This window comes from Anaerolineae bacterium (assembly GCA_025062375.1).
Classification (GTDB): Bacteria; Chloroflexota; Anaerolineae; order SpSt-600; family SpSt-600; genus SpSt-600.
Genome location: JANXAG010000012.1, coordinates 1 through 50,217, shown reverse-complemented (window position 1 = coordinate 50,217; position 50,217 = coordinate 1). Strand labels below are relative to the sequence as shown.

General features: G+C 52.9%; 47 protein-coding genes and 1 tRNA gene. 11 read left to right on the top strand and 37 right to left on the bottom strand.

What is annotated here, in order from left to right:
- The 8 genes from NZ653_05100 to NZ653_05065 all read right to left on the bottom strand — a co-directional run.
- Positions 1-576 (bottom strand): DUF2029 domain-containing protein (locus NZ653_05100; protein MCS7286494.1); only part of this gene is annotated, 576 nt, incomplete at its 3' end.
- Positions 576-1,967, bottom strand: a complete 1,392-nt coding sequence (gene hydA, locus NZ653_05095) for a dihydropyrimidinase (GenBank protein MCS7286493.1) — start codon at positions 1,965-1,967, stop codon at positions 576-578. The genes NZ653_05100 and hydA, both read right to left, overlap by 1 nt.
- 15 nt (positions 1,968-1,982) lie before the next feature.
- On the bottom strand, positions 1,983-3,905 hold the full coding sequence (locus NZ653_05090) for an ASKHA domain-containing protein (GenBank protein MCS7286492.1): 1,923 nt from the start codon (positions 3,903-3,905) through the stop codon (positions 1,983-1,985).
- A 9-nt stretch (positions 3,906-3,914) separates the two neighbouring features.
- A complete protein-coding gene (locus NZ653_05085) occupies positions 3,915-4,487 on the bottom strand; it encodes a phosphatase PAP2 family protein (protein ID MCS7286491.1) in 573 nt (190 codons plus the stop codon).
- A 27-nt stretch (positions 4,488-4,514) separates the two neighbouring features.
- Entirely contained in the window at positions 4,515-5,405 is an 891-nt protein-coding gene (locus NZ653_05080) for a hypothetical protein (protein MCS7286490.1), read from the bottom strand.
- 3 nt (positions 5,406-5,408) lie between these two features.
- Entirely contained in the window at positions 5,409-6,767 is a 1,359-nt protein-coding gene (gene acsC / locus NZ653_05075; GenBank protein ID MCS7286489.1) for an acetyl-CoA decarbonylase/synthase complex subunit gamma, read from the bottom strand.
- 21 nt (positions 6,768-6,788) lie between these two features.
- Complete coding sequence (locus NZ653_05070) at positions 6,789-7,010, bottom strand: hypothetical protein (GenBank protein ID MCS7286488.1); 222 nt, start codon at positions 7,008-7,010, stop codon at positions 6,789-6,791.
- On the bottom strand, positions 7,007-7,981 hold the full coding sequence (locus tag NZ653_05065) for an acetyl-CoA decarbonylase/synthase complex subunit delta (protein ID MCS7286487.1): 975 nt from the start codon (positions 7,979-7,981) through the stop codon (positions 7,007-7,009). The genes NZ653_05070 and NZ653_05065 overlap by 4 nt, the downstream gene beginning before the upstream one ends.
- Before the next feature lie 171 nt (positions 7,982-8,152).
- Here NZ653_05065 and NZ653_05060 point away from each other — a divergent pair, with 171 nt between their 5' ends.
- Both NZ653_05060 and NZ653_05055 read left to right on the top strand, forming a co-directional pair.
- Positions 8,153-8,788 (top strand): iron-sulfur cluster assembly scaffold protein, encoded by a 636-nt coding sequence (locus tag NZ653_05060; protein MCS7286486.1) that lies wholly within the window; start codon positions 8,153-8,155, stop codon positions 8,786-8,788.
- A gap of 23 nt (positions 8,789-8,811) precedes the next feature.
- A complete protein-coding gene (locus NZ653_05055) occupies positions 8,812-9,573 on the top strand; it encodes a thymidylate synthase (protein ID MCS7286485.1) in 762 nt (253 codons plus the stop codon).
- Here the strand turns inward: NZ653_05055 and rdgB are convergent, their stop codons facing one another.
- The 10 genes from rdgB to NZ653_05005 all read right to left on the bottom strand — a co-directional run bounded on the left by rdgB (position 9,574) and on the right by NZ653_05005 (position 17,599).
- Positions 9,574-10,167, bottom strand: coding sequence for an RdgB/HAM1 family non-canonical purine NTP pyrophosphatase (gene rdgB / locus NZ653_05050; protein MCS7286484.1), 594 nt, complete (start codon positions 10,165-10,167; stop codon positions 9,574-9,576).
- 37 nt (positions 10,168-10,204) lie between these two features.
- Entirely contained in the window at positions 10,205-11,548 is a 1,344-nt protein-coding gene (locus NZ653_05045) for an efflux RND transporter periplasmic adaptor subunit (protein ID MCS7286483.1), read from the bottom strand.
- A complete protein-coding gene (locus NZ653_05040) occupies positions 11,545-12,972 on the bottom strand; it encodes a hypothetical protein (GenBank protein ID MCS7286482.1) in 1,428 nt (475 codons plus the stop codon). The genes NZ653_05045 and NZ653_05040 overlap by 4 nt, the downstream gene beginning before the upstream one ends.
- Positions 12,938-13,630, bottom strand: a complete 693-nt coding sequence (locus tag NZ653_05035) for a TIGR03936 family radical SAM-associated protein (GenBank protein ID MCS7286481.1) — start codon at positions 13,628-13,630, stop codon at positions 12,938-12,940. Before NZ653_05035 ends, NZ653_05040 begins: the two co-directional genes overlap by 35 nt.
- Entirely contained in the window at positions 13,614-14,297 is a 684-nt protein-coding gene (gene deoC / locus NZ653_05030; GenBank protein ID MCS7286480.1) for a deoxyribose-phosphate aldolase, read from the bottom strand. The genes NZ653_05035 and deoC overlap by 17 nt, the downstream gene beginning before the upstream one ends.
- Positions 14,298-14,308: 11 nt before the next feature.
- A complete protein-coding gene (gene lepB, locus NZ653_05025) occupies positions 14,309-14,875 on the bottom strand; it encodes a signal peptidase I (GenBank protein ID MCS7286479.1) in 567 nt (188 codons plus the stop codon).
- 2 nt (positions 14,876-14,877) lie between these two features.
- Positions 14,878-15,525 carry a deoxynucleoside kinase gene (locus NZ653_05020; GenBank protein MCS7286478.1) on the bottom strand — a complete coding sequence of 216 codons (648 nt, stop codon included), beginning with the start codon at positions 15,523-15,525 and terminating at the stop codon, positions 14,878-14,880.
- Complete coding sequence (locus NZ653_05015; protein MCS7286477.1) at positions 15,522-16,175, bottom strand: deoxynucleoside kinase; 654 nt, start codon at positions 16,173-16,175, stop codon at positions 15,522-15,524. The genes NZ653_05020 and NZ653_05015 overlap by 4 nt, the downstream gene beginning before the upstream one ends.
- A gap of 25 nt (positions 16,176-16,200) precedes the next feature.
- Positions 16,201-16,274 (bottom strand) — tRNA-Arg (locus tag NZ653_05010).
- 188 nt (positions 16,275-16,462) lie between these two features.
- Complete coding sequence (locus NZ653_05005) at positions 16,463-17,599, bottom strand: hypothetical protein (protein ID MCS7286476.1); 1,137 nt, start codon at positions 17,597-17,599, stop codon at positions 16,463-16,465.
- Positions 17,600-17,765: 166 nt separating this feature from the next.
- Here NZ653_05005 and NZ653_05000 point away from each other — a divergent pair, with 166 nt between their 5' ends.
- Entirely contained in the window at positions 17,766-18,056 is a 291-nt protein-coding gene (locus NZ653_05000) for a hypothetical protein (protein ID MCS7286475.1), read from the top strand.
- A gap of 49 nt (positions 18,057-18,105) precedes the next feature.
- On the opposite strand, the gene NZ653_04995 is transcribed toward NZ653_05000, so the two are convergent.
- The 9 genes from NZ653_04995 to cooS form a co-directional block, all read right to left on the bottom strand.
- Positions 18,106-18,510: a 4Fe-4S dicluster domain-containing protein gene (locus tag NZ653_04995; protein MCS7286474.1), complete on the bottom strand. Its 405-nt coding sequence runs from the start codon at positions 18,508-18,510 to the stop codon at positions 18,106-18,108.
- Complete coding sequence (locus NZ653_04990; GenBank protein ID MCS7286473.1) at positions 18,507-18,965, bottom strand: 4Fe-4S binding protein; 459 nt, start codon at positions 18,963-18,965, stop codon at positions 18,507-18,509. Before NZ653_04990 ends, NZ653_04995 begins: the two co-directional genes overlap by 4 nt.
- 3 nt (positions 18,966-18,968) lie before the next feature.
- Positions 18,969-21,005, bottom strand: a complete 2,037-nt coding sequence (gene fdhF, locus NZ653_04985; protein MCS7286472.1) for a formate dehydrogenase subunit alpha — start codon at positions 21,003-21,005, stop codon at positions 18,969-18,971.
- 34 nt (positions 21,006-21,039) lie between these two features.
- A complete protein-coding gene (locus NZ653_04980) occupies positions 21,040-21,471 on the bottom strand; it encodes a DUF4870 domain-containing protein (GenBank protein MCS7286471.1) in 432 nt (143 codons plus the stop codon).
- A gap of 71 nt (positions 21,472-21,542) precedes the next feature.
- Complete coding sequence (locus NZ653_04975) at positions 21,543-22,373, bottom strand: cyclase family protein (protein MCS7286470.1); 831 nt, start codon at positions 22,371-22,373, stop codon at positions 21,543-21,545.
- Between the two features lie 89 nt (positions 22,374-22,462).
- On the bottom strand, positions 22,463-22,960 hold the full coding sequence (locus NZ653_04970) for a hypothetical protein (GenBank protein ID MCS7286469.1): 498 nt from the start codon (positions 22,958-22,960) through the stop codon (positions 22,463-22,465).
- Between the two features lie 29 nt (positions 22,961-22,989).
- Entirely contained in the window at positions 22,990-24,303 is a 1,314-nt protein-coding gene (locus NZ653_04965) for an NBR1-Ig-like domain-containing protein (protein MCS7286468.1), read from the bottom strand.
- A 167-nt stretch (positions 24,304-24,470) separates the two neighbouring features.
- Entirely contained in the window at positions 24,471-24,971 is a 501-nt protein-coding gene (locus NZ653_04960; protein ID MCS7286467.1) for a 4Fe-4S dicluster domain-containing protein, read from the bottom strand.
- Positions 24,972-24,982: 11 nt separating this feature from the next.
- On the bottom strand, positions 24,983-26,887 hold the full coding sequence (gene cooS / locus NZ653_04955; GenBank protein ID MCS7286466.1) for an anaerobic carbon-monoxide dehydrogenase catalytic subunit: 1,905 nt from the start codon (positions 26,885-26,887) through the stop codon (positions 24,983-24,985).
- 212 nt (positions 26,888-27,099) lie between these two features.
- Between cooS and rpsO the strand changes: the two genes are divergently transcribed.
- The 8 genes from rpsO (at position 27,100) to NZ653_04915 (ending at position 37,538) form a co-directional block, all read left to right on the top strand.
- Entirely contained in the window at positions 27,100-27,369 is a 270-nt protein-coding gene (gene rpsO / locus NZ653_04950; protein ID MCS7286465.1) for a 30S ribosomal protein S15, read from the top strand.
- Positions 27,370-27,506: 137 nt separating this feature from the next.
- The gene (locus NZ653_04945; protein MCS7286464.1) at positions 27,507-29,696 is read left to right on the top strand and encodes a polyribonucleotide nucleotidyltransferase; all 2,190 of its coding nucleotides are present in this window, start codon (positions 27,507-27,509) and stop codon (positions 29,694-29,696) included.
- 97 nt (positions 29,697-29,793) lie between these two features.
- Complete coding sequence (ppdK, locus tag NZ653_04940) at positions 29,794-32,508, top strand: pyruvate, phosphate dikinase (protein MCS7286463.1); 2,715 nt, start codon at positions 29,794-29,796, stop codon at positions 32,506-32,508.
- 168 nt (positions 32,509-32,676) lie between these two features.
- Positions 32,677-32,880 carry a DUF6485 family protein gene (locus tag NZ653_04935; GenBank protein MCS7286462.1) on the top strand — a complete coding sequence of 68 codons (204 nt, stop codon included), beginning with the start codon at positions 32,677-32,679 and terminating at the stop codon, positions 32,878-32,880.
- Positions 32,881-32,891: 11 nt separating this feature from the next.
- Positions 32,892-34,109, top strand: coding sequence for a DUF362 domain-containing protein (locus tag NZ653_04930; GenBank protein ID MCS7286461.1), 1,218 nt, complete (start codon positions 32,892-32,894; stop codon positions 34,107-34,109).
- 28 nt (positions 34,110-34,137) lie between these two features.
- Positions 34,138-34,740 carry a hypothetical protein gene (locus tag NZ653_04925; protein MCS7286460.1) on the top strand — a complete coding sequence of 201 codons (603 nt, stop codon included), beginning with the start codon at positions 34,138-34,140 and terminating at the stop codon, positions 34,738-34,740.
- A 21-nt stretch (positions 34,741-34,761) separates the two neighbouring features.
- A complete protein-coding gene (locus tag NZ653_04920) occupies positions 34,762-36,207 on the top strand; it encodes a TldD/PmbA family protein (GenBank protein ID MCS7286459.1) in 1,446 nt (481 codons plus the stop codon).
- A 260-nt stretch (positions 36,208-36,467) separates the two neighbouring features.
- Positions 36,468-37,538, top strand: coding sequence for a SagB/ThcOx family dehydrogenase (locus NZ653_04915; GenBank protein ID MCS7286458.1), 1,071 nt, complete (start codon positions 36,468-36,470; stop codon positions 37,536-37,538).
- Positions 37,539-37,823: 285 nt separating this feature from the next.
- On the opposite strand, the gene NZ653_04910 is transcribed toward NZ653_04915, so the two are convergent.
- From NZ653_04910 to pyrF, 10 genes are all read right to left on the bottom strand, one after another.
- The gene (locus NZ653_04910) at positions 37,824-39,965 is read right to left on the bottom strand and encodes a UvrD-helicase domain-containing protein (GenBank protein MCS7286457.1); all 2,142 of its coding nucleotides are present in this window, start codon (positions 39,963-39,965) and stop codon (positions 37,824-37,826) included.
- A gap of 15 nt (positions 39,966-39,980) precedes the next feature.
- Entirely contained in the window at positions 39,981-40,805 is an 825-nt protein-coding gene (locus NZ653_04905) for an isopentenyl phosphate kinase (GenBank protein MCS7286456.1), read from the bottom strand.
- Positions 40,744-41,214 (bottom strand): DUF126 domain-containing protein, encoded by a 471-nt coding sequence (locus NZ653_04900; GenBank protein MCS7286455.1) that lies wholly within the window; start codon positions 41,212-41,214, stop codon positions 40,744-40,746. The genes NZ653_04905 and NZ653_04900 overlap by 62 nt, the downstream gene beginning before the upstream one ends.
- On the bottom strand, positions 41,174-41,599 hold the full coding sequence (gene tsaA, locus NZ653_04895) for a tRNA (N6-threonylcarbamoyladenosine(37)-N6)-methyltransferase TrmO (GenBank protein ID MCS7286454.1): 426 nt from the start codon (positions 41,597-41,599) through the stop codon (positions 41,174-41,176). Before tsaA ends, NZ653_04900 begins: the two co-directional genes overlap by 41 nt.
- A gap of 263 nt (positions 41,600-41,862) precedes the next feature.
- On the bottom strand, positions 41,863-43,488 hold the full coding sequence (locus tag NZ653_04890; protein ID MCS7286453.1) for a DUF362 domain-containing protein: 1,626 nt from the start codon (positions 43,486-43,488) through the stop codon (positions 41,863-41,865).
- Positions 43,485-44,345: a permease gene (locus NZ653_04885; protein ID MCS7286452.1), complete on the bottom strand. Its 861-nt coding sequence runs from the start codon at positions 44,343-44,345 to the stop codon at positions 43,485-43,487. The genes NZ653_04890 and NZ653_04885 overlap by 4 nt, the downstream gene beginning before the upstream one ends.
- Before the next feature lie 2 nt (positions 44,346-44,347).
- Positions 44,348-46,447, bottom strand: a complete 2,100-nt coding sequence (locus NZ653_04880; protein ID MCS7286451.1) for an NAD(P)/FAD-dependent oxidoreductase — start codon at positions 46,445-46,447, stop codon at positions 44,348-44,350.
- Positions 46,448-46,481: 34 nt separating this feature from the next.
- Complete coding sequence (locus NZ653_04875; GenBank protein ID MCS7286450.1) at positions 46,482-47,213, bottom strand: dihydroorotate dehydrogenase electron transfer subunit; 732 nt, start codon at positions 47,211-47,213, stop codon at positions 46,482-46,484.
- Positions 47,197-48,123 carry a dihydroorotate dehydrogenase gene (locus NZ653_04870; GenBank protein ID MCS7286449.1) on the bottom strand — a complete coding sequence of 309 codons (927 nt, stop codon included), beginning with the start codon at positions 48,121-48,123 and terminating at the stop codon, positions 47,197-47,199. The genes NZ653_04875 and NZ653_04870 overlap by 17 nt, the downstream gene beginning before the upstream one ends.
- A complete protein-coding gene (pyrF, locus tag NZ653_04865) occupies positions 48,123-49,520 on the bottom strand; it encodes an orotidine-5'-phosphate decarboxylase (GenBank protein ID MCS7286448.1) in 1,398 nt (465 codons plus the stop codon). Before pyrF ends, NZ653_04870 begins: the two co-directional genes overlap by 1 nt.
- Positions 49,521-50,217 lie beyond the last annotated feature (697 nt).

Here is a 50,217-nt window from a genome sequence, read left to right as displayed (position 1 = left end):
TAAAAGCAACCCGGCAAGCCAAGCTCCAGCTTTCCAGGGCCTATCTTCCCATAAAGCCCGCATGAACTCCCCAACGCAGATGACAAGCCAGACGTTAACCTGCCCCCAGAAGAAATTGTAGAAAACCGGGAGAGAAAGAAGAAGCATGACTAACAGCCCTTTTTCTGAAGCCGAGGCTTTCCGGGCAAAAAATGCAAGGTAAAGGACCAGAGCTAAAAAGTTAAGAAGGGACCACAGAAGAAAACTCAGCACCGGAGGCAGGAGAGCAAAAGCCTGAAAAGGCAAAACGAAAGCCGGCAAGTAAAAGAAAATGAGAGGAAAATCAAGGTCTTTCAACACAGGAACAAAGGCGACCTGCACTTTTGTGAGAAGGTCAAGGTCGTATATCCTGTCGTAACCCATGAAATTCGCAACATAACCCGCGCTCCAGAAGATTATGTAATCTGCGCCTACCGGGGCAAGAGGAACCGAAGCATACAGGAAATAGGCTATAATGGCAAGGTAAAAGCTGGCGATGGCCGCTAAAATGAGGTTAAGACGCTCTCTTGCTCCAAGATTGCGGAAAGGAATACGCATCAGTTAATTCCTTTCCCTCTGCTTCTGCTTTGAAATTTTCGGCGGGGGAGGAAAAGACCCCGCCCTTTCCTTCCGAGGAATTTCCCATCCTCCACTATAACCTCCCCCCGGGAAAGGACAAGCCTGGGGTAGCCTTCTACTCTCCACCCTTCGTATGGGCAATGGTCTACATTCTGGTGTAGATTCTGCCAGGAAAGGATCACTTCTTTTCTCGGATCAAAAATCACGATATCGGCATCGGCGCCCGGAACAATTGCTCCTTTCTGAGGGTAAAGGCCAAAAAGTTTAGCCGGGGTCGTGGAGCAGACATCCACAAACTGGTTCAGGGAGAGTTTCCCCCTCCTGACTCCAAAAGTGAACAGGAGAGGGATTCGGGTTTCTATCCCGGGGGCGCCATTGGGTATCAGGGTGAAATTATCCAGCCCTCGCTTTTTCTGCTCACGAGTCCACGGACAATGGTCCGTTGCCACCACCTGAATCTCGCCCATCCCCAGAGCTTCCCAGAGGATCTCAAGATGGCTTTTGTTTCTCAAAGGTGGGGAGAGGACAAACATCGCTCCTTCCAGGTCCGGCTTCAGGTATTCTTCATCCGAAAGGAGGAGATGGTGAGGCGTAACCTCCACATAAACCTCCTGGCCTCGCCTCCTGACGGCCCGGACAGCTTCCAGGGTCTCAACACAGCTCAGGTGGACAAAGTAGACAGGTGTTCCCATTACAGCTGAAAGGGCCATTACCCTCTGGGCTGCTTCCGCCTCAGCTATACAGGGGCGGCTTACCGGATGATAGCGAGGAGAGGTTTTACCTTCCTGAAGGAGCTGGGCTTTCATTTGCTCGATAATGTGGTGGTTTTCGGCATGGACAATGGGCAGAATGCCTGCGTCCCTGCACACTTTCAGAAGCCTGAGGATTTGCCTGTCCTCCACCATAAGCCCGGGGTAAGTGGTGTAGATTTTAAGGGAGGTATAGCCCTGCTCAGCCAGTTCGGCTATATTCCGGAGAAACTCTTCGTCGTCCCGATTGCCGGTCAGGTGCAGGCTGTAGTCTATCACTACTTGTTCATCGGCCTGGCGACGGCGCTCTTCCACCGCGTGAAGGAGGGACTGGGAGCCACGGGCCTCGGCAAAATCGATTATGGTGGTGTTTCCTCCGCAAGCTGCAGCAACAGTGCCGGTATAGAAATCATCAGCCGAAACGATATCGCCCACGGGCATCTGAAGGTGAACGTGGACATCAATGAAGCCCGGGAAAACGTAGCATCCCTGCGCTTCAATCTTTAACGGAGCCTCAAGCCCCTTGCCTATGACGGCGATCTTCCCGCCCTCTATTCCTATATCGGCTTCAAAAGTTTCTGAGGCTGTAACTATAACGCCGTTTTTCACTACTGCATCCATAGAGCCTCTTCCTTTCTAAGGGATCCCCGAGCTTTTCAGCAGTTTCTTTACGGAAGGGAAAGCCTCAAGGTCAGTGTGGGGGAAAAAGAGGGCCGAGGTGAACTCGTCAGTGAAGGTGTTATCAGCGGAAAGCTCAAGGTATGTCATTTTTTCAGCGATTTCCACCACCTTTTCCCGCATATCGGGGCAGACAAGGCATATGTAGGCCCCTAAAGCCGAGGTGTTCCCAAGGAATTTAAAGCGATCCCAGGGCATATCCGGGAACATGCCTATCTGGATGGCTTTTTCCACATTGAGGTATTTTCCGAAAGCTCCGCCGATCAACACCTGCTCTACATCAGCTATCTGGACCCCCACTGCTCTGGCCAAGGTACGCAGTCCAGCGTAAATGGCGGCCTTGGCTCTGAGGAGATTAGAGATGTCTACTTCGGTGATTACTATATCTTTCTCGCCGTGTCGGGTTTCCTCCTTCCATGCTACCACGTATTCAGGCCCGTGAGGGCCCACCCGGACTCTTCTGGTTGGGAGGGAAAGGTTTATGCGTCCGCTTTTATCCATGACTCCGGTGATGAACATTTCAGCTAAGAGGGAGATTATTCCGGAGCCACACAATCCTTCAGGGGGCAGGTCACCGATTGTCCGCCATGTAGCTTCGTAGTTCCTGGTGTTTATCCATACTTCTTCAATGGCTCCGGCCGTTGCCCTCATGCCCGACTCAACCCCTGCCCCCTCGAAAGCAGGCCCTGCCGAGCAGGCGCAGGATATGAGCCAGTCAAAGTTGCCCAGGACCATTTCTCCATTGGTGCCTATATCCAAAAAGAGGGTGAGTTTATCGGTGGAGAAGATCCCGGAGCTCAGAACCCCGGCGGTGATGTCGGCTCCCACGTAGCTTCCAACGCCAGGGAGGCAATCTACAGTAGCTTCAGGGTTTATATCCACCCCGATTTCGGCTGCTTTAACCGGAAATGGATGCCTCAGGGTGGGGATGTAAGGTTCAAGGCGTATGGGCTCAGGCCACAGCCCCAGGAAAAGGTGGATCATAGTGGTATTGCCTGCAGCCGTCATCATGTAGATTTCATCGGGATTTATGCCCTGCCTCTGGCAAACCTGGGCTATGAGTTCATTTATGGTCTGCACCACAAGGCGCTGCAGATGCTCAAGGCCCCCGGGTTTCCGGGCGTAGATTATGCGAGAGATGACATCTTCTCCGCAGGCTATCTGTTTATTGTATTCGGCCGCTGTATCCACCACCTGCGCTGTGTTCAGGTCTACCAGGTAAACCACCACCGAGGTGGTGCCGATGTCCACTGCTATGCCATAGAGCCTTCCGGTGGTGTTTCCTGGCTTTACGTCTATGAGGCGTGGCGGACTTTTGCGCGCCCAGTTGTGCATTTCCACTATAGCTGTTACCTTCCAATCGGCTTCCCTCAGAGTTCGGGCGAGCTTCTTGAGGGCAGGAAGGTCCACTATGAGGTCATGGAGGTGATACCGAAGGGCGAGTTCCCTTCTAAGCCTTTCAAAATCGGTGGTGTTGTCGGCCAGGCTTGGAGGGGTTATCTCCAGGTAGAAGGCTTTTATGTAAGGGTTAGAGACAGTATCACAAGGGAAAGGAAGGGCTATGCGCTCGGCGACTTTTTCTGTGGGCAATCGGTGCTTGATGAGTTCTTCCTGAGGTGGGACAAAGACTACAGTTTCGTTCTCTATAAGGGTCTGGCAGGCCAGGGCGTAGCCCTGCTTTAACTCCGCTGGAGAAAGACGTGCGACGGAACGACGCCTTACTTCCCCTTTCTCTACCACAACTTTACAGCGTCCACATCTACCCTGCCCTCCACAGGGGAGAAGGATTTTCACCCCTGCGGTCTCCAGAGCTTCAGAAATGATGGTGCCTCTTTCCACCTCCAAGGTTATATCCTGGGGTTTAACGTGAACTTTAACCATCTCTACTCCTCAGGCCAGGCAAAATCTTTTCAGGAAACGACGGATGAAAGCTACAAATCTGTCAAATCTATAAGAGAATTTCCAGTAAAACCAGGCAGTAGCAGCCCCCAGCAAGGCCCCAGCCAGGACATCGGAAGGGTAATGGACACCGCAGAAGATGCGAGAGAAACCAAGAAGAACGGCAAGGATGAGAAAAGGTATGCCCCATACGGGGTCATTGAGGGCAACAGCCACCGCTATAGAGAAACCGGTAGTGGCGGGATTGCTGGGAAAGGAAGAATCCCAGGGTTTGTAAAAAAGGAGATTGACCTGGTGGGTGTCAAAGGGGCGCGGACGGAAATAGAGGAGGTTTATGCCTTTGAGAATCAAGTTGGCGGTAATGAGAGATAGGACGGTAAGGATTACAATACGGTGGTAGCGGGCCCGTTCGCCTTCGTTTTTCCCCCAGAACCACATGATCGCCAGGATAAGAGCCATGGAAGTGGGGACAAAGTATTCGTTTACCACAAGGCGCATAAAGCCATCAAGCCATGGCCACCGGCCAGCCAGATCGTTTATAGCTTTAAAGAGGAGGTAGTCCATCTCTGCTAACCCCTGTCCGTTCTGAACTCAGTGAAGGTAAGAGTCCACCAGGTTTGCAAGCCTTTCGCTGAGGACCATACCCCATGGTTTCACTTCATCATCCGGGCCAATTGTGAGAACACCAGAGGGCATTTCGGCCTGGAGAAGTGCCTTTATTAGATTTTCCCTTCCACGAAGGCGCTTCCAGGCGGTAAATATACCCCCTTCCTCAAGCCACCCAAGCCCTGGCATGGCTTCTTCAACGCTGGTAAAGGGAGCAAGGGCTATTGCTTTAACCTCCGTATTTTCCGAAGCTATACGCAGGACGATGTTTCCTCCGGCTCTATGGCCCAGAAGGCTTTTGGTGCCAAGTTTTTCCAGGGCCAAAACTGGAAAATCCAGCGCTGACTTTTCATCGGGCACTTTCTGCCAGTGCAATACTGCAACTTTGTGGCCTGAGCTGGCAAGTCGGCGAGCCAGCAAATCCATGGAAAAAGGTTCCCACGGATCAGGAACCAGGCAACAATCTACCTCTTCTCCTGGCTTGCCCCCGAAGAAAGCTACTTTTCCTCCAGGCAAGCTTTCTTCAGCGTCAGGGAGAACTGGAGGGAAGCGGTTGCCTCCTCTCAATTCGGCAATGATCATGGAAAAAGCCAGGGCTGCAATCCCACCTGCTCCAAAAAGGATCATTAACTCTGAACCCGCCAGCCCCGGGAGGAAAACCTCGGGGGTTATGGCGAAGAAAAGAGCGAAAGAGCCACAGATAAGGGCAAAGCCCAGGAAAATTTGCCACGAACGAAAGGAAAAAGGGAGAAGGGATAGGCCTTCAATTCCCCTTCTCCCTGCCGCTATCTGGATAGCCCCGGTTATAGATAAAAAGCAAAGGGCAAAGTATTTAAGGGCAAGGGCCGGGCTTACGAAATTCAGGATCGGAGGCATACCTCAATTGGCACTCCAGAAAGCTTTGAGAAAGTTGGGGATGTCAACAGCTTCCCTTGGCCCCACCATTACTTCCCAACCTGGAAGCTCATCTTCAAGCTCGCCTGAGATAACGGCCACATGCCCTGGAATTATGATCTTGCGATGCTTGATTTTTTCTTCAACAGTGTATTGCTTAACGGATTTGGCGATCTTTTCGGCATCGAATTTCCCAGCAGCCCAGGCAGTGAGGACACTCATCCCTTCGGTATCACACACCAGAAGCCAAGAAGGTATTCCGCTGGCAGCCGTCTCACCCGAGACGCTGAAGTAAGTAAGGGAGAAATTGGTAGTAACCAGGAGGGGAGACTCAGGGCCAGGTTTACCGATTTCATAAACGCCAGGGCTTACCTGAATTGGCTTCTGAGGATCAGTGTAGATGTTAAGGCGCAGGGTGAAGAGGGGGTAAAGAACAGCGGGGTCAAAGTGTTCAAGGACTATTACACCGCCGTATTTGGCGATATGCTGGGCAGCCAGGAGGGCTTCCTCTTCCAGAGACTGAACATTTCTTCCGGGCATTGTGATCATCGGATAACCGAGAGGGCGGAAATTATGCTTCAGAGCCAGGCGTCTTATCTGAGTCATGACAGTAAGGGTTCCGGCTGGGTCTTCCTTTCCGGGGTCAAGGAACAGGTCTTCAACACCGGTTTCCCGAATCTGTTCTGCCAGGGAGGCAAGAGCAGAAAGGTCCCCATCGGCCCGGACGGCCAGAGGGACGCCCTTTTCTTTGGCCAGTTGAGCCATTTCCTGCCAGTTCTTAGGGGTAGCAGCATAAATCAAAGGATTCCTGTTTCCTTCCTTTTCCAGAGCGGCTTTCATCGCCGTAGGGTTTTCCGAGATGAGCACAAAGGGATGTTCAGGGACAACAGAGCGAACAGCTTCCACGCAGGCGGCAAATTTTTCTGGTTCCCCTGAAGCATTTTCAATGGCCAGGCCATCCGGGGAGAAAACCCTTCCAACCCTTTCCACAGAATAGCTCACCACTTTCTGAGCAAACTCTCTGGCTTCATCCAGAGGTAAGGTATCTTTAACTTTGATAAAAATACCCGGGGGATTGTAAAAGGTTTTCTCATGACGGAAGAGGACAATTTCATTGCCGACTTCCACCTTCTTATCGCCCACACCTATGGTCACCAGGCGTATGGGAGGTGCCGAAGCTTCAGCCAGAGCTTGCTTGGCCTCTTCGGAAACGTAAGGGCACTGGGAAAGGTCTGCTTGCTTGGCTGCTAATTTCATGGCGAAAGCAAGGCAGGTGGGAAAACCACACTCTTTGCAGTTGGTTTTAGGCAAAAGTTTATATATCTGCAATCCCGTCAGCGCCATCTTTCCGCTCCTCTTTTGGGTTTACAGGAATTTGCCCTCTTTGAGGGCCAGGAAGAGAAGCGCCAGCCCTACCAAGGCATAGACTATAGTGCCTATAAGCCTTTTCCTCCGAAGCAATTCCTTTTGATAAGGTTTAGTCAGAGGCACTGGGGGCTTACCCCAGACCAGATCTGGCTTGAAAATTCCCAGAATAGCTGTTCCGAGGAAAAATATGGCCCCTAAAAGAGTTATGTAAAACTTCATGGCTTGTTCATAAGTTTCTGAATTTCCCGCTTAACCAGGCCAATGGTCTTGGGATGCCTCAGGGTTACAATGTTGGCGCCGGCGTGAAGGAGGGTTATAGCTGTGATAGCCTCCCACATAACAGCTCTTTTTTCCCAATCTCCCCAGGACTCCGGGACACCCTCCCCCACCTTTGATTCTTTCTGCCGCCAGGATTCTTCTCCAGCAAAGCAAATCATCGGGACCTGAACCATGGAGTCTCCCTGAAGAGCCGCAAGCCTGAGCCTTTCCATCACAGAGTAGGTATATTCAAGGCCGTAGCCCAGGGAACCAGTTGTAGGATCCATAAGGACGCGGTCTAGAGGCATGTTCATATCGCTTATGAGGATATTGAGCTGTTTAGCCAGGTTTACATCAATAGGGGTGCTGGCAATTACCACATGGTTGTTAGCGAGGGCGGCGGCCACTATTGTGCGATAATTTTTATCCTCACAGAGGCCCAGAGCGAGACGCTCTCCTGCGGTGGCATCCGCCACAGCGGTTAAAAGCTCGTTGTCCCTCTCAGGCTGGCCTGGCCCCCTTACGATAAGAGGTAGGCCTGTAGCTTCCAGAACTCTCTTAACTATAACGGTGGCCTCTTTAGCAGGGTAATGCTGTCCACTTGAATCAAGGCCCGTAAGCTTTATCATAACAAGGTCAGCATCGACTTCCTCAGCTCTGGCTGCCCATTGAGCAGGGTCTTTTAAGGTATTTTCACCCCAGGCCTGGATTAGGAGCGGAGACCACTCAGCGGGAAAAACATCGGTAATTTCCAGGGCCACAGCTGGAGGATTTGGAATCTCTCCCTCAAAATGGAGAAAAGGAAGGGTTGTTTCTCCACCTACCGTGACGGTTTTCTTGCGGGTTCCCCCCTGGTCTTTAGTAGCTCCTAAGGTGACTTGCCGGATCCTTCCTGTAAAAGTTTCCCTGGGGATTTCTACGGTTACAGGCATCGTAGTCCTCCTGCATCCGTTTTTCAAGCGTAGTTAAGTATATCACAAAAGAGGTTTTTAAGGCAAATATCCGCAGTTTTTGCGCCAGGGGATCTTTACCCAGCGCACGAGACTTTTGTCACTGTCAGGCAAAGGCCCGAGCTTTAAAATAGGGCCGGAAAGGAGGGAAGCATGAAGTTTCCATACAGTGAGAAGGTTTTAGAGCATTTCCGAAATCCCAAAAACGTGGGCCGGATAGAGGATGCCGATGGAAAGGCCGTTGAAGGAAGCCCGGCCTGCGGCGATATGGTAGCCGTTTATATAAAGGTGGACCCCGAAACTAAAGTTATAACTGACATAAAGTTTGAATCCTACGGGTGCGCTTCCAACATCGCTACGGGCTCCATTATAACCGAGCTGGCTAAGGGCAAGACCATAGATGAGGCCAAAAAGATAACCTGGAAGCAGGCAGCGGAAGCTCTGGGAGGGCTGCCACCTGTAAAAGTCCACTGTTCTGTCTTGGCGGTAGAAGGCCTGCGGGCTGCCATCCAGAACTATGAGGAACGCCATGGCTTGGTCAAGGAAAGAGAACCTACCACTGTGGAAGTGGTCCGGAAGCGCCTTAAGAAAGTTATGAATCCTCTCACAGGATTGGATGTGGTGCGGACCGATCTCATCAAAGAGATTGAAGTTAAAGAAGGCACGGTGCGGGTGGTTGTGGATTTGCCCTCTGACCACCTTTTCGCCAATAACATAAGGGAAGAAATTGTGGAAAAGATTGAGCCGCTCTGGGATGTAAAGGAAGTGATAGTGGAATTTACCGAATAGACTCAAACCGGAGGGGAGGCTGGATGCAGCTCCTGGCGATTATCTCCGGCGAATATGGCCGGAGGCATGTGGATAACATCCGGGCTCATGGCCCGGAAGATTGGCACATTGAGGTGTGGAAAGCACCCTCCCCCCTGCCGCCGGTGATAGATGATCCTGAAGAGTTTTTACCCCACACGCTTCCCCATGCTGATCTCATCCTCTCCTTTGCTGAGCACCCCGGGGTGGCAGAGCTACTGCCAGAGATTGTCCGGATGACCGGAGCGAGGGCAGTTCTGGTAGCGGTTGATAGTGAAAAGTGGCTCCCTCCAGGACTCGCCCATCAACTTCGGGAATGGCTCAGGGAAATGGGCGTGGTTTGCGTTACCCCAAAGCCTCTCTGCTCCCTGGCCCCCAACCATTATCTTGTGGGCCGTCGCCAGAAGGTGGAGTACGATGATCCCCTGCTGGCTGAATTTACCCGTTACTTTGGCAAGCCTGAGCTCAAAATTGAGGTTGACCCCAAAACCAGGACCATAATATCCGTTGAAGTTGTAAGGGATGCTGTCTGCGGGTGTGCCAGGTACGTGGCTCAAAACCTTGTGGGCGTTTCCGCTGACGATGCGGAGGAGAAAGCCGGGTTGCTTCACCACCATTACCCCTGCCTGGCCAGTATGGATAAAGACCCTGCTTATGGCGATACCCTCATGCACGTTTCCGGGAACATCCTTAAGGAGCAGGTAGGGGAGCAAGTCAAGCCTTTCCGGCAAATCCAGTACATAATTCCCGGAGTAAAAGCGGAATAATCAGGGGGAAAGGGAGTTGAGGAAATCCCGTAACTGGCGAGCGGCTTGAGCCCTGTGACTTATGCGATTTTTTTCCTCAAGGGGAAGCTGCGCCATGGTCTTGCCCAGTTCAGGGATGAAGAAGATGGGGTCATAGCCAAAGCCGTGCTCTCCTTCGGGTTTCAGGGCAATGTATCCTTCCTTTATACCCTCAAACGTATAGAGCCTTCCATCAGGGAATGCAAGGGCAATGACGCAGCGAAAGCGAGCAGTCCTTTTCTCCCATGGTACATTTGCTATTTCCCTGAGCAACAGCTCATACTTTTCCCGGTCGGATTTTAGCCCTCCGTAGCGGGCTGATAAGGGTCCAGGGGCGCCTCCCAGAGCGTCTACTTCAAGGCCAGAATCGTCGGCCATGGCCATGAAGCCAGTAACTTTAGCCCACGTAAGTGCCTTGAGGGAAGCATTTTCATGGTAAGAGCTGGCTGATTCTTCTACTTCAAGGGTGATGCCTTCCTTCTCCGGCCAGGTAAGCTCAAAGGGTACCCCTTTTAGAAGTTCAAGGTATTCAAGCAATTTACCCCTGTTGTTGGTGGCGATCAGCAATTTGCACATTTCTACAAGCCCCTTTTCCCAATCTCACGGCAGACACTTATTCGTAGCTAAGGCGGGCTTCGGCTGGCATTCCGGCCTTCAGTTTTCCTTCAGGGTTTGGAAGGCGGACTTTTACCCGGAAAACCAGGTTGACTCTTTCTTCTTTGGTTTGGACGCTCTTCGGGGTAAACTCTGCCCGCGGCGAGATGTACACAACTTCCCCTTCAAAGGTCTCCCCCGGGAAAGGATCCACTGTCACTTTCACCTTTTGACCCAGCCGAACTTTGCCCAGCTCCGGTTCAGGGACGAAAATGGTCAGGGTCAGTTCTTCCAGGTTGGCGATCTTCAGGATTGCAGCGTTCGGAGGGACTATTTCCCCCTCTTCAAAAGCCTGGGTAGTGACCCAGCCGCCAACGGGTGCGTAGAGGAAGAGTTTCTCCCGTTTGCTTTTAAGGGCCTCAAGGGCAGCTTTTGCCCTATCTACCTCTGCTTCTGCTGCCTCAATGTCTTCAGCTCTGGCTCCACTTTTGAGGGCTTTGAGCTTAGCCTCAGCCAGTTCTACCAGGGATTCCGAAAGTTTGAGGTGGGCTTCGGCTTTGTGAACCTGCTCCTTTAATGTCAGGGGATCCTCTTTTATTTTCCTCAAAAGCTCGAGAGTTTTCCGGGTTTGTTCAAGGGATGATTTAAGGGCGTTGTATTCTTCCCAGGCGAGGCTCAGTTGCTGGGAGGAGATATTCCACTGGTAAAGGAGTTCGTCAATTTGATAGCGGGGTGTTTCTATGGTTCTGGTTATAACCCCACCCCCAGGCAGGGGGATTTCCACCACAATGCCTCTTTCCAAAGCAGGGACTGTTTCTTTGAACATTGATTCCTGGGCTTCGGCGGCCTGGATGCGGTAATGAGCAGCTTTGAGGGATTCTTCCATAACCATTATCTGGCCTTCCAGAGCGTGGATCTGAGCGTTCAGATCCTGGGGGTTGGCTAACATCGCCCTGGTTATTTCCAGAACTTTGCGGGCTGTATCTCTGGCGGCCTCAGCCTGAGCAAGTTCAGCCTCGGCTTTGCGGATGTCTTCGGCTCGGGGGCCGGCCTTGAGGATGGCGAGCCTGGCCTGGGCCAGGCGCAAGGCAGCTTCTGCCTGGCGGATTTGAAGATCCAGAAGTTCCGTGTCCATCTCTACCAGAAGCTGCCCGGCATTAACCCGGTCCCCTTTCTTCACATGCAGGGCTTTAATTCTACCCCCCGTTTCGGAAGAAACGATCACCTCCTTAGCCTCAATGGTCCCGTAGAATTCTCCCACCTCCTGGCGGAATCCCTCACGGGAAAGCATTTGCCAGGCAGTGATCCCAAGGCCCATGAGCACAACTATCAGAAGAAGTGGGAGAAGGAACCTCTTTTTCACTTCTTTCCTCCTCTCAGCTTCACCGTAGGCCTGCAGGTTATTTCCCCACCTTCAAACTTGCAGGCCGGGAGCCCCCATTCATCCAGATAAACATCGGTGATGGGATAACCCAAGGGGCCAAAGGGGCCTCCCTGGCGGTATATGTACTCCTCCCTTATAGGTCCGTAGAGAAGGTAAGCTCTTTTTTCCCCTCGCTTCAGCATTATAATGGATTCGCGCCTCCCCGAAGGGGTGCGGAAATCCTGAACCCATCCATCGCCCCAGCGGTGGACCGGGACACCACCACCGTTGTCGAAGGGCAAGCCGAGGGCCTCTTCTCCACCGTGTCTCAGGTAACATTCCACAATAGGCCAGTAAAGGGTGCCTTCTTTATCCCTTCCCACCCCCATTGGCACCATATCTGCAGGCAATCGGGCTATCATGGAGCGGAAGACCCAGTAAGGTTTTGCTTTCCTGTGGGCTATTTCAAAGCCCTGGGTTGTGTAAAGGCCATAGCTCTTATCGGCGAAATCCTGGAGGCAGAAGAGAACAGCTGCCTTCACACGATGGTCACTGGCTAAATATTCAAGGGCCGCCCTTATCATCTTGGCCTGGAAATCTTCTCCGTTATCGGAGGGCCACCCGAATTCCGAGAGGTATATTCCTTTGGTGGTGTTTTCCCCTTCGTATTTGGTCACCACTTTCCAGATAGCATCAATGTATTTCTTGTAAGTGGCCCGGACGCAATCAGGGGTGGATTGGGGGGAAGCGCAGACGTAAAGGTGATAACCTATACCATCAAGGGGATATGAGCCCAGGTCTTTCCGGATTTCTTCCCATCTTTGCATTTCAATCCCATTTCTGTAGAGGGCATCAAGGTAACGAGAGCCATCATCAGGGCCTGTCGGAAGGTCATGGGCCAAGAGGGGACCGGAAACAAGGGTTACGTCAAAGCGGGGTTTTACCGCCAGGAAAATTTCCTTGAGGATTCTGGCCATCCAGTAAGGATGGACCCAGGCCTTGTTCCCGCCGTGCCAATCGTTGGGCTCGTTAAAGCTTTCAAAAACCCATACGCGGTCGTGGAAATGTTCAACGATGGTCTTGAAGCAATTTACATACAGGTTTATCCACTCCTCGGCCGCTGAGGATGGAACAGGCTCCCTGAGGATATCGCCCATATCGGGCACAGGGGTGGCCTGGGAGCCTACAAGGGCATATATAGCAATTCCTCTTTCGGTTAGTTTGTCAATTATTTTTTCGTAGGTGGAGATAAATCCCCGGTCCTTGGGGTCCTGCCAGGGCCTCAGGATGAAATTCAGGCGGACAAAATAGGCTTGGGTGTGAGCTATTATTTCTGGTTTTTCCAGCTGTGGGGCTGGCAAACCGTTTTGCAGGGTTGGCTCATTTACATCAATTCCGATTTTCCCCAGTGGTTTTAGAGCCATGGTTCATTTCCTCCCTTAAATGGAGTTTTAAGCGTTTCACTCTGGCATATCCATCAAACCCCAAAGCTTTGAGCACGTCTTCCGGTCTTGCGGTAGCCGACGGGCTTGTCTCAAGGAGCATCCACAAAGCACACCCAGGCTCATCGCTCTCTATTACTTTCAGTCCCTTTATCATGGGCCTCAGGTCGTATTCGCGGACTTTTCCTCCCTTTTCGCGCCGGAATGGTAGAGAGCTTTTGTTCATTAATTCTTCCACATCCTGAGCCAGCTTTTCTTTATCCTTGCATTCGGGCAGGATTACCAGGTATTCTGAGGCTGTCAACAATTGGGGGAGGGAGATAGGTTCATCCTTAGCTACTTCAACGCGGATTATATTCAGACCGCTGGGGAGGTGGGGTTTAACCTTCGCCAGGAACTCTTCCGGCGAGAGGAAAGAGGTTAAGGCAATATCCATTACTTCCTCAAGCCCTTCAAACCCAACCGGAAGGGGGGAAGCCACGGTTATTTTAGGATGTGGAGTGAAGCCATGGGAGTAAGCCAGAGGGATTGCTGCCCTCCTCAGCAACCTCTCCCACAGCTTTATTAAGTCCAGGTGAGAGATATACCTGAGATGGCCGGTTTGGGAGAAGGTTATCCTCAATTTAAAGGCTTTGCTCATGGATTTTCCAGGCTTCCTCTGCTTCCTGGATTATCTTTACGCTGCGACTGGCGCCTATGCGGTTTGCGCCAGCTTCTATCATAGCCAGAGCCTGTTCAAGGGTGGAAATACCACCTGCCGCTTTGACCCCTATTTTTTCTCCCACCGTTTCGCGCATAAGGCGCACATCTTCCACCGTTGCTCCCCCTGGCCCAAAACCCGTTGAGGTTTTTACAAAATCTGCGCCAGCTTCCACAGCCAGCTTGCAAGCCATAATTTTTTCATCGGGATCTAGAAGGGCTGTCTCCAAAATCACCTTAACCAGAGCCCCAGCCCTGCGAGCAACCGCTACTACACTGGCTATATCTTCGCGGACCAGGGCGTAATTGCCGCTCTTCATAGCCCCTATGTTCATCACCATATCAATTTCTTCTGCCCCCATGGCTATAATTTTTTCAGCTTCAAACGCCTTCACTTCCGGCAAGGTAGCACCAAGGGGGAACCCAACAACGCTGCAAACCTTTACTTTCGTCCCTTTAAGGATGGAAACGGCTAAGGGGACATAGCTCGGGTTAATGCATACAGCGAAAAAGCCATACCGGAGGGCTTCCTGACAAAGCTTTTCGATTTGAGCCTGATTTGCTTCAGGCTTGAGAAGGGTATGATCAAAGAATTGGGCGAGCTCCAAAGGGCTTAATTTCATTCTTTCACCTCCGGGAGGGGTATTGGGCTCAAGAAAAGGCTCTCTTTGTATGAAGGGATTATCCGCCAGCGGTCTGGGGGCCAGTAGCAGAACCAGGCTTTACCCACTATGTAACGGATGGGTAACATCCCCCAGTTGTGAGAATCGGAAGAGAAATTCCTGTTGTCACCTAAAACGAAAACTTCATCGGGGCCTACGGTGGTGGGGCCCCAGGAGTAAGTTGCCTCTGCTAAGGGGTAAGGCTCATTTAAAGGTTTGCCGTTTATGTACACCTTGCCCCATTTGATTTCCACAGTCTCGCCGGGGAGCCCTATGATCCTTTTTATGAAGGTTCGCCGGAAGTCCTTGGGGTAACGGAATACGATCACGTCACCGCGCTGAGGTGGGTGAAAGTAGTAGGAAAGGCGGTTGACCATTATATATTCGCCTTCGTAAAAGTTAGGCTCCATGCTGGAGCCGTAAACTTTGTAGTTCTCAACCCCCGTCCTTATCAGGAAGAAGAGGACCAGGCTCAAAAGCACAGTTTCCACAAGTTCGCGCGCAAAAGCCTCCAGCTTCCTCACCTTTATCCCTCCAGGTCGTCAAAGTTTACCACTTCTTTGCTCTGCAATTTTTCCAGGATCTTTTCAACAATAAGGTCAAGGTGTCGGCTGGAGTGGACAAAGTCAAGGCGATCAGCCGGAACCTTTAGGACCGGGCTCAGGTTATAGCGCTCTATCCATTCTTCGTAGAGGTTGTTTAGCTTTTCCAGGTATTCCCTGGGGATTTTCTTCTCGTAATCCCTGCCTCGCATGGCGATGCGTTTTTCAAGGGTTGGGATCGATGCTTGCAAGTAGATGACCAGATCCGGTGGAGGGAGGATGGAAATTACAGCTTCGTAAAGCTGACGGTAAGTCCGATAGTCTCGTTCGCTCATTAGTCCTTCGCGGTAAAAGTTTTCCACAAAAACTTCAGCATCTTCGTAGATAGTGCGGTCCTGGATTACAGACGATGGGGTTTTCAGGAGCAGGCAGTAATGGTGGAGCTTGCGGGCTAAGAAGAAGATTTCCGAGTGGAAACACCAGCGAGCCATGTCTTGGTAAACTTCCAGGAGATAAGGGTTCTCATCGGCCACTTCATAGAAAGGTTCCCACCCGAGTCTCTCGCTCAGAAGTCTGGTGAGGGAGGATTTTCCAGCTCCTATATTCCCAGCCACTGCGATAAACCTTTTCATTTTCCGCCCTCTAAAGGGAAAGGGGGAGGTTTCTCAAGGGTTTTGTGCTTCAAAGCTGAGTTTATCATCCCCACTACCAGCTCCAGATCCTCTCTCTTCCGGATAAAATTCAGTTCATCGGTTTCTATCCGGAGCACTGGCGCTTCATCGTAAGAGGAGAAAAACTCATCGTAGGCCACCCTGAGGCGGTGGATGTAGTCCCGGTCCATGTTCCGCTCGTAGGGGCGGTCCCTGAAGGCAATCCTTTCCATAAGGACATCAGTGCTGGCCTGGAGGAGGCAAATTAGATCAGGGACGATTATTTTCTGAGATAGGATGCGGTAAAGCTGCTCGTAGAGGTTAAGCTCTTCGCCTTTTAGGTTAAGGGAGGCAAAAAGTTTGTTTTTAACGAAAGTGTAGTCGCTTATAAGGTTACCTCTGGTTAAGGCATCCGAGACGATTTCCTGCTGCTGGTGGTAGCGGTTCAGGAGGAAAAACAGCTCGGTTTGAAAGGCATATCGTTCGCGGTCCTGGTAAAATTTTTCCAGAAAGGGGTTTTCTTCAAAGACCTCCAGTAGAAGCTGAGCGTTGAAGTAGGGCTGGATAAGCCTCGCCAGGGCGGTTTTACCCACGCCTATCGGGCCTTCAATAGCGATGTAAATCCCACGCATTACACGCCTCATAAACAAAATATAACGCCCCTGGCAGGACTCGAACCTGCAACCAACGGCTTAGAAGGCCGCTGCTCTGTCCTGTTGAGCTACAGGGGCTCAAAGTGCAATAATATTTTACCACAATTCCCTTTCAGGAAGCAAGCTTTGGCGCGGGGCCACCGGGGCCGTTAATGTGCTCTTTAAGCCCTGTGCTACCATGGGCTTAGGAGTCCTCCAAAGCTATGAGCCCCTCTCGGGGAGAATTGCATGTGGGCGCAGCTCCCTGGAATGATTGGGAACAGGGCTTAGCCCCCGCTGAAGTTAAAATACACCCAGAAAGCGGTATGAATAAAAGAGGCTGCTACGATGAGGAAGCCATTTTCTTTAATCTTTTCCCTGTTCCAGACTCGCGTGGCCATGAAGGCGGCCAGCACGTTTAGCGGTATTCCCACACAGGCAAATAAATCCCAATCCTTGCGTCCTCCATAATCTGGATTCCAGGTCCAGGTGAAAAGAAGGTAGAAGGCGGAGGCGAGGCTCAGGAAGAACAAAATTTTTCTCTCTTCTCCTTGCACTCTCCGAAATCCTTCCTTCGCCAGAAGGGCGATAAGGATAAGCCCAAACGGGGCAACGAGCAATTGTTCATTTACGATGTCCACCAGGTGACCCCACGAGAACATGGTGTAATGTTCCCACTCCGTCTCAGGCTGACGCAGAGGCACAAACCAACGCCTGTCGGCTCCTCCCGGAAAGTCTACTCCCAGGAGGGCTTCTATTCCATGTTTTCCGTGTTCCATGAGAGCTACCACCATGAGGGCTATGGTGGTCGGAATCAATGCAAACTTGAATCGGTCTCGCCACGAGCGGCTCTGCAACAGGATAAGGGCTGAAGGCCAGAGCACTATGGTGGAAGGGTGAAAGGCATTGGTAAGAGATAGGCAGAGGATCGGCCAGAAAAGGCCCGTCTGAGCTCTAAGGAAGCGAATTCCGAGCCAGAGATAGGCCAGTATTCCTGTGGGGATTATGGTGTAGCTTTCAATGTAGCCGAAGAAAAGTTGCATGAAACCGCCAGTGGCAACCAGTGACCAGATAAAGACCTTTTCGGAGCGATTTCGGCCTGTGTCTTCAGCCAGACTGAGGAGGATCTGGAGGAAAATCACCCCCGAAAGCACGCTTATAACCCCATAAACAGTGGCCACATCCCATCCCCACAGTTTGTTGGTGAACTCCCAAGCTTTGGAGTGAAGGAAGACATCCAAAGGGGCTTGCCAATTGTAGGTAAGGCGAAACTCAGGGTGAGGTATGGCTTCCACAAAGATTTTAGCATCGCCCCATTTGAGGTGCCTTATGCGGAAGAACCAGAAGAGTGGACCACTGAGAGCCACTAGAATTATCCGCAGTAGAAATTTTCTGCCTTGAAAAAGGTCTGCGACACGGTTCAATGGAGGCTCCACTGCCTTCAAAAACCTGGGGGTCACAAAAGGCAAGGCTAATGTCAGGTAAAAAATGCCAGTGATAAGCCCTGGAAGAGGGCCAGGATGGGCAAAAAAGATTACGCCCCAAGCCTGCGAAGGAGGCAAAATCGGAGATAGGATGTGCAATAAAACTATGCAGATAGCAATTATTCGCACCATAGCGGTGCAGAATTTTACCACAAGAGGCTCTTTCAGACCAAAGCAAGTCTCCGGAGCCTTTCGCGCTTCTACTAATTTCAGCCTGATAGCTGGATGCGCTCTGAAACTCAGAGGAGGGTCACGCTTCCAGGTTGGCCGCCTTTCACTGGCGGAAATAGAAGGCTTTTTGCCAGGATCCATGATGGACATATGCCAGGCAGCCAGCGCCACAGCCGCTCCTGTGGGGATAGAACAGAAAACCTATCAGCCCAGATCAAGGTTCTGAGCTCGCTAATGTTCAGGCAATTCCGCAAATTGTCCGGCGACCTGAACTTTTAGGGGTTTCCAGACAGGCTTTGTTTACCCCTTAACCCTGAAGCGCTTTCTTTCCCCCTGCACTCCGGGCAGAAGTTCCCCCAGGCTGGCTCACCTCCGAGAACCCTGGAAATTCTGGGCAGGACGTAGGCCAGCTCTTCTTTTGTGGCGAAGGGGTTGCCACATCGGGCACAGGAGATGAGTTCAAATTCCAGGGTTAAAGGAGCCCTGGGGACTTCCCCAAATGCTATGGCTCCGGTGGGGCAGGCTTTAAGGCAGAGGTCACAGTCTTCTTCACACGAAAGCGGGAAGACGATTGTCCTGCGGTTCCCGTCATCGGTTAAAGTGATGTAAAGGGGTGAGCAGACCGTGGAACAGGCCCTGCATCCTATGCACTTTTCCCCGGCCACTTCAATCGTTCTCATTTCACCCTCCTCTCGTACCCCGCCGCCCAGCTCAGACCGGCGATGCTCCGTCTCTGGGAGGAGAAATCGGCAACACAGGAGTAAACTATGGCTCCGGAGGGGCATGTCAGGACACAGGCGGGCAGGAGCCTTTCTTCACGCCGGTGGAAGCACAGGTCGCACTTACTGGCCCGCTTCCCATCAAGTTTTACAGCTCCGAAAGGACAGGCCAGAAGACAAAGCTCACAGCCGGTGCATTTTTCCCGGGAAAAGAAGACCTCACCATCTTTCTGTTCAAGGGCACCGGCGTAGCAGACTTCAAGGCAAGGGGCATTATGGCAATGGCGACAAAAGATCGGGACGCCCGGCGGTATCACCTGGATGTAGCTGAGGCCTTCGTGTTCCCGAGCACAGGCAACTTCGCAGGCGTAACAGGATATACACCGTTCAGGGCGAACCAGGATTTCATACCCCATGGCCTACGCTCCTCCTTTCTCTATCCGACATGCGCTCACTTTATAGGCTGGAATACGGGCCTCCGGGTCCAGTTCCTTCAGGGTGAGGAAGTTAACTCCGGCGAAATGGAAAGGCAGGAAAACAAGGCCTGGGATAATCTTCTCGCTCACTTTTACCCTGGCTTCAATTTCTCCTCGCGGTGAGCTTACACGGACTATTTCTCCTTCAGCAAGGCCGAGCTCTTCCGCATCGTGAGGGTTAAGTTCTACCCAGAGGGCTGGGGCATAGCGGGAGAGAGAGGAGACGCGCCGGGTCATGGTTCCGGAATTATAATGTATTACGGTGCGGCCAGTAGTCATCATAAGGGGGAAATCAGGGCCTGGCTCTTCCCTGGGAGGCTGATAAGCTACCGGGTAAAAGGTGGCTCTCCCATCAGGCGTCAGGAATTTTTCCTGGTGCAGGATCGGGGTCCCTGGATGGGAAGGGTCTGGACAGGGCCAGAAGAGACCTTCGGGAGAGGATTTGAGGCGCTCCGGGGTTATGCCTCTGTAAGCGGGAATGGCCGCGTTTATTTCTTTGAGCACTTCTTCAAAGGAAGGAACTTTATCCCACAGCCCCATCTTCTTCCCCACCAGCCCTATTATCTCTAGGTCCGGAAGCACACCCTCAGGTTCCACCGCTTTTTCCGACCACTGGACGCGGCGTTCGGTGGAGGTGTAGGAGCCGACCTTCTCAGCCCAGCAGGCTACAGGAAGGACCAGGTGAGCCATCTGAGCGGTCTCGGTCATGAAGAGGTCCTGAACCACCAGGAATTCCAGTTTCTCCAGGGCTTTTACAGTATCTCCCGCCTTGGGGTCTGAGACTACCGGGTTTTCGCCCATTATATACATAGCTCTGATCCGGCCTTCCAGGGCTGCATCCATCATTTCCACTAGCGTGAGCCCGGGCCTGGAAGGCAGGTCATCACGCCCCCACAGGTGGGCAAAGCGCCGACGGGCCTCTTCATCACCCGGTTGGACATAGCCTGGTAAGGAATGAGCGAGGGCTCCCATATCTGAAGCACCCTGGACGTTGTTCTGACCTCGGAGGGGGAAAAGGCCGGTGCCAGGGCGGCCTACATGCCCGCACATAAGAGCCAGGTTGGCGTAGGAAAAGACGTTGTTGGTGCCGGTGGCGTGCTGGGTAACACCCATGCAGTAAATTATGGCCGAAGCTTCGGAGCGCGCGTAAGCTCTGGCAGCTGAAACGATATCGGAAGGGTTCAGGCCGGTGATCTGGGCCGCTTTTTCGGGAGAGAATCCTTCCAGAAAAGCTCTCAGAGCTTCAAAACCCTTTGTCCTCTGGGCAATGAACTGATGATTGGCAAGCCCTTCCCGCAGGATTACCGCCATCATCCCATTGAGGAGCGCGATATCGGTGCCAGGGCGGATGGGAAGGTAAAGGTCGGCCAGCTGGGCTGTTGGAGTGTATCGTGGGTCGGCAACAATGATATAGGCACCGCGATCTTTGGCTTCTAAGACCCAGCGGGATACGATGGGGTGGTTTTCGGCGAAGTTGGAGCCTGAAATGAATACGCAACGGGAATTGACAAGGTCAGGGATAGGGTTGGTCATGGTGCCGGAGCCAAGGGCCTTTCTCAGTCCTACCACAGAGGGGGCGTGGCAAAGGCGGGCGCAATGGTCCACGTTGTTGGTTCCCAGCAAGCGAGCCATCTTCTGGAAGAGGTAATTTTCTTCATTAGTGACTTTAGCGGAGGAAAGGAATCCCAATGCATCGGGGCCGTATCTTTCCCGGATTTCCAGGATTCGCCTGGCGACCATATCCAGAGCTTCGTCCCAGCCTATCTCTTTCCAGCCCCCATTTTCCCGTAGCAACGGGGTCCGGAGGCGGTCGGGATGGTAGAGGATCTCCAGGACCGCGTTTCCTTTAGGGCAGAGGGAGCCCCGGGTGAGGGGGTGATCGGTAATGTATTCTATACCTACCGCTTTGCCATTGGAGACCTTAAGGCCCACCGGGCAACCCGCACCGCAGTAGGGGCAAATTGTTGGTATTACCTTCATTTTCCCCTCCCTCCTCTGTCCCTTGAAAGATAAATCAAGGGCCTTCAAGTTGCTTCCAGAGCCAGTCTCCTAAGAACCAGTACCGGAAATCAAGCCCCTGGTTACACTGTATTCCACCGATAACCCCATAAACGAGAGCGCCAAGAGGTATTAAGCTCAGGAGGACAGCGATAGGCAAGCACAGACAGCCCACAAGAATTACTCCAAGGCCAATGGTTACACCCCAGGCTATACCGGCAAGAATTCCCGCTCCAAGCCAGGCTAAGAGCTGGAAGATAAAAGCCTGTAAGCTCTGAAAAGCCACGTAACGGGAGCGTTCCTTATAGATTAGATAAATGACCAGAGGGACAAAGACTCCTACGGAGCCTGTTATGATATTGAGAAGGACGCTGAGGTGAGCCCACATAGCCCAGCGCCTTTCTTCCGAAGGGCTCAAAGGCGCCGGCAGTGCTTTCTCTTCTGCCATTTTTGCTCCTCCTTGAAAGAAATTTGGAGGGGTAGCTTCCCCCAGTTTCCGGGAAGAGCTACCCCTCACATTTATGGGAGTATAGCGAAGACCCGGGCCGGGAAGCCGGAACCGTTCTTGGGCTTGGGGAAGGCCACGACCACCAGTGCCCCATATTCTGGCACTTTGTCCAAGTTAGTGAGGAGCTCAATCTGGTAGCGGTTGGTGCTCAGGACGTAAGCCTCAAGGGAGTAGTCACCTCTGCTGGTGGCAATGCCCGGATCGGTATCCGTTGGCTCATGACCGATGGCCGTAACTTTGCGTTCCTCAAACAGGTATTTGAGGACCTCCATGCTCCAGCCCGGGTAGTGGGCAATCCCCTGGGCATCCTCATTGCGCATGGCTTTCATATCTGGCCAGCGTTTGGACCAGTCAGTGCGCATGGCTACGAAAGCTCCTTCGGGGATAGGGCCATACTTTTTCTCCCAGGCTTTTACGTCTTCCATGGTGATGGTGTAGTCCGGGTTCTGAGCCACTTTCTCGTGGACGTCAATTACCACCAAGGGCATGATCATCTCTTTAACGTCTATCTGGTCCACGGTTCGGAGGCCCTTGTGGAAGTGAGCTGGCGGGTCAACGTGGGTCCCCCACTGGCCGACGTGGCAGAACTCCTCAGCGAAGAAGCCCGCTCCCAGAGTACCAACACCCTCTTCATACCAGTAAAGGACCGTTCTTCTTTCATCCGGAAAGCCAGGCCAGTGAGGTATACCCGGGTGGAAGGCATGGGTCAGGTCAACAAACTGCTTCTTTTTGATGATGGAATAGATCTCCAAAAGGGAAGGCTCCTTCTTCGGAGCGCAGCTGGAAAGAGAGAACCCTGCTACGAAGAGTAAAAGGATAACAAACAGAATGCCCCTTTTCATAGCTCATCCCTCCTTTCCGAAGGTTTTGCTTAAATTCCCTGCGGTCTTAAGGATGGCAGACAGATTTTCTGCCTTCTCACCTCCCATTATCAAATGCCAGAGTAGGAGGCCTCTGAGCTATCTAAGACCAGCCGGCCCGGAGCAAGGGCAAAGATGCCCAGAGCAATGGCCGTAGTGGTCAGGGCGACGGAAAGCAGCATTGTGGGCCGGTTGATGGTGGTCATCAGCCAGGGCAAAGCAACTGCCAGCGGAAGCAGAAAAAAGAGCCACACCCTCCACCACTCCGGCACTATGTACCGGCAGTAAAACGCTCCGGCCAGGCGCGCGACGAACCAGTTGGCAATCCTGTAAAAAACCACACTGCGCCAGAGGCTACCAACCCAGTCATCCGGTACCGGGCTCAAGGTTGTAGCGTCAAAGGGTCCGGCGCCGTAGTGCCCATACAGGAAGATAGCATATCGGTCGGCGATGCCGAACCAGTAATAAAATGCCGCATGGGCCAGTGCGGCTTTCCATGGACGCCAGAGCGCAACAGCCCCAGGACGTATTCCGACCCTCAAATTACCCCTGCCAGATTTCTTCTCCATATGAGAGGCTGAGACAAACTGCAAATCCTTCACGGTAATTCTTCCCAATATCCACTGAATCCCCTCACATCCCAGGCTTTTAGGAGAACTACCTTTCCGTCTAGCCGGCGCAGAAAGAGTTTACCTCCACCTAGAACATAGACAAAGTGCTCCTGATAAAGCGTGTAAAACCCCTGCTCCGGAGCTGTCGCCCAGCCCAGAGCCTCCCGGACAAAAGGCTCAGTGCGCCACAGCTTGCCAAAGCCACGAATGGGCTGGTAAAGCCCTGGAGGTGGGACAATGGTCGGGTCGCTCTCCGGCTCGCCCTCCATAAAAGTGTCCCGGTAAACCCAGTACCGGCCATCGTTCCTAAAGACGATGATTTCGCTTCGCATCTGGTCCCCACAGGGCACTTCCTGCAACCAAATCATAAATCCATGCTCAAAAGGCTGCTCCGCAGCCCAGGTAGTCCGGGGCGGATAGTTCGGACATTCTCGCCGGTCGGTGGGGAAGAAGTAAGAATAGCGGCAGGAAGCAGGCACAATGACAGAGATGGAGGCTCTATGGCCCGCAACATCTAACGCCAGGAACGTGAATTCAGGGTTCCGACAGGCTGGCCAGTAGTTGTCCAGAGTGAGCCAGCCTTCTTCCGGTGGGCTGACCTCCCAGCGCGACATAAAACGCAAGCAATCAGCTGCATAGATAAAAGCCTCGGTTGCACCTCTGGTCTGCCAGTGGAAAGTCACCCGCTGCGTTTCGGGAGACGGGGTTGCCACATTCGCCTTGAAAGAGAGGATAGCCAGTCCAGATGGTGGGACGGTGGGTGTCGCGCAGACCGCTCCGCAATCCCCCGGGCATCCTCCCGGGGTTGGGCATATCAGAATGCTCCCGGGAGGACAAAGAGGCGGGGTACACACCTGGGCCACAGGGGTCCCCAGGACCACGATTTTCACCCGGATAAGGGGCCCAAAGTGGGTGCCGTCCGGAGCCCGGAACTGGTAATTGCCCTGGTAGGTGCCTGGTGTGGATGGGGCAATCAGGCTCACACTTACATCAGTTTGAGCGCCTGGGGGCAGCGCTGGCGCATTTACCATCCCTGGCCCACCCATCGGATCACCGGAGACAAAGACCAGTTGAGTGCCAGGTTCCCAGGCGCAAGTTCCAGTGTTACGAACGCGCCAGGTTTTAATGAATGGAGTGCCAGGGGCAAAAACAGCACCATCCGGGACGGTCACATCAGCAACCCAGCGGGCATCAAAGGTGCAGTCCACTGCCGACGCTCTCGTTGTAGCCTCACGGATGAGTGGGGTAGCTTCAAGCAGCGGTGAGGGGGTTGGAGTTAAAACATCAGGGCACGATAGCACCCGCCCCTCCGGACAGATGGGCGGAGTACAGGTAACCTTTGGAAGCACTGAAAGTGTGGGGGTTGGCTCTGGCTTACAGGCTAACGACAAAACACAAACCACTCCAGTGGTAACCCCCACCCATCGCAATTTATTATTCACATTATGCTCCTTTTATTGAGGCACACCTAAACCACCCTATAGCTGCGGGCCACCTCCTCCGCTGCTTCCAGGCGGGTCAGGCGGGCAAATTCTTCCTCTTCCATGAAGACCAGGGCGCGAGTAGGGCAAGCTTCCACACAAGCGGGGATATCTCGATCCGGACAGCGGTCACATTTTATGGCAATCCGGCGTTCCCACTCCCGCCCGATAACCCCATAGGGGCAAACCATGGTGCACATCCAGCATCCGATACATTTATCAGGGGTATGAGTTACAATGCGGGTGATGGGGTCCTGGACAAGAGCACCCGTGCGGCAGGCTCGCACACAGGGGGCATCCTCGCAGTGGCGGCAGAGGAAAGGCATCTTGCGGGCTAATACGTATTCTACATAAAGCCTGCGGCGGGGGCGGGGGGATTCGGAGATAGCCTGGAATAGATTTTTGGAACGGGAATGCTCTACAGCGCAGGCCAGCTCACAGGAAAGGCATCCGACGCATCGGTCCAGCCGGACGAATATCTCTTTCATGGGTCACCTCCTCAGAGCCCCAGCCCCTTCCGCCGCTCACGGATGGCTTCCAGGAGTTTCTCCGCAGCTTTACTGGGGTCAGTCTCCACAATGAAATAGCCGCCGAAGATGCCTTTTATATCCTGGGTGAGGATCCGGCTGACCAATGGGCTTCCGAGGACGGGTGGGACAAAGCCCACATGAGTGGGAAGCCCTGCTGTCACCGCCCAGGTTCCTATAGCTATGGCTTTTTCGGTTGTGGCTTCGGGTGCGCTGGCTACGACAGGCAATTTGTCTATGTCCACGCCCAGTCTATTGGCCACAGCCACAGCTATATCAGCGGCGCGGGAGTTGTCCACGCATGAGCCTATGTGCAGGATGAGGGGAAGAGGGCCACCCAGCCCGACAGCCTTGCCTATGGCTGTAAGCACAGCCTTGAGTCCATCGCCAGCGTATTCTTCGGTAGCCTCAGGCGTAAGGAGGCCGTGACGGGCGAAAGCGCCAGCCGCACAGCCACTGGCCAGCAGGAACACGTTGTTGCGAGCCAGCTCCTTGGCTACAGTCAAGAAAGCCGAATCCTGAGGAATTTTGACGTTGTTGCATCCGGCAAAGAGGCAGACTCCCAGGATGTTTCCGGCGACTATGTTGTCAATAAGAGGCTTGAGGGGGTCTTCTTTGTTGACCTGGGCCAGGGCTTCAATTATGGCCTCCGTGGAGAAACCAGCGTAGGCTTTGTGGACGTAATTGGGGATGTGGACCTTGGCCGGATCACGCTTCTTGAAGGCCTCTATCGCCAGGCGAAGAATTTCTCTGGCTCTTTCCCGTGCTTCTTCTTCTTTGAATTCAATGTGAGTAGCACCCGGAACCTTGGCTATGGGCATAGTGGTTATGAGTTTGGTGTGGAAGCATTCGGCCATGGTGGCCAGGGAGGGCATGACGCACTGATAATCCACCACCATAGCGTCCAGGGCACCGGTCATAATGACCATCTCCTGGCTGACGGAGTGGGTAACGGGTGGGATACCGTGACGCATAAGGACTTCGTTGCCGGTGCAACAGATACCCATCAGGTTTATGCCGCTGGCTCCGGCAGCCCTGGCCTCTGACTCCATCTCAGGAGCAACCTGAACGATGAGGTCGGAGAGGAGGGGGTTATGGCCATGCAGAGCCACATTGACAGCATCGGGCTTAAGGACTCCCATATTGGCAGTGGTCACCACGGGCTTAGGGGTGCCAAAGAGTATATCTGCAAGGTCAGTAGCCATGTGGCAGCCAGCGAAGTCAGCCAGGGCGCATTTCACCCCGCCGAAGAGGATGTTTACCGGGTCGGCATCCACACCATAAGAGGTGCGGTGCAGCACTTCGGAGACAACGCTGTCAATGCCGGTGGGCACCACGTTGTATTGAATAGCCTTTTCCACCCTTCCCCTGGTTACGGTTGTGGCGACCCAGGCAAGAGGTGTTGCTTTTTCGGAGAACTCCAGCAGGGCAGCTTCAGCTACCTCTTTAGCCAGTTCCTGGACGTCTTTTCCATCTACTGGTATACCAAGGCGGGTGGCTACAGCCTTTAGTTTGGCTTCATCCTTTACCGGGTAATCTGGAGCTTTGCCTTCGGCCCAGGCTAAGAGGGTATGGGCGAGGTGCTTGGCGTGCCCGGAGTGGGCAGATGTGCCAGCGGCAATGGCACGGGCAAGGTTCCGGGCTACGATGGTATCGGCGTTGGCACCGCACACCCCTTTCTGAGGGCCTTCGCCGAAGGGGTCAATGCGACAGGGGCCTTGCAGGCAGTTGTGGCAACAGGTTCCCAGCTCTCCAAAGCCACACTGGGGAAGCTGAGCTTCGTAGCGGCACCAGACGGTTTCAATGTCCAGTTTCTCCGCCAGGCGCAGCATCTCCTGCACCGATGGACACCAGGACTTTTCCTTTACAGCCTTCATGGCTTTCCTCCTTTGGTTTTTTCCAAGACAAGCTTCCTCGCTTGACTTTTTTAAATTATACAACCCCTTTCCCGGGGGCGCAATCGCCCCCAGCTCTTGCACTGACGGTTGTCCTGGTTTGCACATTTGAATTGATTATGATACAATGTTATTGACAAAACTATGGGTGGCCGGTTTTGGCCGCCTTAATTTTAGGAGGAGGTGGGAAGAAAGTGCCGCTGGATAAAACTAAAAAGCAGGAGATAATTGAAAAATTCCGGCTTCACCCTGAAGATACGGGTTCACCAGAGGTGCAAATAGCCCTTCTTACGGAACGAATAAACAAGCTTGTCCAGCATCTTTCAGTTCACAAACACGATGAGCATTCCCGAAGGGGGCTTTTGAAGCTGGTGGGCAAAAGGAGGCGGTTTCTCAATTACCTTCAGGAAAAGGATTACAAGCGCTACCGTAAGCTTATAGAAAGGCTCGGCTTGCGCCACTAAAATTTCAAAAGGCGAGGTCAGGAAAGAGGGGTGCAGGAATTGGAAGGCAGGGCTCTGTTCCCGACTACAGGGATCTGCCCTCCAGTCCCTGGCCTCCGAACCTGGCCTCGCCTGAGGATAGGTTCAGGAGGTTCAATATGAGTAGTACGTTTAAAGTTCAGGTAGCTGATCAGGAATTTATCATTGAGACGGGAAAGCTGGCTTTTCAGGCTGGCGGAGCAGTGACGGTTCGGTGGGGCGATACCATCGTTTTAGCCACAGCTACTGCCTCAAAAGAGCCAAGAGAAGATGTGGATTTCTTCCCCCTCACAGTGGACTTTGAAGAACGCCTTTACGCTGCAGGAAGAATCCCCGGAAGCTTCTTCCGCCGAGAGGGGCGTCCAAGCGATGCGGCCATACTTCTGTGTCGCCTGGTAGATCGCCCCATAAGGCCCCTCTTCCCTGCAGGGATGAGGAACGAGGTGCATATCGTGATAACAGCTCTCTCCTCCGATGGGGAGCACTCCATTGACATACCCGCTATGGTGGGAGCATCAGCTGCTCTAACCATTTCCGATATACCTTTCAATGGACCTATCGGTGCTGTAAAAGTAGGCTACATTGATGGGCAATTCGTGATAAATCCGACCACTTCCCAGATGGAGCGCAGCCTTATAGATATAAAGGTCGCCGGAACTGAAGAGGCTGTCCTTATGGTAGAAGCTGGGGCTTCAGAGGTTCCGGAGGAGATAATCCTGGAGGCTATAAAAATTGGCCACCAGGCCCTCCAGGCCTTCATCCAGGTCCAGAAAGAAATGGCTGAAAAGGTGGGAAAGCCTAAGATGCAACCCCCACTGTACCAGCTTCCCGAGGCGACTCTCCAGGCCGTGGCTGAAAGGGCCGAAGGGCCCATAAGGGAAATTCTGAACCAGAACCTCATAAAAGCCGAAAGAAACGAGGCCCTGGATGCCATCCTGGAACAGTTGATAGCAGAGCTGAGCCAGGAACACTCCCCTCAAGACATAAAGGAGGCTTTCTTCCAGGTATTGAAAGGAATCGTTCGGAAGCGGATTCTTGATGAAGGAATCCGCCCCGATGGCCGGGGCCTTAAGGAGATAAGGCCCATAACGTGCGAGGTGGGGCTTCTTCCAAGAACCCATGGTTCTGGCCTCTTTACCAGAGGCGAAACCCAAGTTCTGAGCATCGCTACCTTGGGAACCCACAGTGATGAGCAGATAACGGATAGCATCGTGGCTGAAGAAACAAAGCGCTTTATCCATCACTACAACTTTCCACCTTACTCCACTGGAGAAGCCAAACCTATAAAAGCCCCCAGCCGGCGAGAAATCGGGCATGGGGCTCTGGCTGAAAGAGCTTTGGCTCCAGTAATTCCTTCGGAGGAGGAATTCCCCTATACTATCCGGCTTGTCTCAGAAGTTCTTTCTTCCAACGGCTCCACCTCTATGGCTTCGGTTTGCGGTTCAACTCTGGCCCTTATGGATGCAGGGGTGCCCATAAAGGCACCGGTGGCGGGGGTGGCTATGGGCCTCATAAAGGAAGACAACCGCTACGCCATCCTTACTGATATCCAGGGCATGGAAGACCACCTGGGAGATATGGACTTCAAAGTGGCCGGAACAGCCAGAGGTATAACGGCCCTCCAGATGGACATTAAAATATCCGGAATATCTTACGAAATACTGACGGAAGCTCTGGCTCAGGCGAAGGAAGCTCGCCTCTTCATCCTGGAGAAAATGCTCTCGGTTATTGATAAACCCAGACCGCACATATCGCCTTACGCTCCCAAAGTGGGGGTGATAAAGATTGAGCCAGAAAAGATCGGCCTTGTGATAGGGTCCGGAGGACGCACAATCCGCCATATCATTGAAGAAACCGGGACCAAGATCGACATAGAGGATGATGGGACTATTTACGTAGCTGGGGCTGATGGAGCAGGCGTTGAAAAGGCCATCCAGCTCATAAGGAGCTTAACGGAGGAAGCGGAAGTTGGTAAAATATATATGGGGAAAGTGGTGAGGATTACGGACTTTGGAGCTTTCGTGGAAATCCTTCCGGGCAAAGAAGGCCTGCTCCACAAATCCCAGCTTTCTGATCGGCGAGTTACAAGGGTTGAGGATGTGGTAAAGGAAGGGCAGGAAATAATGGTCATGGTCATAGATATTGATAAAGACGGGAGGATAAAGCTCTCGCGACAGGCAGTTTTAGAGGGATGGACGGCAGAAGAAGCCCGAGCTCGTGACCGGCAAAGCCAGAAAAAAAGCCCGACTTCCAGGTCCCCTGCGAGTCTGGGGGCCCGAATAAAAGTTAGGCCTTCCCGGAAGCTTTAAAGCTTTCCCCTTAGTACAGGGTAAAAAGACAATGGGGTCTTGCCTCCTGCAGGCTTGACCTCATATTTTTAACACCGTTTTGAGGAGGTGAAGAGCCATGGCGAAGAAATGGGTTTATATGTTCACAGAAGGCGGCGAATCCATGCGCGACCTTCTGGGTGGTAAAGGGGCTGGCCTTGCAGAAATGACAAAGGTAGGCCTCCCGGTCCCTCCCGGCTTTACCATCACCACCGAAGCCTGTAACGAGTACTTCAAGAATGGGGGGAAGTTTCCCGAAGGGATGTGGGAGCAAACCCTTGAAGCTCTGCGGAAAATTGAAGAGGAAACCGGGAAAAAGTTCGGCGACCCCTCCAATCCCCTTCTGGTTTCTGTGCGTTCCGGCGCCAAAGTATCCATGCCCGGAATGATGGACACCGTGCTCAACCTCGGCCTGAACGAGGAAACCCTCAAAGGCCTGGCCGCACTGACCCAGAACGAGCGCTTCGCTTACGATGCTTACCGCCGTTTCATCCAGATGTTTGGCCGTATTGTTATGAAGGTGCCGGGGGAGAAATTTGATGAGGCTTTTGAGAGGATTAAGGAGAAATACGGCGCTCATAAAGATACCGATCTTAACACTGAAGCTCTGAAGGAGGTAGTGGCTGAGTTCAAGCGCATCTACAAAGAGCACATCGGTGAAGATTTCCCCTCCGATCCATACGAGCAGCTGCGCAAAGCCATTGCAGCCGTTTTTGAGTCATGGTTTGGTAAGAGGGCTGTTGATTACCGCAATTTCTACGGAATCCCCCACGATTGGGGAACGGCTGTTAACATTGTCACCATGGTCTTTGGCAACATGGGGGATGATTCAGGAACAGGGGTAGCTTTTACCCGCGACCCCGCCACTGGTGAAAAAGTTCTGTGGGGAGAATACCTCACCAATGCTCAAGGCGAAGATGTAGTGGCCGGCATCCGCACTCCCTACAAGATTGAAGAGCTCAAAGAGACGATGCCCGAAATTTACGAGCAACTGGTTAAGGTCGCGGAGCTTCTGGAGCACCATTACAAAGACATGCAGGATGTGGAATTCACTGTAGAACGAGGGAAGCTCTGGATGCTCCAGACCAGGGCGGGGAAGCGCACAGCCAAGGCCGCTGTCAAGATAGCGGTGGATATGGTAAAGGAAGGGATAATCTCCAAAGAAGAAGCCATAATGAGGGTAACGCCAGAGCAGGCGGATCAGCTTCTCCATCCGCGTTTTGACGAGAAAGCCAAGGAAGAAGCGAGAGCAAAAGGGCGCTTCCTGGCTAAAGGGCTGAATGCTTCCCCCGGTGCTGCTACAGGTATAGCCGTCTTTGACGCAGACCTCGCTGAAGAGCTGGGCAAGAAAGGGGAAAGCGTTATCCTGGTGCGCCCTGAAACTTCTCCCGATGATGTCCATGGGATGCTGGTGGCCAAGGGCATCCTTACCCAGCACGGGGGAGCTACTTCCCACGCTGCTGTGGTGGCCAGGGGCCTTGGTAAGCCTTGCGTTGCTGGGTGCGAGGCCATTAACATTGACCTCAGCCGCCGCCTCTTTACGGTCAATGGCCGAACAATAAGGGAGGGGGATATAATCTCCATTGATGGTTCCACCGGTGAGGTCTTTGAGGGAGCAATCCTTACCATTGAACCTAAACTTGAGGAAGAAGAGGAGCTCCTTACTATCCTTTCCTGGGCCGATGAGGTGAGACGCCTTGGCGTTTGGGCTAACGCCGATTACCCAAGGGATGCCAAGCAGGCTCGTGATTTTGGAGCGGAAGGGATTGGCCTGTGCCGCACCGAGCACATGTTCTTTGAGCCAGATCGGCTCCCCCTTGTCCACCAGATGATCCTGGCTGAGACTCTGGAAGAGCGCCAGGCGGCCTTGGATAAACTCATGCCAATACAGAAAGAAGACTTCAAAGGCATTTTCAGGGTAATGGAAGGCCTCCCGGTTATCATCCGCCTTATAGACCCACCATTGCATGAGTTCCTGCCCAAGTATGAGGAGCTCGTGGCTGAGGTAACGGAACTAAAGGTTCGCCTTGAATACGAGAAGGACAAACCAGAACTTAAAGCTCGCCTTGCTGAGAAAGAAAGCCTTTTGCGGAAAGTAGCAGCCATGCGGGAGGCCAACCCAATGCTGGGTCTCCGGGGAGTCCGCCTGGGAGTTCTCTGGCCCGAAATCAACAGGATGCAGGTCAGGGCCATAATGGAGGCTGCCTGCGAGCTCACCAAAGAGGGGCTCAGGGTTTACCCCGAAATCATGATCCCCGTCACCGCCAACGCCAACGAGCTTAAGGTCCTCAAAGAGCTTGTGGACGAAACTGCCCGCAAAGTTATGGAGGAGCAGGGGGTCACCGTCCATTACAAGTTTGGAACCATGATTGAAATACCCAGGGCTGCCCTTACCGCTGCCGAGTTCGCCCGCTATGCTGAGTTCTTCTCCTTCGGCACCAATGACCTGACCCAAACTGTCTACGGGATATCAAGGGACGATGCCGAAGGGAAATTCCTCCTGGCTTATATGGAAAAAGGCATAGTGCCGGCCAACCCCTTCCAGACCCTGGACCGCGAAGGAGTGGGGAGGGTTATGAGGATATGCGTGGAAGAGGCTCGCCAGGTCCGGCCCGATATTGAAATCGGGATCTGCGGGGAGCACGGTGGTGACCCAGCTTCCATAGAGTTCTGCCATATCATAGGTCTGAACTACGTCTCCTGCTCTCCGTTCCGTGTCCCCATAGCGAGGCTTGCGGCGGCCCAGGCTGCCCTCCAGCATGAATACGGCTTGAAAAAGAAGATAATAGTGTAAACTCTAACCCTGCGGCTGGAGAAAGAGAGTGAAAGAGGCGAAGCCCTTTCCCTTAATTAGAAAAAGGGGCTTCGCCTTTATTTTTACGGGGCCCGGGGTTCTCATCCCTAGCATACCCCCGATTGGGCCAAAAGCGCTGGGCTCAATCCATAAGGAGGTAATTGAACCATGGAATGCAAAAAGGAAAGAAACCTTAAAATCTGCACCTGCACCTATGAACCTTGCGATAAGAAGGGCATTTGCTGCGAATGCATGGCCTACCACCGGCGCAGAGGGGAGCTTCCTGGATGCTTTTTCCCGCCGGAGGTGGAAAAAACTTACGACCGTTCCATAAGGCGTTTTGTCATGGCCCATAAGCATCTTCTCGGATGAGGAGGGGGAAGATGGCCTTCGGAGACTATCCCGGTAAAGGCAAAGTGGCAGTCCTGCGCACAACCCCTGAGACAGTCCTTGATGATTACAAACGGTTAATGAAACTGGCCGAATATGAAAAGGCCCTACCAAAAGACCGGGAAACCATCCTTAAAATAAACATTTCATGGCAAACCTGGTATCCGGCCTGCTCCACAGCCCCGTGGCAACTGGAAGGGGTTATCCGCACCCTTCTGGAAGATGGGTACACCAGGATATGGGGTGCTCACAACCGCACCGTGGTAGTGGATGCTTACATTGGTGAGCGCAACAACAAACACAAATACGTTTGCGATAAATACTTAATCCCCAGCATTCACCTTTACGAGCCCCATATCCGCTGGGTTCGCTACGAACCCAGGCACGAGCTTCTGGTCCTCCATAAAATCTACCCTGAAGGCATCCACATCCCTGAACCTTTCATAGGCAAAAACATAATCCACCTGCCCACGGTTAAAACCCATGTCTTTACCACCATAACCGGAGCCATGAAAAACGCTTTTGGCGGACTTTTGAGCGAAAAGAGGCACTGGACCCATGCCGTAATCCATGAGACCCTGGTGGACCTCCTCACCATTCAACAAGAGATACACTCGGGGATATTTGCTGTGATGGATGGCACTTTTGCCGGGGATGGGGCTGGGCCCAGGGCAATGCGCTGGCATGTTAAAAATGTAATTTTAGCCAGCGCCGACCAGGTAGCCATAGATGCCATATCAGCGAGAATGCAGGGTTTTGACCCCATGAGCATCCCTTTCATCCGCATAGCTCATGAGAAAGGGCTCGGCATTGGCGACCCTGACCAGATTGAAATTGTGGGGGAGGATAGGGATTGGGTTCTATCGCAGAACTGGGGCTTCAAGCAAGAAGACACCTTTGCCTCCAGAGGCCAGAAGATGATTTACCACGGCCCTCTCAAGCCCTTTGAGAACATCCTCTTGCGGTCACCCCTCGTGCCCTGGTCCTACATAGCCTCTCGTTTCTATTACGACGTCTTCTGGTACCCCATCATAGGTCACAAGAGGGTAAAATCGGCGCTGGAAACCCCATGGGGCAAGCTCTTCAAGGAATACGGTGATGGCAGAGTGGTATTTTCTGCTCCCGATCCGGTTGCTCTCTCAGTGGTGCTGGGGGCATTGGTCCTTGGATTCCTTGGCCTCAGAGCCCTCTGGAAATTCTTTACGAAGTGAAAAGGGGCCTGAACTTTAATGGAACCTGATGGTTAAAGGGTGTATATTATGGCTCTTCTACAACCTCTGGCGTCGCCGCCTGGGGTGGGTACCTTTTGGCGCAATTTTTCTGGTAACCATGGTAACAGCCGGGGTAACTGTTTCCCCCCTTTTTCTGGCGGTGGGAATTTGTTTTGCCCTGACCAGCCTCTGGGCTTACCGTTCGGGATTTTTATACTTCAAACCGGAGCAATTGCCTTCAGAAAAGGTTCCTCCCCTCAAGCCCGAGGAGAAAGTGTTTGTGCGAGCCTCTGGACCCTTTGAGGTTGAAAAAAAGCGGGGGTACTTTGTGGACCTGGCGGCGGCCTTTGAGGGGTTTGAGACCGGAGAGAAGGCGATAATGGCCTATGTTCCTCCTTCCCCTTTCTGGCCCAGGAGCGAGGTAGGGATGTGGTATTTTTTCTTCTGGCCCGAAGATGTCAGGAAAATAGAGGGGGGTCGCCTTTTCTTTGGCCTCCGCTCCTTTCCGGCCCTTAAACTCACTTGCCAAACCCCCAAAGGTCCTTTATCCTTATATTTAGCTTCGGGGGAACTAACTCGCCTTGAGAGGATAAGGCGATTTATCCATGCCAACGATGAGGCCTGGGTTTAAATCCAGTTCGGAGGAAAGGGAATGAAAGAATTAGCCATGCGCGCTCTGGAAACCGCTAAACTGAAAGGAGCCTCTTACGCTGATATCCGCATCGTCCACCGAATTGAGCAGAGTATAAACGTCAAAAATGGCGTGGTAGAGGCTATCTCCAACGAAGAAAGCTTCGGTTTCGGAGTAAGAGTAATAGCCGATGGGGCGTGGGGGTTCGCCAGTTCTTCCGTCCTCACCCCTGAGGAGGTGGACAAAGTAGCAGCCATGGCTGTGGCAATTGCCAGAGCCAGCGCCCTCACCAAGCTTGAGGATGTGGACATAGGCCCACCCGAAGTTCACGTTGGTCAATACAAAACCCCGGTTAAGATTGACCCTTTCTCCATTCCCTTGGAGAAAAAGATTGAACTTCTTCTGGCTGCCGATGCTGAAATGCGCCGGACGAAGGAGGTCAAAGTAGCCAGAGGGAGCCTTGGGTTTATAAGAGAATTCAAAATCTTTGCCAGCACCGAAGGGAGTTACATAGAGCAGGAAATCGTGGAGAGCGGCGGAGGGCTGGAGGCCACAGCCGTGAGCCCTGAAGATGTGCAGAAACGCTCATATCCCAACTCCTTTGGTCGCCACCAAGGGACAGCGGGCTGGGAATTTATTGAAGAAATGGAACTGGTGGAAAATGCCGCTCGTATTGGGGAGGAAGCTGCCCAGCTCCTCTATGCTCCCCAGTGCCCTTCTACCGTTACCACTGTAATTATAGGAGGAGCCCAGCTTGCATTACAGGTCCACGAATCCTGCGGTCATCCCACCGAGCTGGACCGCGTCTTTGGCACTGAGGCTTCCTTTGCGGGCACCAGTTTCCTCACTACCGAAAAGCTGGGGAAATTCCGCTACGGCTCAGAAATCGTAAACCTCACAGCTGATGCCACCATCCCGGGAGCTCTGGGGACCTTCGGTTATGATGACGAAGGTATTCCGGCTCAACGCACATATCTGGTAAAAGATGGGATTTTCACCGGTTACCTTATGAGCCGAGAAACTGCCCACCGCCTTGGCCTCAGGTCCAACGGTTGTATGAGAGCTGATGGCTGGAATCGGATTCCCCTCATCAGGATGACCAATATTAATCTAGAGCCAGGGGAATGGGATCTGGAAGATCTGATTGCGGATACTGAAGAGGGCATTTACATGGAGACCAACAAATCCTGGAGCATTGACGACCGACGCCTCAATTTCCAATTTGGAACGGAAGTAGCCTACGAAATAAAGAAGGGCAAACTGGGAAAGCTTCTGAAGAACGCCACCTACACTGGTATAACCCCTCAATTCTGGCAGAGCTGCGACGCCATCTGCAACGCCAAATACTGGAAAGTTTGGGGTACTCCGAACTGTGGCAAGGGTGAGCCTCTCCAGATAGCTCATGTTGGTCACGGTACAGCTCCAGCTCGTTTCCGCAATGTCAGAGTAGGAGTGATGAGAGAGTAGACCAGGGTTTACAGGAGCATAGCAACGCCACACCCGGCAACTTATCTAGCGTCAGGTAAACCGGGACAAATAGCGAACTGCAATCTGTCCTCGAGTGGAACTCAAAACCCTAAGGCCTGGGGTATGTGAGCAAAAGAACGACACTGTGCCTTGCTATTGAAACCCTTGGTAGCCCCTGAAACAGAAGGGGTGGAGAGAATCCGGACAACCTATCCCCACCTTTTCAAACAATTTCCTGTTAATCTGAGGAGTTAAGACGTATGAAAGCTTTACGAGCCCTGGTGAGTTTTTCCCTTCTGGTGGGTGGAATTTACCTTTTCATCACAGGCCTCTGGGCTGAAGCCCTTGACCTTAACCGTTCGGTATATCACCGGTATGGAGGCCTTATCGTAACCTTCATCGCCGCTGTCCATGTCTGGCTTAACCGCAAGGCCCTCTTATCTTATTTTCAGGGTTTACCTTCCATTCGTCTGGAAAAGCCACGCCCTGCTCCTTCTTTAGAAAAGCCTTCCCGCCGTGTCTTTTTCACTGCTTTTGCCACAGCGTTAGGAGGATTTATGGTGGGCTTCTTCTGGCCCCGGCGAGATCCTGAGATTGGACCTTATACCGACGTGGGCGAATTTTACCACCAGTGGAGCAAACCCGGGTTCAGGAGCCTTATAGGCCACTTGATCCAGTGGGGGGAGCCTGTCTCGCCCTTCAAGGAATACCCGAATGCCCCCACCATTCCCCTGCCCAAACCTGTACCCATAGGGAAGATGAGTGTAGAAGAAGCGCTGGAGAAGAGGCGTTCCATCAGGGACTATTCCCGGGAACCCCTTTCCCTGCAGGAGCTTTCCCTCCTCCTCCATCTGACGGATGGGATAACGCTGTGGCGTTACGGCATCGGTTTCAGGACGGCTCCTTCGGCGGGGGCTCTTTACCCTATTGAGATTTACCTGGTGATCAACCGGGTGGAGGGGTTAAAGCCGGGAATTTACCATTACAACGTTCGGGCCCACACTCTTGAACTTTTGAAAGAAGGGGACTTCAGGCAAGAGATGGTCAACTATTGTTTGGGACAGGAGATGCCAGGGACTGCGGCCGTAACCTTTATCCTCACGGCAATGTTTCAGCGAATCCGCTGGAAATATAGAGAGAGGGCCTACCGGTATATCCTCTTGGAAGGTGGTCATATTGGGCAAAACATATACCTTGGAGCTACGGCTATGGGCCTGGGGGCATGCGCTATCGGTGCCTTTCTGGATGACCCTGTGAATAGCCTGATAGGGATAGACGGCAAAAGAGAAGCTGTAATTTACATCCTTACGGTGGGGAAGAAAATAGCCTGAGAGAGCCTCCGATCTCAAACAGAGCAAAGCAATCCAACGCCAGCACAGTAATCGCGAGAGTGAGGAAAAATCTGGAGGGTCCAGGGGGCGGAGCCCCCATCTCGGGGGTTTGGGGATGTCCCCCAAAAACCTCTAAGAGGGAGCCATCAGCCACCCTTTGCATCCTGCCCACGAGTGGGACCCAAAACCATGGCAAACCCTCAGCCCACGAGGACGGGGAAAATTGGGGAGGTCCAGGGGGCGAAGCCCTCATCCCGGGGGGTTTGGGGGTGCCCCAAAAAACTTTTATTCAGATATAAGTTCAAGTTTAGCTATCCTCACCAGAAAACGCTTCAGGCCCTTGCCTGGAAAAGCCACCGTCACCTCCTCTTCACCATCCTTCACCACACTCTCCACCACAACTCCCTCTCCGAATAACGGATGGCGAACTTTGGCTCCAAGTTTAAAAGTAGGGGAAAAGACAAGAGAAGGTGCCTCTTTTTTCTCTTCCAGCTCTAAATCTTCGCTGTAATAGCGTAAAAGATATGAGGGAATCTCCTGGATAAAACGGGAAGGTTCCGAAGGAGAAGAGCCCCGGTATGGGGAACGACGAAATGTGTAGACAAGGTAAACTCTATCCATGGCCCTGGTTATCCCTACATAACAGAGCCTTCGCTCCTCCATCATCTCCTCTACATCACCGTAGGAACGAATATGGGGGAAAAGGCCCTCTTCCATACCGATTATGAAAACCACCGGGAATTCGAGCCCTTTGGCCATGTGAAGGGTGAGAAGAACTGGAACCTCCGTCTTTTCCTCCAGATTATCCACATCCGAGATAAGCGTTACCCCTTCAAGAAAAGCCGAAAGCCCCTCGCGTGGAGGAAAAGAGGCATACTCCTCAGCTGCCCTGCGTAGCTCCTGAACGTTTTCCCATCGCTCCTGGCCCTCCTGCGAGCCATCCTGAAGGTACTCGCCGTATCCGGTTCTCTCCAGCGTGTAATCCAGTAACCTGAGGATATCCATTTCATCGGCAGCTCTGGATAAATCTTCCAGAAGCTCCAGGAAAGCTATCAGGGCTCTGGAAACCTGAGGTGAAAAGCCCAAGTGCCTGGGGTCATCCCGGACAAGCTTCAAGACTTCGTAAAGGTGAAGGGCTCTGGCGAAGGCTATGTTCTGAAGGGTTTTCACTGTTTGAGGGCCAATCCCCCTCGGCGGGACGTTTATTACTCGCTGGAAGCTTATATCATCCAAGGGGTTAAGGATAAGGCGGAGGTAAGCCAGCACATCTTTTATCTCCTTCCGCTCGTAGAAGCGGATCGCGCCCACAAGCTTGTAAGGCATGTTGTGGCGGACGAAAGCCTCTTCTACAATCCGGGATTGAGCGTTAGTCCGATACATTACGGCAAAGTCGCCGAGGTTGTAAAGCTTCTTTGCAATGAGACGTTTTATCTCCCGCACTACAAATTCTCCTTCCTCAGCCTCATCGTAGGCCTCGTAGAGGATTATGGGAAGGCCTTTACCTCTTTCGGTGTAAAGTTTTTTGGGCGTGCGATGAGGGTTGTGAGATATTATGCTCTGCGCTGCATCCAAAATGCTCTGCGTTGAACGGTAGTTTTTCTCCAGAAGGATTATCCTGGCATCGGGAAAATCTTCCCGGAAACGCAAGACGTTCCGCCAGTCAGCCCCCCGAAAGCGGTATATGGATTGGTCTTCATCTCCCACGACAAAGAGGTTGCGGTGTATCCTGGCTAATTCCCTCAAAATTTCATACTGGACCATGTTGGTGTCCTGGAATTCATCCACCATTATCTGAAGGAAGCGGCGTCTGTATTTCTCCAAAACATGGGGTGCTTTCTTCCATAACCTTACCACCGAAAGGAGAAGGTCATCAAAATCCAGAGCGTTGTGGCTCCTGAGGATTCCCTGGTAGCGTTCGTAAACCCGGCGCAGAACTTCTTCCCAATAGGTGGAAGGGCTAAAATCAGAAGGGAGGATTATCTCCGCCTTCAAGCGCGAGATGGCTTGGAGAAAAGCGGGAGGACGATACAGTTTCTCGTTAAGGTTTAGCTCGCGCACGGCCTGACGGACTGCACTCAGTTGGTCTTCTTCATCGTAAATAACAAAAGAGGACGGTATGCCTATGGCTTCTCCTTCTCGCCTGAGGATGCGGGCACATATGGCGTGAAAGGTTCCAACGGTTATCTGCTCAACTCGCTCTCCCAAGAGCCTATAGAGGCGCTCCTTCATTTCCCTGGCAGCTTTATTAGTAAAGGTTACAGCCATGATGGAATAAGGAGAAAGGCCGCATACTTTTATCAAATAAGCAGCCCGGTGGACCAGGACCTTAGTCTTCCCACTTCCGGGCCCAGCGAGCACCAGAACCGGTCCTTCTATGGTTTCTACCGCTCTTTTCTGAGCTTCGTTTAAACCATCCAGAAGTTCCATAAGTTATGCGCCCCTTTACCGACGAAGGATTGTGCATCTCTGCGGCAGTTTACCTGTTAGAGCATCCCGGAGGGCTCCCGGCTCTTCCCCCGACATTATCACTACTTTTAGGGAAGGAAGTTTTTCCACCAGGTTCAACATGAGCTTTACTTTCTCCTCCATTCCTCCAGTAACGTCAACCCCGTGGGAATCCCCGAGAGAGCCCAAGATTTTATCCCAATCGGAAGGAGTGAGTTCTGGGATAAGTTCCGCACCCGGGTCTACGAGCGGGTCAGAGGTGAAAACCCCTTCCACTTTGCCTACTAAGAGGATTTCGGATGGGCGAAGTTTTGGGGCGAGATAAAAAAAGAGTTCATCAGTGGAAACTATGGTGGAACCACGGATCTGGTCAAAGGCCACATCTCCATAAATGATGGGAACGAGGCCTTTTTCCAGCGCCCTCTTCACCTGGCGCCATTCCCACCGGATTATGGTGCCGTTGCGGCAGAGGATTGAAGCAGAAGGCTGGAGAGGTAAAGCTTTCAGGCCTGAGGAAAGCAGGGCTTCAGTTACCAGGCGGTTCAGGCGAGCGGCAGCGGCAGCCGTTTCGGCAAAACCTTTCCACCCCTCAGGCCCATTGACCCCCTCTCTTACTCTATAGCGTTTCCCGGGAAAATGCCCAAAGGAGCCACTTCCATGCCCCACCACCAGTTTGAGGTTAGGGAAGCTCTCCAGAGCTTCCTTCATTTCCCTGGCGAGCCTTTCTATTACTTCCATCCTCGCGGTGGCTTCACGGGTTTTATCGGTTATCAGGGAGCCCCCCAGTTTGACCAGAATGAGCTTTCCAGACCCTGACTTCATTTTCCTCTACCTCTACAATGTCCCCTGTAGAAATTTTTTCCCATGGGATGAGGTCTATCATGGGTATTTCTGCAATAACCGCCCCCACCGCTACTACCGGATCGGCCTGAGAATTGATGATAGCAGCAGGGACAAGGCCTTTTTGTTTCAGACGATAGAGTATGTAAGAGCCTACCGTGCTGCCTTTCCCCGTGGGGAAAACCAGGATTTTCCCCGCAATTTTCTGGCCTTCCAGAGGATGACCCTTTTCTATGATTTCGCCAGTTTCCGGGTCCACTCCGCCGAAGAAGCTTATGGGTTCAGGAGAGACAAGGGCTTCCCCTGAAGCCTTCCCCGCCTTTATAACTCGACCTTTGAGGATTAAAACTTCAGCCTCCTTTGACCCATGGTGGCCTTTCGTCACTTTCATCCTCCGGAAAGTAGGGTTTGATGTCGAGGATTGGGGTGCCGTTATAGGCATCAAGGCCTTTGACTACCAGACGATTTCCTTCTCTATAGAGAAGCTCAACCACAGTTACTCCTATGCGGTTGGGGCGGACGGGGGCCCTCGTGCTAAAGACCCCTCGCAAGGGTTTTGAGGGATCGCCCCGGGGGTGAACCTTAAGGCAGGTTTCTTCTGCCAGGTGAAACCAGAAGATCACCATAATGCGTCGGAACTCTTCGATCCCTTCAAGCCCTTCCACCAGCTCAGGGTTTATCTCCAGGGTAGAGATTACCCGGGACCAATCCACTTTTTTGAAGGTTTTGTCTATGTTATTTACCACCGTGCCTATGGGTTTGAGGGATATTTCCATGATCATTTCTCCTGCCTAATTATAGTCTGGATGCCAGGCAGAGACAACCGTGAGCCACCTGGATCCCCAAATTTTTCCCACCCTCGTGGGCCTTAGGTTCGCCTCGGTTTAGGGTCCCACTCGTGGGCTGGATGCAAGGGGTGGCTGATCGCTTCCTTTTGAGGTTTTAAGGGACTCCCGGGATAGGGGTTCACTCTCCCAGTAGGTTCCTCACGTAGGTAAAGGATTGTTCCGCTTCGCACGCAGTGATATTTGAGTGGCTGTTATTTGCGTCTGCTTAAAGTGAAGAACACTGCAAGACAAATTCCCAGCACAGCCATTGAAAGAAGGCAGAAAATATTCAGATACCAAGGCATAACTTCAGTCTGAACACTTACCGGAACTGCAGGTGTCGGAGTTGCCGGCACAGGCGAAGCAGTAGGTAAGGGACTGGGGAATTTCGGAGTTATTTCAACTGGCGTGGGGGTTGGAAAGGGGGTGCTCGTTGGGGAAGGGGTATCAGTCGGCGGTAAAGGGGTGGGCGTAAAGGTTTCTGTGGGGGCAGGAGGAAGGAGAAATACTTCCTGGCTTGACCACGCCTGATTTAAACAGCGATCATAGGCTATTGCCTGCAATGTGTGTTTGCCCGGAGAATACTGGCTTGATTCAATCTCAAATTCATAGGGAGGAGCCAGAAGACTCCCAATCCATTTCCTGCCCAGATAGAGTTCAACCCTGGCGATGGTTTCATTATCGCTCGCTTCAACTTTGACCCTGAATTTCTTCGGCAATAGTACCCGGTTCGGAGCATTTATTGCTACTTTTGGTGGTTCTGAATCGGCCCGACGGGCAAGGGAATCACCGTAAGGAGCAGGGAAATCCCTGCGAACCTGCACAACAGGCATCCCCACTACACGGATACGGGCCGTGTCGGCTATCCCCAGACCACTTTGGGCCGCCATCTGGATGTAGGGTATGGAACTGGGATCGTAGCCCATCACGAGAGCACCTATTGTGTCAACTGCTACCACGTCCTGCCCCGCAATGATGAGTCCCATAGGAGGTTCAATAATCTTAGAACCAATAGGGCCATCTATCATTCCCCGCTGCCCATCAACCACTACAAAGTCCGGCTTCCTGGCAAGGTTGATGTCTACAATGTGCCTGTCAAGTTCGACAGGGATGTGAGATAAGCTGTGTTTGCCGAAGATGCAGCCAGGAGCATGATAGAGATCGTTGGGGAGCGCACCTATCATGTTCTTCATCCCCAAGGTTACTCCTGCAAGGAAGTGGTTCTTGAGGACTGGAACGCTTATGAGGACATCAGCTCTGAGAATAAGGTTGGGTAGCCAGTACTCTTTCCGGATCAATCCCGCCGGAATTACAACACGAGTAACTTTGCTGGGATCAGCTGCATCTGTACCACCGCTATCATTGAGGTCCACAAGAGGGACACCAGTAACATCGTCTTTCATGTCACTATCAAGATCGTATCCGGCAACCCGGAAAGCCGCCTGAGTGCAAAACCTATCCCGGTTCGGATCGCCCTGGCTGTACTGGGCTGTGCCTTCAGCGATGATGACTTCACGGGCGCCTGCTTCAAAAGCTATCCTCACCATCACCCTGGTCACCACCGGGTCGGTAACCATACCACTTCCAGCCGGGGCATCCATGACCAGGTTGGGTTTGACTACCACCAGATCGCCTGGCTTGATTATCCCTTCCAGCCCTCCGGCAAGCCGCACTGCCTCACGAACGGCTTCCTCCACATTGGATTGAACTTTGACGATGGCCACCCGGGTCGTGCCCTGAGGGGTATGAGAAGGCATAGCCAGACTTTGAAACGCTCTGGCTCCGAAGATAAGCGTCAGGAGTCCCAAAAGGTAAACCCACCGCAGGGAAATCCTCATCTTAAAGCCTCCGTTGCAAAGTCAAAACCCCACCCCAGCAACCCACCCATCACGACTAAAATTGCCAGACAGGCGGTCATAGCTCGCCCAGGAAGGAAGCAGGCCAGATTAGCCAAAGCTGTTCCGCGCAAAGATGGCCCCACCAGCAGGAAGGTGAAGAGTGCCCCCTGGCTGAAGCCCAAATCAAACAGACTTCTTGCGAGAGGGATGGAGCTCCCACCACATACGTAGAAAGGTGCTCCTATCCAGCCAAGCACTGGGATATGGAGTAAGCCATGCTTGGCGAGCCAGTTGAGGACCCCTGTCCAGGGCAGTAAAACCTGAAGGGCTGAGCCGGCTATGACGCCCAGGAGAAAATAGAGCCCTATGTGCTGTATTAGCCTGCTTACCGACGGAGGTTCACAACATTGCGGGGGAACCTTGCCTCCTCTAATCCCTACCGAAGAGCCAAAGAGTTTACCCAGGGATACACTGAGGCTCAGAACTGCTCCCAATTGCACCAGGCTGAAAGTGAGCCCGAAAGCCCCCAAAGTCAGGACGAACAGCTGGGGGTTCATAAGAGACGAGGCGAGGATAAAAGCCAGAGCCGCATCCCCTGCCAATCTCCGGTTCTGCAGACGAAGGATAAACGGGATTATTCCTACGGTGGGGAAAGGGGATAAGGTTCCCATCAGGGCTGCGAGAAGCGTCGCCCCGGGGAACGATGGGCAAGACGAACATGCTGGCCATTTCGTAACTAATTTTGATGAAAGCCAGGCAGCAGCAATACCCGCTGCAAGGTATGGCCCTAACCGTTCCACCGTTTCCGCACTTTTGAGCAGTATCAAAAGGACAGCAGAGACAAAATCAGCTGGCATCTTTAACTTCGCAGCCTCCGGGGCTGGCGGCAAATCAGGTTAGCCACTGTAATGCCAGATATGACTACTGCTTCTACACCACTGCCAGGCCAGGCGCTGGCACCAACAAGGTAGAGGTTCCGAATCGGAGTTTGCAACGGAAGGCGCCCGCTGTCGAGCACCGAACCGTAGATTGCGCCGTCAGGGTGCCCGGTGTAGCGGGTAATAGTCGCAGGCGTAGCAGCATCCCATGTGATAATGTGACGGCGCAGATCGGGCAGTAGAGTTTCGGCCTGGCGGATGATCTCCTCGGCAAAAGCGGCTTTGCGAGCTTTATAGTCTGGAGCATTGCGATCCCACGAGGTTGCCTCCGGTTGAGGGATCAGAGCCATTATCGTCAGGACGTGGTGACCAGAAGGGGCGAGGGTCGGATCCACTTTGGAGGGCAAGGCGAAGCCTAAACCCATGCCGCTCGGTGCGAGATACATGGTTATCGGGGCGATAGGTGGCTCGTAATCCAGAGCAAGAAAGACCTCAAAAACGGAGGTTGTGGGCTGAAGGGCTTCCACCTGGCGGGCAAATTTCCCGGGCAAATGCTCCATACCCACCAGCTCCCGGAACGTGACCCGCGCATCGGCGTTGGAGAGGATGACACTGGCACGAAATGTTGTGCCATCTGCGAGCTTAACTCCATAAACTATGCCGTCCCGCACCAGAATTCCTGTTGCCCTTTTGCCCAGAAGGATGGTGCCGTTGTGAGCCGGGATAACATCGGCAATAGCTCTGGGCAACTGGCCCGAGCCACCTTTCGGATAGAAACCACCGTCAAAGTAGTACCCGAAAATAGGAGCCATCTGACCAACAGTTAGCTTCTCCGGCTTATCGGTCAGGTATGAAGTGAGAGAACATAACACCCCTTTGAGGCGCTCGTTGCGCAGGTAAAAATCAAGCATTTCCAGGTAACTGCGATCCATCCAGCGGAAAGCGTGAGGGTGGGTGAGTGGGTAGCGCAGCATCTCCTCGGGATCAACGGGGGGACGAGGTGCCCCGCCCGTTTTTTCCAGATCTGCGTAGAGCTCCTGATATACACGGTGCATCTCTTGGAAAAACGCTTCAATGTTTTCCCGTTCATCCGGGAAAAGAGCAGCCAGCTGGACTATGAATTCCTCCGCACTGTGCGGAACCTTTATGCGTATGTCGCCAAGGATGTACTCATGAGTCATTCGCACAAATTCCAGACGGGATTCAATGCCCAGTTCCCGGAGCAGCCAGCGGACAGGTCCACGTGGTCCCAGACCGCTGATATCGTGAACGCCCACGTCAAATACATACTGGCGATGCAGACGTCGGAAGCTGGCACAGAGACCGCCCACGTAGCGGGCCTGCTCAACCACTAACACTTTCAGGCCTCGCTGGGCCAGAAGAGCTGCCGCTGTAAGCCCGCCCATACCCGCACCGATAACGATGGCATCAAATTCACCCTCGCCGAGAAGCGAACCTTTGGGGAGCTCTGGCGGATGCCAGCCGAAAGGCCGTTCCCACTTTTCAATCTCCCGCGCCAGCACACGCCTGGGGAACCAGTTGGGGAAAAAGATGGAGAAAGCAATGCCTGTTCCGAGCAGGACATTGGGAAACACCACGGTCAGAAGAATTCTGTGGGCGGGCCAGGACATGGCAACCAGATTTGAAACAACGCCGAAGGTGAAGATAACTGCCCAGACCAGAGTGATTATCTCATTGGTGCGGCGGAAGAGGCCATGCTGCCAGTATTCCCGTGGCCAATCATCGCGAGCGTACTGATAAGTGAAGGGATTGCGGGCAATGAGGGAACCCCAGGCCATGAGGGCCAGAGCAGTATAGACGAGCACCCCTCCATGGGTGATGAACAGATCGCTGCGCAGGATAACCGTGAAGACAAAATGCAGAGCGAAAAAGGCCAGCGTTACCGCATCCATAAGCTTGGGGTTACCAATGCGCAACCGGTAAAGGTTGAGGGTGAGGGCAACGATGAGGGCTACAATGAGGCCAGGCACTACCAACCCTGGCCCGGAAAGCGACCAGTAGACGATCCAGGGAACAAAGGATATAAAAATCCAGACCGTTGAAGGAATTCTTCCAACCATAGTACCTCCTTAGGACAGAGGGTGATGGCTTCCTTTAAAGGCTCTGAGAAAGCGAACGGACGGGCCCATCCCGACATACAAGCCACCCTTTCCGTTCGCAGGAACCACACACCCCAAAACCACACCGTATATAGCTTTCATAGCTGAACTGAGCCGGAAGCTTCCAGAAGACGGCAATTTCACTAAGGGCCTCCAGCATCCCTTCGGGCCCACAGCCGCAAATGGAATCGGGCCTGAGTTCGGGAATGAGCTTTTCCACCAATTCTGGAGCTTTTCCCCGGAAACCCAGAGAACCATCCTCGGTAGCCAGGTGGACCTGGCACCCCAGCGCTCTGAAATCCTCTACAAAGATAAGCTCTTCGGCGCAGCGAGCCCCGATAACTGCATCCACAGAGCAACCCTGCGCTCTGGCCCGCCGGGCGAGGAACAGCAGGGGAGCAACCCCATACCCTCCACCCACGAGAAGCAACTTATTGCCTTCGATGGAAAATCCTTTTCCATAGGGCCCCCGCAGCCACAGGGTATCTCCTGGCTTTTTCTCGTGCAATTGCGAAGTAAAGGGCCCAACGCGAGCTACCGTAATAACTACCGGAGAATCATTGACGAGACTAAAGGGCTTTTCGTCCACCCCTGGAAGCCAGACCATTACAAACTGCCCCGGGATGGCCTCCAGTTTACCGTCCAGAATGAAAGTTTTAACTTTAAGGCTTTCATCTTTCACCAGTTTTATAGCGAAAGGAACGGGCAGATTATGAACGGTGGGCAATTCCCCGCACCTCTTCAATGCTTCGGTACCCTAGTTTTTGCATCAAGTCAGCGAGTTCTTCCTGTATGAGATTGAAAGCCTGAAGGCCCCGGTAATAAACCGCTGAACCTACGCCAACTGCGGTTGCTCCAGCCATAATCATTTCCAGCGCATCCTTTCCAGTGGTAACCCCGCCAGTGCCGATTACTGGAATTTTAACATTTTGGGTTATCTCGTAAACGCACCGCAGAGCTATGGGCTTTATGGCTGGCCCTGAAAGACCCCCCGTCCGATTGGCCAAGATAGGGCGTCCAGCATAGACATCTATGAGCATTCCGGCAACAGTATTGATGGCACAGATTGCGTCGGCGCCAGCTTCCTCAACAGCACAAGCTACCTCCGCGATATCGGTCACGTTAGGCGAAAGCTTCACTATTACAGGGATAGAAGTAACAGCCTTTACAGCTCTGGTAACCTTTGCCGCAGCTTCCGGATCAGCAGCAAAAGGGCGTCCAAACTCTTCTTCAACATTGGGGCAGGATATGTTAACTTCAATGAAATCGGGCGAAGCGCTGGAAATTATATGGGCTGTCCTGGCGAACTCCTCAATGGTGCTCCCAAAGATACTGGCTATGATGGGTGTCTTCAAGGGGGCAAGAAGCTTTTTAGCTTCGGCGATGATCCTGGCCATGGCCTCTGCACCCGGGTTAGCAAGCCCGACAGCGTTAATCAAGCCATGGCCCCATTCCAGCACAGTGGGGTTGGGATGGCCGCGACGAGGGGCAAGACTGCACGACTTAGTAGTCACTGCACCAGCACCCGCCTCTGCCACCCGGGCCAGAAGTTCAGGCCCTGTCCCCAGCACGCCTGAAGCCAGCACCAGGGGGTTTTTCAACCTGTAACCGCATAAGTCCACTCCAAGGTTCACCATTAATTTCCCCAGAGCTCGGCAGAAACCCTATCCTTTTCCTCTTGTGAAAGCCGCCCCTCTCTCACCAATATTTCCAGCATCTCCCTGAGCCGCAGGAAAGAGTGAAGCCTGTACCCCTTGGCTTCCAGAAACTCTCTGCCCCCCTGTTCCCGATCTATAAGCACTACGATATCCTTTACCCTGAGACCCGCCTGCTCAAGAGGCTCAATAACCCTTAGCTTGCTATCGCCTGTAGTGATGAGGTCATCCAGGACGACAGCGCACTGGCCAGGCCTGAACTCACCTTCAATAGCTCGGGCAATACCATAAGTTTTGGCCTCTTTGCGAGGGTAAATCAGGGGCTTATTCATCTCCATTGCTGTCAGGACACCGAAAGGCAAAGCAGCGTAAGGAATAGCTGCTATAACATCAAAATCCAGGGGAGCGAGGAGCTGCACATACACCGGAATCACCTGCCGCATAAGCTGAGGGAAAGATGGCAAGGGGCGAAGGTCAATGTAAATGGACGAAGTTTTGCCTGATGCTAGGGTGAAACTCCCAAACCGTATGCAACCGCTATCAAAGAGGCTAAGGGTCAGGCGAGCCGCGGGGGAATGCGTGGATTTTCCCTTTAAGGCTTCTCGCGTGCGGTTTATACGTTCCCGGTATTCAGCAGCTGCCTGGCGTGGATTTTCGGCATAGATTACATCGCGGGACACATTCACAACGACTCTGCCTTCTGGTTCGGCCAGTCCTGCTGCCAGAGCTTCCTCCAGGTCACCTCCCTGAGCTCCCACTCCCGGAAGCAGGAGCCAGGCTTCGGGGGCCACCTCCCGCACTGCACGGACTGCTTCCGGATATGTGGCTCCCACCACTAACCCGATACGGGATGACAAACGTGCAGCCCATTCTGCCACCCTGAGATACAAAGGCTTGCCTTCCACCAATCGGGTCTGGAAATCTGTGGCACCGGGATTAGAAGTATGGCAAAGGACAAACAAACCTTTATCTTTGTAAACCAGGAAAGGTTCCAGAGAATCAGCTCCGAGATAAGGGTTAACGGTGACAGCATCGGCCCCGAGGAAATCAAAGGCGACTGCTGCATAGGCTTCGGCGGTAGAACCTATATCGCCCCACTTGGCATCAAGGATTACGGGGATTTCAGATGGTATAGCCTTTATAATCCTGCGGAGAACATTGAACCCTTCTGGGCCTAACGCTTGATAAAAAGCGAAGTTAGGTTTATAAGCGCAGACCAGATCAGCCGTATATTCAATGATTTTGAGGCTGAAAGCAAAAAGGGGATCTTCCTCTTTCCAGAAAACCTTTGGGACATGACCCGGTCTGGGATCAAGGCCTACGCATAGGAAAGAATTATTCTTCCTCGTAGCAGCCTGTAGCTTTTCCCAAAAATCCATCACCTTGCTCCCTCTGCATCTGGTAAGCCATTTTAGCAGATTTAAGGCACAGGTCAAACTCTCCGGCCTCGTCCACCTCGGACCGACTGAAAACCCAGGGGCAACTACTGGGGAATCCGGGGAAACCCCTTAAACAAGGAACAAACAACCATCATTTACAACCCGTCCACGAAGGGGGCGAAGCCCCCATCCGGGGGTTGAGGGTGTCCCCCAAAAACCTCTAAAAGGGAGCGAGCAGCCATCCTTTGCATCCCGCCCACGAGTGGGACCCTCGGGCGTGGCAAACCCAATGCCCACGAGGGCGGGAAAAACCGGGGGTCCAGGGGGCAAAGCCCTCTGGCAAGGGGTCTGGGGGATGTGCCCCCAGAAACTTTCAAAAAGGGAGCCATCACCCACCCCTTGCACCCTGCCCGCGAGTGGGACCCTGAACTGTGGCAAACCTCAAGCCCACGAGGGTGGGAAAAATCTGGGGGGTGGAAGGGGGCGAAGCCCCATCCCGGAGGACTTTGGGGGTGTCCCCCAAAACCTCAGAATGCAAGAGCCGCAAAAGCTTGCCCTCTCCATCTTGAAATGGTAAAATAAAAGCAAAAGGTTCGCCGGAGGAATCAGCAGTGCCAAAATTAGCCCTAATGATAATTCTTCCAATAGTTTTAAACCTCATTTTCCCATCACCTCCTCCTTTTGCTCCACCTCCTAC

What these genes read in the sequence shown, in the direction of transcription:
- hydA (MCS7286493.1), bottom strand. Translation starts at nt 1,967, where the DNA reads ATGGATGCAGTAGTGAAAAACGGCGTTATAGTTACAGCCTCAGAAACT.
- NZ653_05090 (MCS7286492.1), bottom strand. Translation starts at nt 3,905, where the DNA reads ATGGTTAAAGTTCACGTTAAACCCCAGGATATAACCTTGGAGGTGGAA.
- NZ653_05085 (MCS7286491.1), bottom strand. Translation starts at nt 4,487, where the DNA reads ATGGACTACCTCCTCTTTAAAGCTATAAACGATCTGGCTGGCCGGTGG.
- NZ653_05080 (MCS7286490.1), bottom strand. Translation starts at nt 5,405, where the DNA reads ATGCCTCCGATCCTGAATTTCGTAAGCCCGGCCCTTGCCCTTAAATAC.
- acsC (MCS7286489.1), bottom strand. Translation starts at nt 6,767, where the DNA reads ATGGCGCTGACGGGATTGCAGATATATAAACTTTTGCCTAAAACCAAC.
- NZ653_05070 (MCS7286488.1), bottom strand. Translation starts at nt 7,010, where the DNA reads ATGAAGTTTTACATAACTCTTTTAGGGGCCATATTTTTCCTCGGAACA.
- NZ653_05065 (MCS7286487.1), bottom strand. Translation starts at nt 7,981, where the DNA reads ATGCCTGTAACCGTAGAAATCCCCAGGGAAACTTTTACAGGAAGGATC.
- NZ653_05060 (MCS7286486.1), top strand. Translation starts at nt 8,153, where the DNA reads ATGAAGTTTCCATACAGTGAGAAGGTTTTAGAGCATTTCCGAAATCCC.
- NZ653_05055 (MCS7286485.1), top strand. Translation starts at nt 8,812, where the DNA reads ATGCAGCTCCTGGCGATTATCTCCGGCGAATATGGCCGGAGGCATGTG.
- rdgB (MCS7286484.1), bottom strand. Translation starts at nt 10,167, where the DNA reads ATGTGCAAATTGCTGATCGCCACCAACAACAGGGGTAAATTGCTTGAA.
- NZ653_05040 (MCS7286482.1), bottom strand. Translation starts at nt 12,972, where the DNA reads ATGGCTCTAAAACCACTGGGGAAAATCGGAATTGATGTAAATGAGCCA.
- NZ653_05035 (MCS7286481.1), bottom strand. Translation starts at nt 13,630, where the DNA reads ATGAGCAAAGCCTTTAAATTGAGGATAACCTTCTCCCAAACCGGCCAT.
- NZ653_05020 (MCS7286478.1), bottom strand. Translation starts at nt 15,525, where the DNA reads ATGAAAAGGTTTATCGCAGTGGCTGGGAATATAGGAGCTGGAAAATCC.
- NZ653_05015 (MCS7286477.1), bottom strand. Translation starts at nt 16,175, where the DNA reads ATGCGTGGGATTTACATCGCTATTGAAGGCCCGATAGGCGTGGGTAAA.
- NZ653_05000 (MCS7286475.1), top strand. Translation starts at nt 17,766, where the DNA reads ATGCAGATAGCAATTATTCGCACCATAGCGGTGCAGAATTTTACCACA.
- NZ653_04995 (MCS7286474.1), bottom strand. Translation starts at nt 18,510, where the DNA reads ATGAGAACGATTGAAGTGGCCGGGGAAAAGTGCATAGGATGCAGGGCC.
- NZ653_04990 (MCS7286473.1), bottom strand. Translation starts at nt 18,965, where the DNA reads ATGGGGTATGAAATCCTGGTTCGCCCTGAACGGTGTATATCCTGTTAC.
- fdhF (MCS7286472.1), bottom strand. Translation starts at nt 21,005, where the DNA reads ATGAAGGTAATACCAACAATTTGCCCCTACTGCGGTGCGGGTTGCCCG.
- NZ653_04980 (MCS7286471.1), bottom strand. Translation starts at nt 21,471, where the DNA reads ATGGCAGAAGAGAAAGCACTGCCGGCGCCTTTGAGCCCTTCGGAAGAA.
- NZ653_04975 (MCS7286470.1), bottom strand. Translation starts at nt 22,373, where the DNA reads ATGAAAAGGGGCATTCTGTTTGTTATCCTTTTACTCTTCGTAGCAGGG.
- NZ653_04970 (MCS7286469.1), bottom strand. Translation starts at nt 22,960, where the DNA reads ATGGAGAAGAAATCTGGCAGGGGTAATTTGAGGGTCGGAATACGTCCT.
- NZ653_04960 (MCS7286467.1), bottom strand. Translation starts at nt 24,971, where the DNA reads ATGAAAGAGATATTCGTCCGGCTGGACCGATGCGTCGGATGCCTTTCC.
- cooS (MCS7286466.1), bottom strand. Translation starts at nt 26,887, where the DNA reads ATGAAGGCTGTAAAGGAAAAGTCCTGGTGTCCATCGGTGCAGGAGATG.
- NZ653_04945 (MCS7286464.1), top strand. Translation starts at nt 27,507, where the DNA reads ATGAGTAGTACGTTTAAAGTTCAGGTAGCTGATCAGGAATTTATCATT.
- ppdK (MCS7286463.1), top strand. Translation starts at nt 29,794, where the DNA reads ATGGCGAAGAAATGGGTTTATATGTTCACAGAAGGCGGCGAATCCATG.
- NZ653_04935 (MCS7286462.1), top strand. Translation starts at nt 32,677, where the DNA reads ATGGAATGCAAAAAGGAAAGAAACCTTAAAATCTGCACCTGCACCTAT.
- NZ653_04930 (MCS7286461.1), top strand. Translation starts at nt 32,892, where the DNA reads ATGGCCTTCGGAGACTATCCCGGTAAAGGCAAAGTGGCAGTCCTGCGC.
- NZ653_04925 (MCS7286460.1), top strand. Translation starts at nt 34,138, where the DNA reads ATGGTTAAAGGGTGTATATTATGGCTCTTCTACAACCTCTGGCGTCGC.
- NZ653_04920 (MCS7286459.1), top strand. Translation starts at nt 34,762, where the DNA reads ATGAAAGAATTAGCCATGCGCGCTCTGGAAACCGCTAAACTGAAAGGA.
- NZ653_04915 (MCS7286458.1), top strand. Translation starts at nt 36,468, where the DNA reads ATGAAAGCTTTACGAGCCCTGGTGAGTTTTTCCCTTCTGGTGGGTGGA.
- NZ653_04910 (MCS7286457.1), bottom strand. Translation starts at nt 39,965, where the DNA reads ATGGAACTTCTGGATGGTTTAAACGAAGCTCAGAAAAGAGCGGTAGAA.
- NZ653_04905 (MCS7286456.1), bottom strand. Translation starts at nt 40,805, where the DNA reads ATGAAGTCAGGGTCTGGAAAGCTCATTCTGGTCAAACTGGGGGGCTCC.
- NZ653_04900 (MCS7286455.1), bottom strand. Translation starts at nt 41,214, where the DNA reads ATGAAAGTGACGAAAGGCCACCATGGGTCAAAGGAGGCTGAAGTTTTA.
- tsaA (MCS7286454.1), bottom strand. Translation starts at nt 41,599, where the DNA reads ATGGAAATATCCCTCAAACCCATAGGCACGGTGGTAAATAACATAGAC.
- NZ653_04890 (MCS7286453.1), bottom strand. Translation starts at nt 43,488, where the DNA reads ATGAGGATTTCCCTGCGGTGGGTTTACCTTTTGGGACTCCTGACGCTT.
- NZ653_04885 (MCS7286452.1), bottom strand. Translation starts at nt 44,345, where the DNA reads ATGCCAGCTGATTTTGTCTCTGCTGTCCTTTTGATACTGCTCAAAAGT.
- NZ653_04880 (MCS7286451.1), bottom strand. Translation starts at nt 46,447, where the DNA reads ATGGTTGGAAGAATTCCTTCAACGGTCTGGATTTTTATATCCTTTGTT.
- NZ653_04870 (MCS7286449.1), bottom strand. Translation starts at nt 48,123, where the DNA reads ATGGTGAACCTTGGAGTGGACTTATGCGGTTACAGGTTGAAAAACCCC.
- pyrF (MCS7286448.1), bottom strand. Translation starts at nt 49,520, where the DNA reads ATGGATTTTTGGGAAAAGCTACAGGCTGCTACGAGGAAGAATAATTCT.